Consider the following 55,852-nt stretch of genomic DNA (forward strand, 5'->3'; position numbering starts at 1 on the left):
GTGGCGAGCGCCGAGCCCACCCCGCCCCCGCAGCCCGTCGCCGGCGACGTTGCCGGGGCACCCGAGCAGGTCCCGGACGCCGAGCCGGAACCGCCGGCGGACGCCGACGTGCCGCCCTGGGAGGCGCCCACTGCCGTGCTGCCCGTCGTCGCGCCGGCGTCCGGCCGCACCGACGCCGAGGTCGAGGTCGAGACCGAGGTCATCCCCACCCTGTCGGACGACGCCTCCCGGGAGCCGGCCACCGAGCAGGAAGCGGCCCCTCGGCCGGCGACCGTACCTCCCGAGTCCGGCACCCCGGCCGGACCGCCCCCGACCGAGCCACCACCGCCCGGACCGCCCCCGGCCGAGCCGGCGCAGGCCGGACCCGGACGCGACGGCGGTCCGCCCTGGCGTCGCATCGCGCTGGTGGTCGGCGGCGTCGCCGCCGTGCTCGCCGCCCTCTACGTCGGCGACCTCGCCGTCTCGTCGGGCAACGTGCCGCGCGGCGTCACCGTCGCCGGCATCGAGATCGGCGGGCGGTCGGTCGCGGAGGCGGAACAGATCCTGCGGACCGAACTCGGGCCACGCGTCGACGAGCCCGTGACCGTCACGGCGGGCGACGTGACCGCGCAGATCGTGCCGGCGCAGGCGGGTCTGGACGTCGACTGGGAGCACACCCTCGACCGCATCGGATCGCAGCCGCTCGACCCGATCACCCGCGTGACGTCGTTCTTCGGCGGCGGCAACGAGATCGGCGTCGTGTCGACGCGCGACGACGCCGCGCTGTCGGCGGCGATCGGCGGCGTCCGCGCGGTCGCCGACCGGCCGCCACGGGAGGGCAACCTCGTGTTCGACGGGGCGACCCCGGTGCCCGTGCCGCCGCTGCCCGGGCAGACGCTCGATGCGGAAGCCTCCGCAGACCTGTTCGCCGAACGCTGGGCGTTCGGCGACGTCGCGTTCCCCGTCGAGACGGTCGAGGTGACGGTCACGCCCGAGGGACTCGAACGCGCACTGCGAGACGTCGCGGACCCCGCCGTCGCAGCCGACGTGACGGTGCGCGGTCGCGACGGGGCCGTCGCGACCCTGCCCAGCGACCGTGTCGGCGCCGTGCTGACCTTCGTGCCCGACGGCAACGGGGGACTGACCCCGCAGTACGGGATCGAGGCCGCGACCGAGATCCTCCGGCCGCAACTGGCCGCGACCGAGGTGGAGCCGAAAGACGCCCGGATCGTGCTCGAGGGCGGGGGCCCCACGGTGATCCCGTCGGTCGACGGCGAGCTCGTCGACTGGGCGGTCAGCCTCGAAGCGCTGCCGCAGCTGCTGGCCGCGCCGGGGGAGCGGGTGACCGACGCCGTGTACAAGCCGGTCACTCCCAAGCTGACCACGGAGGCCGCCGAGAAGCTGGGCATCCGCGAGGTGATCGGCGAGTTCACCACCGGGGGCTTCGAGTACGCCTCGGGCGTGAACATCCGCCTGGCGGCCTCGGAGATCAACGGTGCGCTGGTCAAGCCGGGGGAGACGTTCTCGCTCAACGGCTACACCGGCCCGCGCGGCGCGGCGCAAGGGTACGTCGAGTCCGGCATCATCAACAACGGACGCCCATCCAAAGCGGTGGGCGGCGGCATCAGCCAGCTCGCGACCACCCTGTACAACGCGACGTACTTCGCAGGCATGGAGGATGTCGAGCACACCGAGCACAGCTACTACATCTCCCGGTACCCGGCGGCCCGGGAGGCGACGGTCTTCGAGGGTGCGATCGACCTGAAGTTCCGCAATCCTTTCGACACCGGGGTGCTGATCCAGGCGATCGGCACGTCGTCGGACATCACGGTGCGGATCTGGGGCACCAAGACCGTGGACGTCGAATCCGTGACCGGTCCCCGCACGAACTTCACGGCGCCGAACACGATCACGCTGCCGGCCGGGCCGGGGTGCATCCCGTCGAGCGGCGCGCAGGGCTTCACCGTGAGCGACACCCGCATCATCACCGACGCGGCCACCGGCCGGCAGATCTCGAGCACCACCCGCACGGTCCGCTACGACCCGGTGCCCGTGGTGCGCTGCGTCAGCGCCGAGCCGGAGCCCGCGCCGGAGGCGGCACCGGCCGCGCCGTCGCAGCCGGCGCCCGGGGAGGCGGAGACGCCCGGAGGCGGCGCGGAGGCACCCGCCGGCGCGCGACCGGCCGTGACGACGACCCCGCAGCCCGCCCCGAGCACCCCGGACGAATCCGGGGATGCGCCGGCCGCGGCCCCCGCGGGAACGTCGCAGACCGGCACGCCGTAGCGCGGAACCAGCCTGCACACGACTGTGCCCTCCGTTACGAAACGGGAGGGCACAGTCCTGTGTACTACCTACTCACTCGGATCCGGGCCGAGCCGGGCCGAGCCGGGCCGAGCCGGGCCGAGCCGAGCCGGGCCGAGCCGGGCCGAGCGAATGTATCGTTCAGCTCCTCAGCGGTAGCGGACGATACATTCGCTCACCTGCCACGGCCACCTGCCACGGCTACCTGCCACGGCTCAGAAGGCCGCTTCGTCGAGCTCCATGATGTCGAGGTCGACGTTCGCGACGATGCCGCGCACGGCGGTCAGCTCGGGCAGGACGTTCTTGGCGAAGAAGCCGGCGATGGCGACCTTGCCTTCGTAGAACGCCTTGTCCTTGGCGTCCGGGCCGGCGTCGAGGGCCGCGAGGGCGATCTGGGCCTGCTCGAGCAGGCGCCAGCCGATGAGCAGGTCACCGAAGGCGAGCAGGAACCGCACCGAGCCCAGACCCACCTTGTACAGCTCGGTCGGCTGTTCCTGGGCGCCCATGAGGAAGCCGGTCAGGGTGGCGGTCATGGCCTGGACGTCCTCGAGGGCCGTGGCGAGCAGGGCCCGCTCGGACTTGAGGCGCTCGTCGGCGCTGTCGGAGGCGAGGAACTTCTGGATCTGGCCGGTGAGGTGGGCGAGGGCGACGCCGCGGTCGCGGGCGATCTTGCGGAAGAAGAAGTCCTGCGCCTGGATGGCGGTGGTGCCCTCGTAGAGGGAGTCGATCTTCGCGTCGCGGATGTACTGCTCGATCGGGTAGTCCTGCAGGAAGCCGGAGCCGCCGAGGGTCTGCAGCGAGTCGGTCAGGTACTGGTAGGCGCGCTCGGAGCCGACGCCCTTGACGATGGGCAGCAGCAGGTCGTTGACGCGGTGCGCCAGCTCGTGGTCGGCGCCGGAGATCTGCTCGGCGACGACGTCGTCCTGGTGGGCGGCGGTGTAGAGGTAGACCGCGCGCAGACCCTCGGCGTAGGCCTTCTGCATGGCCAGGGCGCGCCGCACGTCCGGGTGGTGGGTGATGGTGACCCGGGGGGCGGTCTTGTCGGTCATCTGGGTCAGATCGGCGCCCTGGACGCGTTCCTTGGCGTAGGCCAGGGCGTTGAGGTAGCCGGTGGAGAGGGTCGCGATGGCCTTGGTGCCCACCATCATGCGGGCGTGCTCGATGACGTCGAACATCTGGGCGATGCCGTTGTGGACCTCGCCGACGAGCCAGCCCTGGGCGGGCACGCCGTGGCCGCCGAAGGTGACCTCGCAGGTGGCGGACGCCTTCAGGCCCATCTTGTGCTCGACGTTGGTGACGAACACACCGTTGCGCTCGCCCATCTCGTTCTTCTCGAAGTCGAAGTGGAACTTCGGGACGAAGAACAGCGACAGGCCCTTGGTGCCGGGGCCGGCGCCCTCGGGGCGGGCGAGGACTAGGTGGAAGATGTTTTCGAACAGATCGTCGGAGTCGGCGGAGGTGATGAACCGCTTGACGCCCTCGATGTGCCAGGAGCCGTCGTCCTGCTTGATCGCCTTGGTGCGGCCGGCGCCGACGTCGGAACCGGCATCGGGCTCGGTCAGGACCATGGTGGCGCCCCAGCCGCGTTCGACGATGGTCGCGGCCCACTTCTTCTGCTCGTCGGTGCCGTTGGCGTGGAGCACGCCGGCGAAGGACGGACCGGCGGCGTACATGAAGGCGGCCGGCTGGGCGCCGAGCATCATCTCGTTGACGGCCCAGCTCAGGGCGCGCGGCGCCGGCGTTCCGCCGATCTCCTCCTCGAGGCCCATGGACCAGTAGCCGGCCTCGTACCAGGAGTTGAACGCCTTCTTGAAGCCTTCGGGCAGCGAGACCGAGTGGGTCTCGGGATCGAAGACCGGGGGGGTGCGGTCGGTTTCGGCGAACGACTCCGCCGCGGGGCCCTCGGTGAGGGTCTTCACCTCGGCCAGAATGCCACGAGAGGTCTCCTCGTCGAGGTCACCGAACTTCCCGGCCTCGAGGAGCGTCTGAATCTTCAGCACCTCGAAGAGGTTGAACTCCAGATCCCGGAGGTTGCTCTTGTAATGGCCCATGTCTGCGCTACTCCCAGTGAGATGGTGCGGTCAAGCAGTGTTCGAGTACCGCCCAAGTTATTACTCGTCGGTAACATCCGCCTATGTTACCCGCCGGGCAACTAACTGCCAAGGGTCGGTTTGCGTGCCACGACCAGCGCGTCGATCGCCATTCCTGCGTCCGTTTCCCGCATTCTCCGCTCGGCGGTCCGGATATCCAGCCGGTCGTGCATTTCCTCGGCGAGATCCGTTGGTGTGTAGAGGATCTCGGGATCGCGAGGACCTCCGACGCCCTCGGTGGGATTGGTCGAATCGTGCCCCAGAAATATGAGGATTCCGTCAGGTTTCAGGGCCGCGATCGCATTGTCGATCAATGCTCGTCGCTGTGGCGGAGGGAAATGGAGATAGGCGGAGAGGATGAGATCATATTCGGCGTCGAAGGTGATCTCGGTCACGTCGGCGCACGCGTACGTCAGGCGCTCACGCACCCGTCGCGGCGCCTGCGCCGCGATCGCCCGGGCCTTGTCCACCGCCACCCGGGAGAAGTCGACGCCGGTCACCTCCCAGCCGCGCGTGGCCAGCCAGAGCGAGTGCCGGCCCTCGCCGCACCCCAGATCCAGTGCCCGGCCGTGCGGCAGCGACGTCGCGAACTCGACGATCACCGGGTTCGGCGGCGATCCCCACACCGTCTCGCTCTCCGCATACCGCGCATCCCACTCCTGTGCGTCCATGGACGCACGGTAGCCCGGACGCCGCGCCGGTCAGGGGTGGAGCGTGGTACGCAGCAGCAGCACGTTGTAGTTCTGGTGCACGGTCGTGAGGAAGTACAGGTCCGGACCCGACGACCACGGGTGGATGTACGCGCCGTACGCCGTCGGCAGCTCCCGGGTGTCGACGACGACCTCCGGCGCGCTCCACGGGCCGGTGGGCGACGGGGCGCGGCGCAGCACCACGGAGTTGTGGCCGTCGGTGGTCAGCAGCACGAACTGCCCGAGGTAGTCGTTCCACTGCACCGACAGCTCGGCCGCGCCGCCCGCCATCACCGGGCGGGCCGCATTCACGTCGCGCACCCACGCTCCGCCGTCCCAGTACTCGTAGGCCGCGAGATCGAGCATCTGCAGTTCCGGCACGCGCGCCAGGTGCACCAGGCCGCCGCGGCCGGGCGGCGTTCCGTACTGATAGACGAACCCGCCGTGCCGGACGAAGGCGCCCATCTGAAAGTTCCGGTTCCCGCCGACGCTCGGCCGCTCGGTCTGCGGCGCCACCGTCCAGTTCTCCCCGTTGTCGTGGGAGAAGGCCAGCCCCGAGAAGTTGGTCTCCCACGAGCCGGCCTGCCCCCAGTTCTTCACCGACATCAAGCTCAGGAACTGGGTGTCGCCGACGGCGATCCCCGCGGTGGGGATCCGGCTGATCTCCACGAACGGGATCTTCGGGCTCGGTACGAGTTCCTTCGCCTGACCGAAGAAGTCACGGGCCGCGCTGTCGAACGTCATCCCGTCCGTGAGGTTGCGGTCCGAGCTGCGGAACAGCGCGCTGCTGCGCCAGGCCCAGATGCTGCCCGAGAGAAGGTTGGGCAGCCCGAGGCCCGCCGTGTCGCCGAACGCGGTCAGCACCTGGCCGCGGCCGTTGTCCCACATGACGCCGAGGTCGGTGCCGAGCACGTTCATGTCCTGCGTGCGGTTGGTGCTGAGCATCCCGGTCTGCTGCGCCACCACCTGGGTGCGGCCGCGCAGCTCCGGCAGGCCGTTGACCCCGTTGAGTCCTGGGATGGGATTGATCGCGTTCGGGTTCGCCGCCACGGTGCCCGCGAACGGAACCACCGTCACGGCGGCACAGGTCAGCGCAAGGACTCCGATGCGGGCGGAAGCACGTCGGTAACCCCCATTACGTGTGTGCACGGCCACAGACGGTAACAGGAGGTGGCAGTAGTCACACGCGGTCCCGGGCCCGTCGGCGTGTCCCGGCGGCCCGCGCGCAAGGGCCGTGGCCGACGGGTCGGCTCCGCTACGATTCGCGCGCGCGTTACCGTGTCAGGAACGCGATGCACTGACAGCCAGTGCACGAAGAAGAGGAGTTCGCCTGATGGGTGCACAGATCGCCGGTCCCGCCCCGCTGCGGAACACCGCACTGCTCGGGCTGGGCGTGCACCGCCCCGAGCGGATCGTGACCAACCACGAGATCTGTCAGCAGATCGACTCGAGCGACGAGTGGATCCAGTCCCGTTCCGGCATCAAGGAGCGGCGCTTCGCGGAGGACACCGGCGAGACCGTCCTCGACATGGCGATCTCCGCGGGCCGCAAGGCGCTCGAGGCCGCCGGCATCACCGGCGACCGGCTCGGCGCCGTCATCGTGGCGACCTCGACCTACCCGTACCAGACCCCGCAGTCCGCCGCGCTGGTCGCCGACGCCCTCGGCACCGGCGGCGCCGCCGCCCTCGACATCTCCGCAGGCTGCGCCGGCTTCTGCTACGCCCTCGGCGTCGCCTCCGACCTGGTGCGCGCGGGCACCGAGGACTACGCGCTCGTCATCGGCGTCGAGCGGATGAGCGACACCACCGAGCCCACCGATCGCTCGGTGCGGTTCATCTTCGGCGACGGCGCCGGCGCCGTGGTCGTCGGCCCGTCCGACGAGGTGGGCATCGGCCCCACCGTGTGGGGATCGGACGGCTCGCAGGCCGACGCCATCCGCCAGGAACCCGACTGGGTGAACTTCGCGAACAACCCCGATCAGAAGCGGCCCTGGATCATCATGGAGGGCACCGCGGTGTTCCGCTGGGCGGCCTTCGAGATGGGCAAGATCGCCCGGCAGATCGCCGACAAGGCCGGTGTCGAGCTCGCCGCCCTCGACGCGTTCGTCCCGCACCAGGCCAACCTGCGCATCAACGACGTCATCGTCCGCCAGCTCGACCTGCCGGAGACGGTCGCCGTCGCCGACGACATCATCGAGACGGGCAACACCTCCGCCGCCTCCATCCCCCTCGCGATGGAGAAGATGCTGCGCACCGGTCAGGTCCAGCCGGGTGGGCTCGGCCTGCTGCTCGCCTTCGGTGCCGGCCTGTCCTACGCGGGACAGGTCGTGAAGATGCCGCCGCTCGCGCAGTAGTGGCCGCGGCGAACTCCGCCGGCCGCCGGCGCTGGTTGTGGTTGCTCGCCTACGTGCTCGCCTTCGTCGCGTTCGTCGTCCTCCAGCAGACGTACGGCGGCGACGAGGCGGGTCCCGGCGGGTCCACGTCGGCACCCGCGCCGGCCCCGTCGTCGGCCGCCGCCGCCGAGGCGGTCGAACTGCTGAAGAGCCTCGCCGTGCGGGAACCGGACCCGTCCGGCGGTTACGACCGCGCCCTGTTCGGGCCGGCATGGACCGACGACGTGACCGTCGCGGGCGGGCGCAACGGCTGCGACACGCGCAACGACGTCCTGAAGCGGGATCTCGTGAACATCAAGCTGGCGCCGGTGACGAAGGAGTGCACCGTCGAGGCGGGGACCCTGTACGACCCGTACACGGGGCGGGAGATCTACTTCCGGCGCGGCGTCGACACGTCGTCGGCGGTGCAGATCGATCACGTCGTCGCCCTGTCGGACGCGTGGCAGAAGGGTGCGCGGCTGCTCGATGCGCAGGCCCGCAAGAACCTCGCGAACGATCCCCGGAACCTGCAGGCCGTCGACGGGCCCACGAACCAGGGCAAGGGCGACAAGGACGCGGCGCAGTGGCTGCCCCCGAACTCGGAGTACCGCTGCACCTACGTCTCCCGGCAGATCGAGGTGAAGGCGGAGTACGGCCTGTGGATCACGCCGGACGAGAGGGACGCGATGGCCGGCGTCCTGGCCACCTGCTGACGGCCGGGCCTCAGGCGCGGCGGTGCACGAGGTGCTTGCGGACCGCCGTCACCACCCCGGCCGCCGAGGCGACGATCACCACGATGCACACGATGCCGACCCCTAGGTTCAGCTGAGCCGTCAGGTCGGAGCCCGTGCGCTCGCGCAGGTCGGAAAGGAACTGCGGCGAGAAGTACGGCCGGTGCACGAGCACGGCCGTGGCCACCGCGACGGCGAGCAGATCGGAGACCACCGACAGGGCGGTGACGACCGTCGTCCAGCTGCGCACGACCAGCGCCACGCTCGCCGAGACCACCCACAGCGCCGCGACGGCCATCATCGCCGGCACCAGCCGGTCGGTGAAGCTGGGGTCGAGGGCTTCGTACCCGGCACCGAAGAACGACGGCGCGAGCGACGGGGACAGGCTCGCCACCCCGATCAGCACGACCACCGCGAACACCAGTTCCGCGACCGCCTCGCCGACGGGGATCTCCCGGCCGTGCGGCACCGCCGGGAGGTCGTCCGGGTCCCACCGGCCGAGGTCCGTGCCGGCGGGCGCGGTGCGCTCGAGCACCGCGAAGACGACGGTCACCCAGAACGCGGCGTACACACCGCCGGTCAGGGCCGCGTCGATCGCGTCCCACACGACGTCGGCGGTGTCGAGGGGCGCGGCCGCGGGAGCGGTGGCCTCGGTCAGGGCGCCGAGCAGGGTCAGTCCGCCGAGCACCGCCGCCACGACCCCGACGACGGGCCACAGCACCCGTAGGTAGGTGTCGTAGAGCCGGGGACCGATCAGGTGCCGCGGGGCGCCCCGGTAGGTGCGGGCGAGATCCTCCGGGGAGCCGAGGCCGGCGAGCACCTCACGCACGTCGCGGTCGGCGGCGGCGTCGTCGATGCGCCGGCGCAGTTCGGCGGCCACGTCGTCGCGCCGGGACCGCGGCAGGTGGACGAGGACGGCGTGCAGGTACCGGTCGACGAGTTCCCCGTCGGTGAGGCGGGTGGACATCTCGGTGTTCCTTCCGTTCGGTCCCGGCCTGCATGTGCGGCCGGGCGGGTCGACCCGCGCCGACCGGGACCGGGCGGTACTGTGCCGGTACACAGTATTGGGCAGGACCTGCGAGGGTGTGGGGAAGCGCGATGACGGCCGAGCCGCTCGACGAGTACTTCACCGCCACCGTCCGCGGCTGGAGCGCCCGCCGTGCCGTGGCCGGACAGGTACCGGACGAGCTGGTGCTGCGCTGTTTCGACGCCCAACTGCAGTCCCGTCACCTCGACTTCGCGGCCCGGGAGATGCAGCGGCGCGGTGCCGGGTTCTACACCATCGGCTCGGCCGGGCACGAGGCGAACGCCGCCCTGGGCCTGCTGTCCCGGGTCACCGATCCGGCACTGCTGCACTACCGGTCGGGGGCGTTCTACGCCGCACGGGCGGCCCGGGTGCCGGGCACGACGCCGGTGCGGGACGTGCTCGCCGGCTGCACCGCCTCGACGCTGGACCCGATCTCCGGCGGCCGGCACAAGGTGTTCGGCAACGCGGAGTTGAACATTCTCCCGCAGACCTCGACGATCGCCTCCCATCTGCCGCGCGCGGTGGGGACGGCCTTCGCCCTCGCCCGCGCGGCCCGGCTGGGCCTGCAGTGCCCGTGGCCCGCGGACTCGGTGGTGCTGTGCAGCTTCGGGGACGCCTCGGCGAACCATTCCACCGCGGTCGGGGCGCTCAACGCGGCCGCCTACTGCGCGCACCGGGGGCTGCCGCTGCCGCTGCTGTTCGTGTGCGAGGACAACGGGTTCGGCATCAGCGTCCGGACGCCGGAGGGCTGGGCGGAACGCACCCTCTCGTCGTATCCGGGGGTGAGCTACCGCGCGGCCGACGGCGCGGACCCGGTCGGCGTGCTCACCGCCGTCGCGGACCTGCTCGTCGCCGTCCGCACCTCCCGCGCACCGGCCGTGCTGCACCTGAAGACGGTGCGGTTCCTCGGCCACGCCGGCTCCGACGCCGAGACCGCATACCGCACCCGCGAGGAGATCGCCGCCGACTACGTCCGGGATCCGTTGCTGGCCACCGCGCGTACTCTGGTCGACCGCGGAACACTTTCCTCCGCAAGGATTCTCGAACGATACGAGGAGATGCGTTCCGTCGTCGCCGCCGAGATGGAGGCGCTCGCGACCGCCCCGCGGCTGGTATCGGCCGCCGAGGTGATGCGGCCGCTGCACGCGCACGGTCGCCGGCGGGTTCCGGACGAGCCGGGGCTCCCGTCGCCGGAGCCCCGCACGCTCGCCCAGGCGGTGAACGCCGCGCTCACAGGGATTCTCGAGGCGATACCGGAGTCGTTCGTGTTCGGTGAGGACGTGGCGGACAAGGGCGGGGTGTACGGGCTCACGCGCGGTCTGCTCCGCCGATTCGGGCCGCACCGCGTCTTCGACACGATCCTGGACGAGCAGACGATCCTCGGTACGGCACTGGGTTTCGCGGTGGCGGGCCTGCTGCCGATTCCGGAGATCCAATACCTGGCCTACCTGCACAACGCCGAGGACCAGTTGCGCGGCGAGGCGGCGAGTCTGATGTTCTTCTCCGACGGCCGCTTCCGCAACCCGATGGTGGTGCGCATCGCCGGCCTCGCCTACCAGCGCGGCTTCGGTGGGCACTTCCACAACGACAACTCCGTCGCGGTGCTGCGCGACATTCCCGGTCTGGTGCTCGCGGTGCCGAGCCGTCCGTCGGTTGCGGGGGCGCTGCTGCGCAGCTGCGTGCACCTCGCGCGCAGCGAGGGCCGGGTGTGCGTGTTCCTCGAGCCGATCGCGCTGTACCACGAGCGCGACCTGTACGACGAGGGCGACGGGCTGTGGCAGGAGCCGCCCGATTCCGTTGCGGTACAGCCGGGCTCGGTGCGGGTGTACGGTACGGGCGACGACGTGCTCATCGTGACGTTCGGCAACGGCGTCCGGATGAGCCTGCGCGCGGCCCGTCGGCTGTCGGCGCGCGGCGTGGAGGCCGCCGTGCTGGACCTGCAGTGGCTGGCGCCGCTGCCGCTGGCGGAACTGCTGGCGTGCGCGCAGTCCTTCCCGCGCGTGCTGGTGGTGGACGAGACGCGGCGCAGCGGCGGGGTGTCGGAGGCGGTGGTCACCGCACTGGTGGACGCGGGCTACCGGGGCCGGATCTCGCGGGTCACCAGCCGCGACAGTTTCGTGCCGCTCGGCCCGGCGGCGGCCGAGGTGCTGCTGTCCGAGGACGACGTCGTCAGCGCGGCGACGGAGTAGCGGCGCGCGGTCGCGGTCGTCTCCGGGTCGCCGCCGTCGCGCAGCTCGACGGCCTCGCGCCCCGCCCCGGCGGGGACGAAGGTCCCGGGAAGCGGGGACCTTCACCGGGCAGGAATACCCGGAGGGGTACTTGAAGAGTCCCGGGCCCGGGTCTACAGTCGTCGTTGAATACCCCACCGGGTATCAAGGGGCGTGGAGGCCCAGCCCGCGTCCGCGCCTGCGTCACGGACGGAAAGGACTGTTCACATGTCGCTCCATTCAGGCAACGGTGCCGCGCGACATCGAGTACTCGTCGTCGGAGGTGGCACGGCCGGAATCGCGACCGCTGCGCGCCTGCGCCGGGCCGGCGTCACCGACATCGCGGTGATCGAGCCCTCCGATGAGCACTGGTACCAGCCCCTGTGGACGCTCGTCGGCGGCGGACAGGCGTCGCTGGACGAGACCCGCCGAGCCGAGGAGAAGCTGATCCCCAAGGGCGTCCGGTGGATCCGGGCCGCCGCGACCGCCGTCGACCCCGACGCGCAGACCGTCACGACCGACCGCGGGACCGTCGTCGGCTACGACTACCTTGTGCTGGCCACCGGCCTGCAACTCGACTGGGACGGCGTGCCGGGCCTCGCCGAGGCCGTCGGGCACGGTGCCGTCTCGAGCAACTACTCCTCGCAGTACGCCCCCTACACGTGGGAGCTGATCCGGAACATGCGCTCCGGCACGGCGATCTTCACCCAGCCCGCCGGCCCCATCAAGTGTGCCGGCGCGCCGCAGAAGATCGCCTACATCGCCTCCGACTACTGGCGGCGGCAGGGCCTGCTGGACGGGATCCGCGTCATGCTCGTCCTGCCCGGCGACTCGATGTTCGGCATCCCGTCCTGGCGGCAGACCCTCGAGGGGGTCGCCGCGAAGTACGGCATCGAGGTGCGCCTGAGCTCGGAGATGACCGCGCTCGACGGATCGTCGCGCAAGGCGACGATCGTGAACAACGCCACCGGCACCGAGGAGGTCGTCGGGTTCGACATGCTCCACGCCGTGCCCCCGCAGCGCGCGCCCGGCTGGGTCGCGGCGAGCCCGCTCGCCAACCCGGCGAGTCCCTTCGGCTACGTCGAGGTCGACAAGCACACGCTCCAGCACCGCCGGTATCCCAACGTGTTCGCACTCGGTGACGTCGCGGACCTGCCGACGTCGAAGACCGGCGCGGCGGTCCGCAAGCAGGCGCCCGTCCTCGTCGCCAACCTGGTCGCCGAGATGCGCGGCGTCGGCAAGCGCAAGAGCTACGACGGGTACTCGTCCTGCCCGTTCGTCACCGCCCGGGACAGGATGATGCTCGCGGAGTTCGACTACGAGCTCAACCCCTCTCCGAGCATCCCGGTCATCGACACCACCAAGGATCGCCGCGACATGTGGCTGCTCAAGCGCTACGGCCTGCCGGCCATGTACTGGCACGGGATGGTCAAGGGCCGCGTCTGAGTCACCGGAGGCGGCGCAGCGCGATCGGTTGCCCGTCCGACGGGTACGGAAGTGACGTGAAGTTCAGCGGCGCAACGTAATCGGACGGAACGTGCCACCGGTACCCGAGCAGCAGGTGGTGCAGCACCGTCTTGATCTCGGCGCCGGAGAAGTACATGCCCAGGCAGCGGTGCTCTCCGGCGCCGAACGGCGTCCACGCGAACTTGTGCACGCGGTCCTCGCGTCGTTCCGGTGCGAAGCGACCGGGATCGAACTTCTCCGGTTCCGGCCACAACTCGGGCATGTGGTGGCTGTAGTGCAGCCCGACGTTGATCAGGGTGCCGCGCGGCACGAAGTGGCCCAGGATCTCGGTGTCGGCGGTGGTGTACCGGACGATGCCGGGTACCGGGGTCACGATCCGCTGGCACTCCTTGATCACCAGGTCCAGGCTCGTGAGCGATTCGAGGTCCGCCAGGGTCGGGCTCGTCGTACCGAGTGCCTGCGACTCCTCCCGGCACAGTTGCTGCCACTGGGGGAACTGGCCGAGGTACTGCAGCACGGTGGACAGCGTGATGGTCGAGGTGTCGTGCGCAGCCATCATCAGGAAGATCATGTGGTTGACGACGTCCTCGTCCGAGAATCGCTCGCCGTCCTCGGATTCCACGTGACACAGCGCGGTGAACAGGTCGTCGCCGTCACCGGCGCGACGGGCCGGCAGGTAACGCCGGAAGAACTCCTCGAGCCGGCGGCGGCCCACCACGCCACGGCGCCAGCGGGTTCCGGGCAGGGGATAGCGCACGATCGCCGTGGCCGCCTGCACGCACCCGATGAACGCCTTGTTCACCTCGGCCATCTCGGTGGCCGACGATCCCTCGGCACCGCCCATGAAGATCGACGTGGCGAGCCCGAGGGTGAGGTCCTTCAGTGCCGGGTAGGCGCGGAAATCCTCGCTCGGTGTCCACGAGTCGAGGGCCTGTGCGATCGCGGGCTGCATCGAGTCCGTGTAGCGGGCCAGGCGGTCCCGGGTGAAGGCCTGCTGCATGATCCGGCGGTGCGTGCGGTGCTCGTCGCCGTCGAGCAGCATCAGGCCGCGGTCGAAGAACGGGCCGATGAGGGTCCGCCAGCCTGGACCGTTCGCGAGGGCCCGGTCGCGGTTCTGCAGCGCGGCGCCGCAGGCGTCGGGTCCGAGCAGCACCACCCAGGGCCGGCCCGCGAACCGGAACCAGGACACCGGCCCGTGTTCGCGGTATCGCCGGTCGTAGGCCCTCAGCGGGTTGCGCATGTAGTCGAGGGCGTACCCGACGTAGGGCAGGCCGGCGTCCCCGGGTACCGCGGTCAGGCCGGGCGGGGAGGGCGCGAGCACTTTCGTCATGAGGTCTCCGATTCGTCGGACCGTATCTGACATGAAGCTCTGTCAATTGACAGTAGCGTGGATCACAGGCGGCGATCTGTCAAGATTCGACTATGGGCAGGCCCAGTCGTCAGTACCGCGGAAAGAGCGCCGAGCAGCGCACCGCCGACCGCCGTGAGCAGTTGCTCGCGGCCGGCCTGACGGTGTTCGGCCGCGAGGGCGGTGACCGTGCCACCATGACCGCGATCTGCCAGGAGGCCGGGCTCACCGAGCGGTACTTCTACGAGAGCTTCTCCGGCCGGGACGAGCTGCTCGTGTGCGTCGTCGAGCGGATCGCCGACGAGATCCGCGAGCGCGCGCTGACGGCACTCGCCGAATCCGAGCGCGGCCCCGAGGAGCGGGCCCGCGCCGCCATCGCCGCGTTCGTCGCGGTCCTCACCGACGATCCGCGCAAGGGCCGGGTCGCCGTCGTCGAGTCCGCGGCCGCCGGGCCCTTGCGCACCCGTCGCCGGGAACTGCTGCGCCAGTTCGCGGACCTCGTCGCGATCGAATCCCGCGAGCTGTGGGGCGACCGCGCGCTGCAGCCGCCCCACGACCAGATCGCCGCGCTGCTGTTCGTCGGGGGCCTCGCCGAGCTCATGACCGCGTGGCTCGGCGGCGAGATCGACGTGACCCCCGATCAGATCGTCGAGGCGGCGACTCGCCAGTACACGTTCACCGCCCACCGCTGAGGCTGTCGTCGCGCTCGGGCCGCGCCGCGCGGCGCCGGCTGCCCGGCAGCCGCCACACGGGTTCGAGCGCCGCGGTCTCCTCGGCTGTGGCCACCCGGAACGGCGGGGTCGCGGGCGCCGCGAGGCTGCGACGGCCCTGGCCGCGCGTGGCGCGCAGGCTGGCGACGATCGACACGGTCAGGATCGTGGCGACGACGGCGAGCGAGATCGGTGTCGGCACGTAGAACACGTCGATCTTCAGCAGCATCTTGACGCCGACCCACATCAGCACCAGCGCCAGCCCGATCTTCAGGTACACGAAGCGGTGGATCAGGTCGGCGAGCAGGAAGTACATCGCCCGCAGGCCCAGCACCGCGAACGCGTTGGCGGTGAAGACGAGGAACGGCACGTCCGTGACCGCGAAGATCGCGGGGATCGAGTCGACCGCGAAGACGATGTCGGTGATCTCGATGAGCACCAGCACCGCGAGCAGGGGGGTGGCCAGCAGCGCACCACCGCGGCGGACGAGGAACTTCTGTCCGTGGTAGGCGTCGGTCATCGGTACGTGGCGGCGGAACAGCCGCAGCGCCCGGGACTTCTCGGGGTCGAGGTGCTCGTCGCGCTGCCGGATCATCCGGTAGCCGGTGTAGAGCAGGAACGCCGCGAACAGGTAGAGGATCCAGCCGAAGCTCGCGATGAGGACCGAGCCCGCCGCGATGAACAGACCCCGGAACACCAGGGCGCCGAGCACACCGAGGAACAGGACCCGGTGCTGGTACTCACGCGGCACGGCGAAGTACGTCAGGATGATCGCCCAGACGAAGACGTTGTCGACGGCGAGCGACTTCTCGATCAGGTAGCCGGAGAAGTACTGCTGGCCGAACTCCGAGCCGTACTGCCACCAGATCAGCGCGCCGAATCCGACGCCGGTGCCGACCCAGAACAGCGACCAGCCTGCGGCCTCGCGCACGCCGATCACGTGCGCGCGGCGGTGCGCGAACAGATCCACCGCCAGCATCGCCACGATCGCGGCGAGTACCGCCGCCCACAACCACAACGGAACGGTCATCGGGACCACCTCTCAGCCTCGAAACGGCCGAAAGTCTTTCCCGGCTCGAACCGAGCCCGCTCCGCCGGGGGGCCGGCGGACGGCCCCCGAGTTGACGACGAAGCGCGGAGGGATACTCCCTTTCGCGAACTGTAATTAGTGAATAGTATTTCCGGTTAGCTGTCAAGGGATCGGGAGGTAGGGGCGGGTGAGCAGCTCGATCGCATGACCGGCCGGGTCCCTGAAATAGACCCCGCGCCCGCGGTGCCCCGTGTTCGTTTCGCCGGGGCGGCGCATCTGCGGATCGGCCCAGTGCTCGATGCCGGCGTCGCACAGCCGCCGATACGCCCGGTCGAAGAGGTCGTCGTCGACCATGAACGCGTAGTGCCGCATCTGGATCTCCACCGGGGGCTCGGCGAACTGCAGCAGTACGCCGTCGTCGAGCTGGATGTTGGTGAACGGGCCCCAGGACGGTGCTTCCGACAGTTCCAGCAGTTCACGGAAGAACCGCGCCGACTCGTTGCGGTCCACGCTCAGACCTCCACCGGGTCGCCGATCCGTGAGTGGCGTAGTGCCGGCCCGGTGTTCACCCGGCGAACCCTACCCGGGGCCGCCCGGGCGCACCAGGGATGCGGCCGCGGCCCGAGCGCGAAGCGCGATACCGGAAACCGCGGTGCCCTATGGTGTGCGGGTGACCTCCTCCGCCCGCCCCGGAACGCCGCCCGCCGGCGACGAGGACCGTGCCCGGGGCTGGACGTTCCTGACCAACCACGCGCACGTACTGCTGTGTGTCGCCGGAGACGGACAGCCCACCGTCCGCGAACTCGCGCAGCGGATCGGGATCACCGAGCGGTCCGTGCAGACGATCCTCGCCGACCTGGTCGACGGCGGCTACCTGACCCGCACCCGCGCGGGCCGCCGCAACCTGTACTCGGTGAATCCGGCCGGGCGGCTCCGTCATCCGCTCGAATCCGCACACACCGTCGGCGAGCTGATCGACGCGCTGCGCTGAGCGCGGGGCCCGTCGCCGGGGATGCCCGGCCCGCGCTGTCACGGACACCTGCGTCGTGTGACCGCAGCCACGTGGCATGCTGGCGCCTATGATCGACGTCGAACGTCCCAAGCTGGAAGGTTCCGTCGCGGTCGGGGGCGGCCGCCGGATCGGCTTCGCCGAGTTCGGATCGGCCCAGGGCCGGGCGGTGTTCTGGCTGCACGGCACCCCCGGGGCGCGTCGGCAGATCCCCGTCGAGGCACGCAGCTACGCCGAGCGCGAGCACGTACGGCTCATCGGCCTCGACCGCCCCGGCATCGGCTCGTCGAGTCCGCACCGCTACGAGAACGTCCTCGCCTTCGCGGACGACCTGCGCATCGTCGCGGACACTCTCGGCGTGGACCGGATGGCGGTCGTCGGACTCTCCGGCGGCGGCCCCTACACCCTCGCCGCGGCGCATGCGATGCCCGAGCGGGTCGTGGCCGCCGCGGTGCTCGGGGGCGTTGCGCCCGTCGTCGGGCCCGACGCGATCAGCGGCGGCCTGATGCGGTTGGGCACAATGGTCGCGCCGCTGCTCACCGTCTGGGGTGTCCCCATCGGCATGGGCGTGACGTCGATGATCCGGGTCGTGCGGCCGTTCGCGTCGCCGCTCATCGACATGTACGGGTGGCTCTCGCCCGAGGCCGACCGGCAGTTGCTGGCCCGCCCCGAGTTCAAGGCGATGTTCCTCGACGATCTGCTCAACGGCAGCCGCAAGCAGATGGCCGCGCCCTTCGCCGATATCGTGGCGTTCGCCCGGGACTGGGGTTTCCGTCTCGAGGACGTCAAGGTGCCGGTCCGGTGGTGGCACGGCGACACGGACCACATCGTCCCCATGGAACACGGCCTGCATGTGGTGGGCCGGCTGCCCGACGCCCAGTTCCACCACCTGCCCGGCGAGAGCCACCTCGGCGGCCTGGGCGTGTCCGAGGACATCCTCTCGACCATCCTGCGGATCTGGGACGACGCCGACCGCTGACTCCGCGGTGGCCGAATGTCACACAGGTTCGATCACATTGAACGCGTGTCACATTCGGCCGAGGCGGGGCGCACGGCGCCGGAGAGGGCATGATGTCCGGATGGACACCGGCGTCGAAGCGGACGGGTGGGCCACCCGCTGGGTGGAGCCGCTCGCCGACCTCGCCGCCGGCACGACGACCGCCCTGGTCCCGGACGTGATCGTCACCGCGCTCGCTCTGGGCCTGACGCACCGATACGTCGGACGCACCGTCGCGACGGACGTGCACGGCGTGCCGGTGCGGGCGACGGTGCGGTCGGTGCAGGTGCGCCGTCGCCGCGCGCACCTGCAGTCCCGGGTCGAGCTCGCGGCGGTCGACTGGGGCGGGCGCCGGGTGGACGAGGTGACCGTGGTGGCGCACGGGGTGCGTGTCGTCCCCGGGCTCCGCACCCGGCTCAGCGCACACCGCCTCGACGTGCACGGCACCAGCGGCGTCGGCACCGTGCTCGACTGGCTCAACACCCTCGGCCACGCCTGGGTTCTCGCCCTCGACCGCGACGGATCGATCCGCGCGACGCATCGCCGCCGCCGGCTCACCGCGCTCGTCGACGTCACCGTCACGGACGGCGTGGCCCGGATCGAGCTGGGCGACGCCCGCTGCTACGGCGTGCCGGTGCCGGGACGGCTGCTCCCACCACGCGACGTCGCGCTGCCACCCCTGCCCGGCGGTGCCGGGAGCGTCTGCGCCGCGCGCGAGGGTCACCTCGTCCGGTTCGCGATGCAGGTGCCGGCCGTGTCGTACGCGTTCGACCCGCTCGGCGCGTGAGGGTCCGGGGGGCTCACAGCCACCGGCGCGGCGGCTTCTTCACCCACATGATCTTCTCGTCCGCGGCGGTGGGGGCGGCTGCGGGATGGCCGGGATGCTGCGCGGCCCACGCCGACTTCTCGGTGAGCAGCCGCGCGACGAGCGCCCACGTCTCCATCGTGCGCGGCGGGTGCGCTCCGGCGGCCCGGGCCAGCTTCCGGCGCACGTCGTCGCTCAGGGCCAGCAGCTCGTCCGCGGTGATGCCGCGATTCCAGGCGAACCGGGCGAGGACGAGCGCCTTCTCCCGCCGATTGCGGGCTGCCTCGTCGGTGTGCGCGAAGTCCTCGTCGGTAGCCATGCCCTACAGAATTGGTCGCCGGCCGGGTCGTTGACAACCCACCGCGCGCGGCTCACGCTCGGAGCAGGCGCACGCGCGGCCCGGGGGAGGACGAGATGCCGGTGACTCCGATGGATCTCCCGGACGGCACACCCGCGGACGTGCGGGTGCGCGCGGCGTCCACCCCCCGGGTGCCGGTGTCGGATCCGGCGCTCGGCCGCGACGTGCGGGTCGACACCAAGGGGGTGCCCCCGCACCGGCTCGTCGCGATCGGCGACTCGGTGCTGCAGGGGTTCCAGAGCGGCGCCGTCTTCCACACCGACGTCTCGGTCCCCGCGATCGTCGCCCACGAACTCGGCTGGCTCCGCCGGTTCCGCTATCCGCGCTACGGCGGTCCGGGCGGGTTGCCGCTCAACATCGAACTGCTCCTGCGCGATCTCGAGCGACGCTTCGGGCCGTCGGTGAACATGTGGGAGACCCCGCTCGCGCTGTTCGCCGTCCGCGCGTTCATGGACCAGGTGGAGGACTACTGGGAGCGCGGGCCCGGTCGGGAGCCGTCGCTGCCGGCGGCATACCAGCACAACCTGTCCTGTTTCGGCTGGGACCTGCGCGACGCCCTGAGCAAGACCGCCGCGACGTGCGAGGCGGCGATCGCCGCACCGAACGACGACCTGCTCGACCAGATCGTGCAGAACAACGGGGAGCGCGCCGCGTTGCGGGTGTATCCGCGCTGGAGCGACGGGGCGAAGGCGATGACGTTGTTCGACGCGGCCGCGGCGCTCGGCGACGACCACGACGACACGACCGAGTCCGGGATCGAGACGCTGGTGGTGTTCCTCGGCTCCAACAACGCGCTCGGCACGGTCACGGACCTGCGCATCGCATGGAGCGGTCCGGATTTTCGCGACCTCACCGCGAAGGACGCCTACACCATCTGGCGGCCCGAGCACTTCGCGGCCGAGTTCGCGGAGGTGGTCGAGCGGGTGACGGCGATCCGTGCGCGGCACGTCGTGTGGTGCACGATTCCCCACGTCACCATCGCGCCGATCGCGAAGGGACTCGGACGCAAGATGGAACCGGGGTCGCCCTATTTCCCGTACTACACCCGGCCGTGGATCGAGGAGGCGCGGTTCGACCCGGCTCAGGACGAGCACATCACGGGTGCCGGCGCGTACGCGGTGGACGTCGCGATCGACCTGTACAACGAGCGCATCGAGCAGGCGGTCGCCGACGCTCGTTCCGGGGTGCACGGCCCGGCCCGGGACTGGTATCTGCTGGACGTGGCCGGCCTGCTCGAGCGCCTCGCGTCGCGGCGCTTCGTCACCGATGTCGGTGCCCGTCCGGCGTGGTGGACCCCGTACCCGCTCCCGTCCGCACTCGCCGCGCTCGACCCCGTGCCGGACTCGCGGTTCCTGACGGCCGACGGTCGTGGGGGCCGGGCCGCGGGCGGGCTGTTCTCCCTCGACGGCGTGCATCCGACGACGGTCGCGAACGGGATCCTTGCGCAGGAGCTGATCAACGTGATGCGCCGCGCCGGGGTGCAGTTCCACCACGGCAACGGCGGGGTGCGCCCGGATCCGGTGACGGTGGACTTCGAGCGGTTGATCCGCAGGGACACCCTGGTACGGACGCCGCCCGGGAACATCGACTCGACGCTCGGCATCCTCGCGTGGGCGGACGAGATCGGTGACCTCGTCCGGCGCACGCTGAGCATCCGCTTCCGGTGATCAGTTCTCGGCGGGGGCGGTCCTCCGGTCGAGCAGCGGGCCCCACAGTTCGGCCGCGACGGTGTGGGCGCGCCGGTGTCCGTGGACGGTACGTCGGAGTCCCTGGACGGTGCCGGGACCGGTGGCCAGGTCGGTGAGGGCTTCGCACAGGTCGACGATGTCGACGTGGAAGCGCATCGAGGCGTCGAGCAGTTCGTCGAACGCCTGGTCCTCGGTGTAGGAACGGCCCCTTGCGGAGCGGAGAAGAGCCTGCGCGGTGTCGAGTGCCGTCAGGCGTCGTACCGCGGGGATGTCACGGTGTGCTTCGATCGTCAATTGTCCGCCTCTGAGGTGTCGCCACTGGGCGTGTGTCAACTCGTTGTAGTGCGGGTACCCCGCCGGTTCGGCAGTTACCCGAGTTTGTGTCCTCCGTCACAGTACGAGGACTGTGCCGTCGTGTCCACCGTACCCGTGTTTGCCCAGCGCAGGCCGGTGAGTCGGTGCGGTGCCCCCGGGCGTTCCGTCTTCGATGTCCGAATTCCCCGGAGCGGCAGAGAGATCCGACGCCGTGTATGTTGCGCGCCGGTCAGGCCGGAGGCGCCGGGCGGTGATCGAGGAACCAGTCCCGCGCTTGCTGTGCCACGACCTCGAGCGTGCCGGGTTCCTCGAACAGGTGCGTCGCCCCGCGCACGATCCGCAGTTCGTGTTCGCACCGCATGGCCGCGGCGGCCTGCCGGTTCAGTTCGATCACCATGCGATCCAGGCCGCCGACCAGCATGAGCGTGGGGGCGCGGACCCGGCCGAGCCGGGGCATCGCCAGATCGGGTCGCCCGCCGCGGGAGACGACGGCGGCGATCTCCCGGTCCGGATCGGCGGCGGCCCACAGCGCCGCGGCGGCGCCGGTGCTGGCCCCGAAGTAGCCGATCCACTCGGCTTCCGCGCGGACGAGATCGGTCACCTCGCCGAGCCGGCTCGCGAGCAGTTCGATGTCGAAGACGAGGGCGCGGTCGCCCTCCTCGCCGGCGGTCAGCAGGTCGAACAGCAACGTGCCCAGGCCGGCGGCGTTCAGTTCCCCGGCGACGTACCGGTTGCGCGGGCTGAACCGGCTGCTGCCGCTGCCGTGCACGAAGATCACCAGGCCGTCCGATCCGGCGGGGACGGTCAGGGTGCCGGCCAGGCTCACGTCGCGAAGCTCCAGCTCGACGTCCCGGCCGCCGGAATCGACGCCGCGCTCGCGCCGGCTGTCGGCGGTGCTCATCGGGTCCGGCTCAGGCCAGGGTGACGGTGCGGGTGTGCGAGCGGACCGCGGCCTGCAGGTCCTGGCGCGAGAGGGTGTGCGGACCGCACGCGCAGCGCGCGGGCACGTCGTCGTCCTCGAACTGGGTCGCCTCGAGGGTGTCGACGAACTCGGACCCGAGGGATCCGCCGTGGTGCGCGGTCTCGGACCGGTCGCGATTGCCGTGCGCCGTCGGACCACCGCCGGCGACGAGCACCGGCCCCTCCGGGGTGCGGTAGACGGTGGCGACGTTGTGGCTGGCGGGGCACTTCACGCGTACGAGGGCGTGGTCGCTGCGCTGGCTGCCCAACGAATCCACGGCAGCACGAGCCATCCGGCGGCGGTCTGTGGGAAGGAGGTCGGGGATGTTCATGGGACCTATTGCACACCCGATCGCGGCCGGATCGAGGGCTTTCGCGAGCAACGGGCCCGATTCGCCCGTTGCGCTACCAGTGCTCGGGTGTGGCCACTGTGGCGGGCAGCCGGGTACGTGCGTCGCCCCGGGCGGAATCGACCTGTGACTGGACGAGGAACAGGCATCCGGTGAGGTCGGCGCCGCGCAGGTCGGCGTCCCTCAGGTCGGCGCCGATGAGGTCGGCCCGGCGCAGGTCCGCCTCGCGCAGGTCCGCGGCGACGAGGAGGGCGCCGCGCAGGTTCGCACCGTGCAGGTCGGCGCGCCGGAGCTTCGCGCCGAGCAGGTCCGCGCCGCGGCGGTTCTTCCTCCGGCCGGGCACGGCGGCCCGGGCGAGTTCGCTCGCGCGCAACAGCAGGGCATTGATCTCCTGCCGGTGCGCCGCGACGTCGAGTCCGGCGAGGGCGTCGGCGTCGCCGCGGGTCAGCCGGTCGGTCGCGGCACGCGCACCGCGCAGGTCCGCGCGGAGCGGCCCGGAGGTGGGCAGGGACACCGCCTCGTCGAGATACCAGAGCAGCTCGTGCAGTTGGCGCACGACGGGAAAGACGTCGAACATCCGCCGGGCGGTCTGCGGCGCGCGACGCCAGTCCGCGCCGCCGAACGTGACCTGTGAGACCTTCTGGCCGGCGCCGAAACAGTCGTAGACGGTGCACCCGGTGAACCCCTTGCGCCGCAGGTCCCGGTGGATGCCGCAGCGGAAGTCGTCCCGCAGGTTCGGGCAGGGCCGGCCCGCCTCCTTGTCGATCGCGAAATCGGTCGACGCGGCGAAAGGCAGAGCCACACAACACAAACCGAAGCAACTGCCGCAGTCGGCCAGAAGGTCCGGACGGGGAGGGCGGCGGTCCGTTTCGGACAAGGCTCACGTTCCTTTCGGTGGGCGGGGGCGCAGCCGGTGGCCGGCCGAGCCTAGCCCGGCCCGCCCTCCGGGGGCCGCGGTGGGCGGCCCGAGGGGCCGGGCGGTGGCCGCCACGACGGGTCACGCCCGCTGAGTCCGATCAGACGATCGAGGTCCGGGGCGTCGTCGGGAACCGCGACCGCCGGCCCGAAGAGCCCGCCGGCCGCGCGTTCCTCGTCGGTGGTCGCGGCGACGAACGACAGGCACGCGGCCAGCGCGGCGGGATCGCAGGAGAACCTCCGGCCGCTGGCGGTGGCGATGTCCCAGCCGTGGATCACGAGTTCGTCGAGCGCCACGATCCCCGCGACGTGACCGGGCAGATCGATGCCGCCGGCCTGGGTGGTTCCGGTCCATGCGCCGGGATCGCGCCACGCCTCGGCGAGGGCGAGGACCTGCCCGGGGATCCTGGTGCGCCAGTCGTCGCCGAGCCGGGACGCGTCGGCGGACGGTCCCTGCCCGGTGTGGTCGCCGACGGCTTTCCCGGCGGCGGCGGTGAATGCCAGGGACAGCCCGCCCACGTGATCCACCAGGTCCCCGATGGTGGTGCCCGCGCACGGGGTGGGACGGGCGAGTTGTTCGTGCGTGAGCGCGCCGACGAGCCGTGCCATCTCGTGGGCGGCCGGTGCCAGGTCGAGGATCTCGGTCATGAGCGTTCCTTCCGGCGGCGGTGTGCTCATGGTGCCGCACCGGTCCGACAGGTTCGGTCGGCCGTTCCGGACGTCTCGACGCGACGAGAAAATCTACAGTCGAAACAGTAGACTTTCGGCATCGAGGCCGATAACATCGAGGACGTCAACGCGAAGGATCCGGAAGAGGGGCAACCGACGGGTTGCCGGGGAAGTTGCAGAGGGGGCGGAGCCGCACTCGGTTCTGCGGCTCCGCCCCGACGACGCGACGGGCGGACTCTGTGGAGGCTGACCACGTCGCCACCGGAGAGCAGAGCGAGAGGCTGGTGATGCGTATCCCTCGGGATTGCGAACTCGTGTATGTCATTTCCTCGTGCCGGTCGAGGCCGGCACTGTCGTAACCGTCACGAACCCCGGCGCCCCATGTGCCGGGGTTCCCTCTCGTAGCAACGAAGGGCACGTGGATCCCACACCCGACCGCGCTCCCGCGGTCACCAACGAACTCGACAACGACGACTACCCCGCCTTCAGCATGGGTCGCGCCGCTGCGGCGCTCGGGGTCACTCCTGCCTTCCTCCGCAGTCTGGACGACACGGGCCTCGTGGTGCCGCACCGTTCCGGGGGCGGTCACCGCCGCTACTCCCGGAACCAGCTCCGGCTCGTCGCGCGGGTGCGGGAACTGGTCGACAGCGGCACCGCGGTGGACGCGGCGTGCCGGATCGTCTACCTCGAGGATCAGCTCGCCGAAGCGCGAAGTCGCATTCCGAGCAAGTGAGGCACCCGGGTTCGGGTGGCGGGATGTGAACGCAGACACGCCTCCGCGCCGCAGGGGCTACCCCTCGTATAGTCCCGGCGGCGCGGAGGTGCTGTGACCTCGGGCCTGCCGCGCGAACACCCCTCCGCGTGCTCGACGGCCGACCCTGTTCATTTGTTTCATTTGTTTCCCGACTGCCTGACACCTTACCATAAACCGGTCGATCGGTTTGTTGGATTCGAAGAATTCATCCGAGCGACCGACGGGGGACGAAAGCCGTTCCCGGCGTCCGATCCAGTCACTGGACACGGGCGTGCTCCGATTCGTCCGGGTCGTCTATAGTCCCTCGATAAAAGCAGTCCGGCCGGTTTGCAATGAAAGAAGCGACAATGACCGTGGATGCGGACGCAGTGCCCCGGAACAGTCCCGTCCTCGGTTTCGAGTCGACGGTGCCCAGGCGGTACGTCCACCGGCAATCGGTGTCGGAGGTGTTCCTGACGGACTGCACGTCCGCCGGCGCCGACCATCGATTCCTGCTGGGCGCGCAGTGGCCACGGCTGCACGGCTTCTACCGGACCGAAACCGGCCGATACGACACCATGCTGATCGCCGAGACCCTGCGCCAGACGGCGATCTACTTGGGGCACACGCAATATCGCGTTCCCCTCGGTCATCCGTTCGTCATGCAGACCCTGCGGGTGGACGCGGCGGTGCAGGCGCTCGCCATCGGTACCGGCGCCGCGGAGGTCGTCCTCGACGCCTGCCTGGAGGACCCGGTGTACCGCGGCGGGCTGCTGTCCCAGTTCGATCTGACGGTGGTGTTCGTCGTCGGCGGACGGCAGGTGGGCACCGGACAGGGAGTGGCGAACGTCCTCACCCCCGACGACTACCAGCGGCTGCGCTGGAACGGCACCGGCCCGCGCACGATCGGGGATCCCGTCTGCCCCCCGGCGATTCCCCCCGCCGTCGTCGGGCAGTCCCGGCCACTGGACGTCGTGCTCGGTCCGCAGTACGCCGAGAACCGCTGGCGCCTGCGGGTCGACGATCGTCATCCGGTCCTGTTCGACCACCCCAGCGATCACGTTCCCGGCATGCTCGTCCTCGAGGCGTTCCGGCAGAGCGCCCGCGCCGCATGCGGCCGCCCACACGCCGACGTCGACCTCATCGAGGCCGCCTACCACCGGTTCGTCGAACTGGACGAGCGGGCGAACGTGGTGGCGCGGATCGATCCGCACGATCCGTGGACCGTGCGGACCTCGGTCGAGCAGTGGGGCGAGGCGCTGGCGACCGGCACGGTGCGGCTCGCACCGGATCGGTCACGATGCTGACCGCCGCGTGGCGTTCAGTCGGCGGGCGGCGTCCAGCGGGCCCGACGGATCCGCGGGATCTCACCGTGGCGGTCTGCGGGCATTACGGCGGTCAGCAACAGGATCCACATCTCGTCGAGGCGCTGTTCGAGATCCTGCCGGTGGGTGAGGACGTTGGACACGAGCTGGACGCCGTTGTAGGCGGAGATCACGAACCGGGCCAGCATGGCCGCGTCGATCGTGTCGAGGATGTCGCCCTGGGCGATCGCCTGCTCGGTGAGCTTCTCGCAGGCGGCGATCCAGTCCAGGTACGGGCCGGTGGGACCGTCGGTGGCGCTGAGTTCGAGCGTCAGGCGGATGCCGGCCCGCACGATCGGCTCGTCGATCATCTGCCGCGCCATCTCGTGCGAGAGCATCACGATCTGCTCGAGTGCGGAAATGTCGAGGCCCGCGATGGCCTCGACCGCGGCGATCGAGATGCGATGCTGCTCCTCGATGACGACTTGGGCGAGTTCGTCCTTCGACCGGAAGTGGAAGTAGAGGGCGCCCTTGGTGATGCCCGAGCTCTCGACGATCGCGCCGAGGCTCGCGCCCTCGTAGCCCGACCGTTCGAAGTTCTCGGCCGCGCCGAGAACGATCTGCTGCCTGGTCGCCACCGCCCGCGCTTGCTGAGCCATCCGTCCTCACTCCGTTCCCACCCTGTGTTCCGACGAGGTGCATCGTGACGAACCCCATCGGGTTTCCCCCACCCGGCCGAATGGTACCCACAGTAATGGACCGCCGCCGCGACGAAGGTTCGTCGCAACCCCTGCGAATCGCGCTGATCGGCGCCACCGGCTTCGTCGGGGGCGCCGTGCTCGCGGCGCTCACGGCGTCCGGCGTGCCCTGCACGGCCGTCGCGCGACGGCCGGACGAGCTGCCCCCCGCCGCGACGCGGAGGGCCGCGGCGGACCTGACCGAACCGTCGTCCCTGGACGCCGTGGTCGCCGCCGCCGACGTGATCGTGCACGCCGCCTCCTACACCGGATCGGACCCGCAGACGTGCGACGCGGTAAACCGTGCCGGGACCGGGAACCTCCTGGCCGCGGCGGCCCGGCAGCACCGGCCGCACGTGATCTACGTCAGCACGATCGGGGTCTACGGTCCCGGCCCGCACCGCGGTGTCGACGAGGACGCCGTCGTGCCGAATCCGGTCTCGGTGCTCAGCGAGAGCCGGCTCGCGGCCGAACTGGCCGTGCGTGATTACGGCGGCACCGTGGTGCGGGCCGCCTTCGTCTACGGGCCCGGAGACCGCTGGTTCGTGCCCGGCATCGCGCAGATCCTCACTCGCCTCGGCGCCTGGGTCGAGGACGGCCGCCCCCTGCTGTCGGTGATCTCGGTCGGCGATCTCGGTCGCCTGATCGCGGCGCTCGCGGTCCGCGGCACCCGCCCCGGCTCCGGCGGCGATGTCCTGCACGCCGCCCACCCGGATCCGGTGAGTGTGCGGGCCCTCGCGTCGGCCTTCGCCCGCGACGCCGGATTCGACCTGCCCCGCACCAGTCTCGGGTACGACGAGGCCGTGGCCGTCGCGCCGGAGCGGGGACTGACCGAGCGGCACATAGATCTCGCCGGCCACGACCACTACTACGACGCGGCGCGCATCTGGCGGGAGACCGGGCTGCGGGTGCCGCCCCCTGGCTTCGGTCCATAGGGGCCCTCCCGGCGCGGGCTCGGTTCCGTTCCCGGCCACCGGGAACGACCGGGGCGCCTCGGGGCGCGGCAGCTACCGTCGCGACGGTGACCACCGTTCCGGCTTCGAGTAGTACGTCGCATCCCCTGCTGTCCGGAAGAACGGCGATCGTCACCGGAGGGGCGAACGGCATCGGCGCGGCCGTCGTCCGGCTGTTCGCCGAGCACGGTGCCGGCGTCGTCCTCGTCGACACCGATCGTGGGGCGGCCGAGCGGCTGGCCGCCCGAATTCCCGGCGTGGTGCCGATCGTCGGCGACGCCGCGGACCCGGCCGTCGCGACGGAGGCCGCGAGCCATGCCCCGGACGTACTCGTCAACAACGTCGGTGACTTCCTCCGCCCGTCGACGCCCTTCGCGGAGGCCGACGAATCCGAATGGGAGGCCCTGGCCCGCGCCAATCTCGACCACGCCCTGCGGATGACCCGCGCGGTCCTTCCGGGCATGATCGACCGCGGCCGGGGCGGCTCCGTCGTCAACGTCACCACGGTCGAGGCGCACCGCGGCATTCCCGGGCACGTCGTGTACGGCACGTACAAGGCCGGGCTGCGGCACTTCACCCGCAGTCTCGCCGTCGAGGTCGGCCGGCACGGCATCCGGGTGAACGCGATCGCGCCCGACCTGATCGCGACGCCGCAGGTGCCGTACGAGCGGCTCGTGCCGGAGGCGGACCGGCACCGCTGGCCGGGGTGGGCGCCGCTGGGCGGCCCGGGCCGCCCCGAGGACGTCGCCGGACCGGCCCTGTTCCTCGCCTCCGACCTCTCCCGCTACGTCACGGGGTCCACCGTTCACGTCGACGGTGGCAGCTACGCGGCCGGCGGCTGGTTCCAGCGCGCCGACGGGTCGTGGACCAATCGTCCCCTAGCGCCCTGACCGGATCCTCTACACCCGAAGGGTTTTCGCGTGAAATTCCTCCCCCCGACGCTGAGCGTCAATCTCCCCAATTTCGGCGACGTGCTGGCCCGCGACAACTTCGCCCACCTCGTGGACGTCGCGGTCCGGGCCGAGGAATGCGGCGTGGACCGTGTGAACGTCACCGACCATGTCGTGATGGGAGCCGACACCTCCGGTTACGCGTGGGGACCGTTCGCCACCGAACCCGATGCGATGTGGCTCGAACCCATGACCGTGCTCGCGGTGATCGCCGGCCGGACCCGCACGATTCGCCTCGGCACCGGCGTGATCATCGCGGCGCTGCGGGGCGCCGCCGTGCTCGCCAAGACCGCGGCCACCCTGGACCACATGTCGGGTGGGCGGCTCGACCTCGGGGTCGGAACAGGCTGGCAGGAGAAGGAATACGAGGCCGCGGGACTGAGCTTCGCCGATCGTGGCCCGCTGCTCGACGACACGCTCGCCGCCTGCCGGGCGCTGTGGGAGCACGCCCCGGCCTCGGTGCAGCGCCCGAGCGTGGCGTTCACCGACGTGTACTGTGCGCCGCGTCCCGGCGGCCGTCGCATCCCGGTCTGGGTCTCGGGGTCGTTGTCGAAGCCGGTGATCCGCCGGCTCGCCCGGTGGGGCGACGGGTGGATTCCCATCATGGGTGCCGGCCCGGACGAGCTGCGCCGGGGCCGCGATCTGCTCCGCGGCGCGCTCGAGCGGGACGGCCGCGATCCCGACGTCCTGCAGATCCGCGGACGGCTGCAGGTGGTCCACGACTCGGCCGGCGAGATCGCCGTGCCCGCGACGGCGCAGGCGGTGAAGGAGCTTCTCGCCGTGGGTGTCACCGACGTGATGGTGCCGCTGACCCTGGTGCATCCCGATCCGGACCGGGCCGCGGACCGGCTCGCGACGCTCGTCACGGTGCTGCGGGAGGCGGCCCTCTAGCGGCGGCGGGCCGCCCACGCGGTGCGGCTGCCACGGACCGTCAGGTCGCCGCGGTGCAGCAGACCGTCGGGGCTGTCGGGCGCCAGCACAGCGTCGAGGGTCTCGAGATCGTCGGTGGCCAGCCGGCCGTCGAGCGCGGCGCGGATGCGGGACAGGTAGGCGTGTGCGTAGCGGGCCGCGCTCGGTGGTGCCGACGCCGCCGCCACGGTGAAGCTGCGCTGGGCGGTGACCTCGAAACCGGCCCGCTCCAGGTGGGTCCGCCAGTCCGGGTGCGCGTTCCAGCCCGCGCGCGCCAGGGCCTCGTGGCAGCGCCGCTCCAGGCCCGGCCTGCCCCGCCCGACGTCGTCGGGCAGGAACCGGGGCAGCTCGTCCATCTCGACGACCACCAGCAGGCCACCGGGATTCAGTGCGGCGTGGAGGTCGCGCAGCACCCTGTCCGGGTCGGCGACCTCGTGCAGCGACGAGGCCGCCCACGCGACATCGACCGTACCGATCGAGGGCCAGGCGGCATCCAGGTCGGCGAGCACGACCCGGAGCCGCTCGGCCGTGCCGTGCTCGGCCGCGGCGGCGCGGACGCGTGCAAGCATCGACGCCGACCTGTCGACCGCGACGATCTCGGCGGCGGGGAAGCGGCGCCCGAGCGCCAGGCTGCCCGTGCCCGTTCCGGCGCCGACGTCGACGATCGTGCGCGGCCCCTGCGGGGCGTGCTGCTCGGCCCACGCGGTCACCTCGTCCAGGTACGAGCCCAGTACCTCCGCGTCCAGGTCCAGTAGTTCGGCCAGCCCGGGGTCGTGGTGTGCGTGCCGGCTGCCGGGGGGCTGATGATCGTGCGTCATGGCTGCCACGGTAGCGACTTCGATGCGTGAAGGGCATACCATCTTGCGTATGACGCAAGATCTCGATCTGGACGCCGTGATCCGCCGACGCATCCGCGGCCTGCGACTGGCCCGTGGCTGGTCGCTCGATTCGCTGGCGGCCCGCTGCCGGCTCAGCCCGTCGACGCTGAGCCGCATCGAGACCGGCAACCGCCGGATCGCTCTGGATCAACTGGTGCCGATTGCCCGGGCCCTGGGCACCACGCTCGATCAGCTCGTCGAATCCGCCGAGGACGAGGACGTGGTGATCCGGCCGCAGCCCGAGCACATGCCCGGGGTGACCACGTGGCTGCTGTCCCGGGAACGTGCCCTGCACGGCGTGACGGTGGCGAAGATGCGTATCACCCCCGACCGGTCCACCGGAACCGGTGCGGCGAAGGTGCATCCGGGCCGGGAGTGGTTCACCGTGCTCTCCGGCACGGCCCGATTGCAGCTGGGCGAGCGGACCGTGCTCGTGCGGACCGGCGAGGCCGCCGCGTTCTCGACGATGGTCCCGCACGTGATCGGTGCCCACGACGGTCCGGTGGAGATTCTCACGATCTTCGACCACGACGGCGAGCGTGCCCACCTCCACGGTGCGGACGACGCGTCGCGGCCGTGACGCCGGCGGCTACAGCGGTTTCAGAAAGTCGAAGAACCCGGGCGTGTGCACCTGCCGCAGCCGGGTGAGCGCGCGGTAGCTGATCAGCCACACGCCGTCGACCCTCCGGTACTCCTCGTGGTAGTGGCCCCAGCCGTGCAGGTGCTCCTCGACCGCTCCGTTCGTCCACCACAGTTGGTCCTCCATCGCCCAGATCCCGGTGGCCGTGGTGTCGGAGGTGAGCGTGATCTCGGGTGTGTGACCGTGGTGCGCGCTGGTGACCGGCGTGCCTCCGTCGAGCAGGTTCTCGATCGCGCGCCGCAGCGGTTCCCGGCCCACCACCCGGTTGGCGCGATCACCGGTCCGCGGCTGGGTGTCCTCGGGCAGGCCGCCCCACGTCTCGCTCACGACGTCCTCGGTGTGCAGCGTGGGATAAAGGTCCCATTGCTTGGTGTCCATCACGCGAAGCCGCGCGGCGAAGAGCCGCTTGATCTCCTCGACGGCCAGCAGTTGTTCCGCGGCGGTCATCGTCAGGGCCGGTTCCGTATGCGTCACAAGGGCTTTCCCTTCACTCGGTAGCGGATCGGAGCAGCCGCACCTCGCGGTCGGCGGTGAGGTCGACGACCAGTTCCCGGCGCGCGATGCGCCACCCGTCCGGCACGCGGCGGTACTCGTCCCGGTAGCGGACGGACACCGTGTAGTCCCGGTATCCGGCGCCGCTCGGGTACACGTGGTGCGCCTCGCAATACAGCTCGCCCCGGGCCCGGTCGCCGTCGAAGTCGATCACATGCTGGCCGAGGACGTGCCGGGTGGAGTGCAGGTGCGCGACCGCGGCGAGCACCCCCTCGGCGATCGGCCCTGCTCCGGTGAGCACCGGGTCGTGCCCGCGACGGACCAGTCCCGGCGGCTGCACGAACTCGGCGTCGTCGGCGAACAGCGAGCGCAGCACGGCCGGATCGCGCCGGTCGACGGCGCGGGCATACCGTGCGACGACGTCCGCGAGGGCGAGGCGGTCCTCGACGGGGCTGCTCATGCCGGCATTCTCCATCGCCCGCCGGCCGGCGCGCGTCCCTCGTCCCGCTGACCGGACGGCGCCGCGCCGGGGCGGGTGAAGCGCAGGACGGGGCAGGTGCCTGGATGGTCGGTGACGGTCACGACCAGGCCGGCGTTCTCGGTGACGGCGGGGAGCAGCGCGGCATACGTCGCGGCGAGGGCGTCGGCGAACGTGCGGCGGTGCGGTGTCACCGATCGCGCGGCGCCGGGACGCAGCACGGTCGCCGTCCCGGCGCCGGCGGGTGCGCGCTCGCCGGTGAACACCACGTGGTCGAACCGGTCGGCGGTGATCGCATCGTCGTGTTCGCCGACGCCGATCATCACCGCGATGTCCGTGGGGTCGAGCATGGACTCGGCGGCCTCGGAGAGGACACGCACGGTGCGCGGCAGGCCCTGCGCCGGCATCAGGACGGCACGGTGCCCGGTGCCGACCGCGCTGACCCACGGCCCCAGCAGCGAGAACAGGGGAGCGGTGCGGGTTCCGAGGATGGCCACCGTCCCGGCGTCGTGGTGGGGGCCGCAGTGCCACAGCGCTCCGGACGGTCCGGGGATCCGGTAGGTGGGACGGGCGGCGGTGCCCCAGCCTTCCAGGGACTCCCGGACGCGGTGCAGCGCCGTCAGGGAGGTGACGATGTCGTCCATGACCACGTGCGACGGCAGCACACCGTCGAAGTCCGCGTGGACCGCCTCGGTCAGCGGCTTGTGGTGCCGCACGAGCACGTCGATCATCGCGCGGACGGTCCGGACGCGGTGCGCGGGATCGGTGGCCGGCGCGGTCGCGGGCGCACGGCGCTGCCGATCGAGTACAGCGGAAAGCTGCTCGGGGAACGAGGATTCCATGGGGCCTCCTGTCGTCACCGCCGCGTACCCGCCCGTGCCGGGCGCTAGGTCAGCGACGCTTCGTGGATCTCGCGGTCGAATGCGGGCAGCGGTCCCCCGGCGCGCAGGGTGGTCGCCAGCGCCGGATCGGCCAGGTGCAGCCGGCCGACGGCGATCAGGTCGAACTCGCCGCTGCCGAGACGCCGTTCGAGCTCGGGGATGTTGTCGTCGACCGGTGCCGAGCCGCTGATCCGGCTCTCCCGCAGCGACTTGCCGATGCCGACGCTGCCGACGGCCATCGTCGTGACCCCGGTCAGCTGCTTCGCCCAGCCGGCGAGCGAGAGGTCGCTGCCCTCGAAGGCGGGCGTGTCGAAGCGCCGGATGCTCGCATCGAGGATGTCGACCCCGGCCTCGACGAGAGCACCGAGGATCACCTTCAGCTCGTCGGGCGTCTCGGCGATGCGGGCGGTGTAGTTCTGTTGCTTGTGCTGCGAGAAACGGAACACGATGGGCAGGTCGTCGCCGATCTCGGCGCGCACGGCCTCGACCACCGCAGCGGGAAACCGGGTGCGGCGCTCGAGGTCGCCGCCCCAGGCGTCGGTGCGGGTGTTGGTGCCCTCCCACAGGAACGAGTCCAGCAGGTAGCCGTGCCCGCCGTGCAGCGCGATCCCGTCGAAGCCGACCTCCGCCGCGGCGGCCGCCGCGCGCGCATAGGCGGAGATCACGTCGGCGATGTCCTGCTCGGTCATCGCCTCCGTCGGGCGCGACGCCCGCGCGACGTAGTCGGCGGAATACGAGGTGACCCCCGGGGTGCCCCAGCTGCCCGAGGGGCGCATGGGCTTCAGTGCGGGGTCCACGGCGCTCATCGCACCCCACAGCGGCCCGACGTGCCACAACTGCGGGACGATCCGCCCGCCGGCTGCGTGCACCTCGTCCACGACCCGGCGCCAGCCCGCCAGCGCAGCCGCGCCGTGCATGCGGGGTACCCGCGGATTGTCCACGGCCGTCGGATGATCGACGGCCACTCCCTCGGTGACGATCAGGCCGGTCCCGCCCTCGGCCCGCCGGCGGTAGTAGGCGGCGACATCGTCGCCCGGCACGCCGTCGATCGAGTACGACCGCGTCATGGGTGACATGACGATGCGGTTCGCCAGTTCGAGCGAACGCACGCGGAGCGGGCGGAACAGCGGGGAGGAGGAAGCCATGCGGTCGAAAACCTCTCTCGGCAGGACGGTATGGAATCTCCCGCCTCTCGGCGGGACGGTCTGGAAGTGGCCCGCCGGCCGGGTACGACACCGGCCGGCGGGCCCGTGCGGCTCACATTCCCATGCGGTCCGGCCGGCGGCGACCCGGTGTCCCACTCAGTGCGATCGAGGAACGGGCCGGCGTCCCCGGCCGCGTCAGCGCAACTTGATGCTGCCGCCGTCGGCCATCAGAGTCTGGCCCGTCATGTACCTCGAATCGTCGGACGCGAGGAACACGACCACCGGGGCGATGTCCGTCTCGGGATCGCCGATCCGCTGCAAGGGCACCTTCGCCGCCGCGGCGGCCGCCCGGTCGGGGAACGCCTGCTGCCAGGCGAGCACACCTTCCGTGGCGGCGAACGGGCACACGACGTTGACGCGGATGCCGTCGGCCGCCCACTCGTTCGCGGCCACGCGGCTCACCGCCCGGATCGCCTCCTTCGCCGCCGCGTACGACGTCTGCGTCGGCATGCCGTCGAGGGCGGATCCGGAGCCGAAGTTGACGACGGACCCGCGGGCCTGCTTCAACTGCGGGTGGCAGGCCTGCATGAGGTGCACGGTGGGGTAGAAGCCCGTGCCGAACGACAGGTCGAACATCTCCGCGGTGTGCTCGAGCAGCGGGGCCTGGCGGGACGCGTGCGCGTTGTTGACCAGGACGTCGATGCCTCCGAACGCCGCCACGGCGGCGTCCCGGATCCGCTCCGCGCTCTCGCGCCGGGAGATGTCGGCCTGCAGGAACTTCGCCTCGCCGCCGGAGTCGACGAGTTCGGTCTCGAGGGCGTGGCCGCGGTCGTCGTCGACGTCGACGAACAGCACGCGCGCGCCCTCGCGGACGAACACCCGGGTGACGGCGCGCCCGATCCCGCCCGCGCCGCCGGTCACGACGGCGGTTTTTCCGCTCAGTTTCACGACCGTGTCCTTCCGCTCAGGCGCCGACGGTCTCACCGGTGGCCAGCGCGACCTTCTCCAGTTCGGCCACACTGTAGGCCGAGTACGTCTCGTACGGTCCGCGACCGGAGAAGTAGGACGACAGCTGTCCGCCGAGTTCCTCGACGGTGAACGCGGAACCGGCGGCGTCGAAACGGTGCTCGACCTTGGGTGCTTCCATGAGCGCGACCATCTTGCCGTACACGACGAAGACCTGGCCGTTGACCTCGTCGGAGGCGGGGGAGGCGAGGTACCGGACCAGGGTGGCCACTCGCTCGGGCGCGAGCGGGTCCAGGCCCGACGCACCGGTGTTGTTCTCGCCGAACGCGTCCGCCGTCATGGCCGTGCGGGCGCGGGGGCAGATGGCATTGGCTCGCACCCCGTACCGCGACAGGCCCTGGGCGGTCGAGAGGGTCAGGGCCGTGATGCCGGCCTTGGCGGCCGAGTAGTTGGGCTGCCCGGCCGAGCCGAACAGGAACGCCTCGGAGGAGGTGTTGATCACGCGGCCGTAGACCGGGCCGTTCGCGTCCTTCGAAGCCTGCCGCCAGTGCACGGCCGCGGCGCGCGACGTCGCAGCGTGGCCCTTGAGGTGTACCCGGATCACGTCGTCCCAGTCCGACTCGGACAGGTTGAAGATCATCTTGTCGCGCAGGATGCCGGCGTTGTTGACCAGGATGTCCATCGAGCCGAACTCGGTGACCGCGGTGCGGACGAGTTCCTCGCCGAGTGCCCAGTCCGAGACGTCGCCGGTGACGGCGACGGCGCGGCCTCCGACGGCGCGGATCTCGTCGACGACGTCGTGGGCGGCGGCACCCATGTCGTTGACGACGACGGCGGCCCCGGCGTCGGCGAGGGCGAGGGCTTCGGCACGGCCGAGGCCGGCGCCTGCTCCGGTGACGACGGCGGCGCGGCCGTCGAGGGTCAGGTTCTGGGTCATGGTGGGCTCCTTGTGTCCGTGCGGGTATGCAGAACGATGACTGAAAACTAGTATTCATTCTATTGCTTGCACAAGGGTGTTCTCGGACCGCGGTCCCTCGGGTGGGAGGCGGTCCTCGAATCCTGCAGCCAGGCTGGGGGCCTGGCTCCTCGTTCGTCGCTATCCGGCCGTTGATCCAGGAATAGGAATATGTTCTACTGAATCTGCTGTGATCCGCGGCACACACGCGACGATCGCGTGGGCGTGCGCGTCCTCGCCCACCCACGAACTCCGGAAGGACCCGCGATGTCTCTGAACCTGGCCGACCTCACCGAGGCCGTCGTCGATGCGATACCCGACCGGACGGCCCTGAGCTGCGGGGACGAGTCCCGGACGTACGCCGAGTTCGACGCCCGCGCCAACCGGGTCGCGCATTACCTCGCGGCCGTCGGAGTGACCGCAGGTGATCATGTGGGCCTGCACATGCGCAACAGCCTCGAATTCCTCGAGGTCATGTTGGGCTGTTTGAAGATTCGCGCAGTACCCGTGAACATCAACTTCCGCTACGTGGGTGCCGAGCTCGTGCACCTCTACACCGATGCGGACCTCGTGGCACTCGTGCTCGACGACGAGTTCGCCGACGTCGCGGCGCAGGCCGTGCCGCACACCTCACGGCTGCGGCACATCGTCGTCGTCGGAAGCGCGGAGACGGCGGCGCTCGAACAGGCTGCGGCAGGTGCGGGTGCGACCGTGGTGCGGTATGCGGAGGCGGCGGAGAGCGCCTCGGCGGAGAGGGATTTCGGTGAGCGCAGCGGCGACGACCGGTACATCCTCTACACCGGTGGCACGACGGGCATGCCCAAGGGTGTGATGTGGCGGCACGAGGACTTCTACCTCGCGGCGCTGGCCGGCGGCAACCCGTACGGCGAACCGCACCGCAGCCCTGCCGATCTCGCCGCGGCCGCCGCGGCAAACGAGCACCCGATGTCCTATCTCGTCACGGCACCGCTCATGCACGGGGCTGCGATGTATTCGGTGCTGATGGGGTTGTTCACGGGTGCGAAGCAGGTGCTGATGCGGTCGTTCGAGCCGGTGGAGGCGCTACGCCTGATCGAACGGCACCGGATCGCGATCGTGATGGTGGTCGGCGACGCCATCAGCCGGCCGCTGGCCGACGCAGTGGCCGCACGCGGCAATGAGTTCGACCTGAGTTCGCTGCTGGTCATCGGTTCCGGCGGGGCGCTGTGGTCGGCGAGTGTGCGCGCGCAACTGACGGAGCTGCTGCCGAACGTCTACCTGCGCAACTCGTTCGGCTCGTCGGAGGCAGGCGCGACCGGCACCCTCGACGTCGGTTCGGACGGCCGTGCCCGGATCTCCCCGTCGCCGACGCTACGGGTGGTCGATACGGATCTGGCCGAGGTCGAGCCCGGCTCGGAGACCATCGGCTACCTCGCGCGCATCGGCCACGTCCCCCTCGGCTACTACAACGACCCGGAAAAGTCCGCGGCGACGTTCCCCGAGCGCGACGGCGTGCGCATGTGCCTGCTCGGCGACCTGGCCACCGTGGAGCCGGACGGCTCGATCGTGGTACTCGGCCGCGGCTCGGCGTGCATCAACACCGGCGGCGAGAAGGTCTACGCGGAGGAGGTCGAGGAGGCCGTCAAGAGCCATCCAGCCGTCCTCGATGCGGTGGTGGCAGGATTGCCGGATCTGCTACTGGGAGAACGGGTCTCGGTGGCCGTCCAGTTCCGTCCCGGTGTGGAAGCGCCCTCGGCCACGGAACTGGCCGATCACTGCCGGACCCTGATCGCCGGGTACAAGATCCCGAAGACGATCGTGCCGGTTCCCGAGGTGATGCGCTCACCGGCGGGGAAGGCGGACTATCGGTGGGCCAAGGCGACGCTCGAGAACGCGACCGTCGACGCCTGACGCCGTCGGACACGGAAGCGGCCGGCCCCACATCCGGGGCCGGCCGTTCCCGGTCTTCGGGGCACGTCAGCGGCCGGCTCGGGCGAGCAGCTCGCGCGCTTCGTCGCGGCCGTCGAGGACCCGTGCGGTGCGCCGGCGGATCCGCCACCGACCGTCGTTCTTGACGAGTTCGAAGCGGTTGGCCGTTACGCGCCAGACGCGGAAGCCGTTCTCGTCGTGACGCAGCAGCTGCGAATGGCAGGTGGCCACGGCCGTGTCACCCTCGACCCGGATGTGCACAGGGTCGAGGAGGTGTCCGCATCCTTCGTGGATGTAGTCCTGGTGCGGCCGCGTGCGCACCATCTCCAGGATCTCCTTGCGGCCGTTCATGGTGCGCATATCGACGTCGTAGACGGCGTCCTCGGTCCACAATTCGCCCACCGCGTCGGCGTCACCGGCATCGACGGCCGGGCCGTAGGCGGTGACGATCTCCTGGACGGCGATCTTGTCCTCGAGGAGCTGGACGCGGGCGAGGAGGGACTGGACGAGCTGTGCGGTGTCGGTCGCTGCGGTGTCGGTCATCGGGTCTCCTGTTCGGACGGTTCGGCCGGGGCGAAGTCCAGCCCCAGGTCGGTGCCGAGTGCCCGCAGGCACTCGAGTTGTTCGCAGTAGTGTTCGACGCCGGTCGCGGCGACGGTCGCCCCCACGACGGTGGCGCCGGCCTCGCGACGGCGTTCCAGGGACCGGACGGTGCGCTCGCGCGCGCCCAGCGGGTCGAGGGGCGCCCCGGTGTCGAGGACGACGTCGAAGCCCGCCGGGAGGTCCACCCGGCCCAGCATCGTGGTCAGGTCGGGCAGGGGCAGACCGAACGGCACCCAGCCGTCGCCGTGGGAGACGGCGCGGCGCAGCGAGCGCAGCGTGCGGCCCCCGATCCACAGCGGGACGCGGGGTTGGACGGCGTGCGGCTCGACGAGCAGGTTCTGGAATTCGTAATAGGACCCGTGGTACTCCGGCAGGCGTCGGGACAACGCGGCGCGCAACGCGGCCAGGGCGTCGTCGGCGCGGGCGCCCCGGTCGTCGAACGGGGCGCCGAGGAGGTCGAACTCCTCGCGCAGGCTGCCCACCCCGAGGCCGAGCGTCAGCCGGCCGCCGCTGAGGACATCGAGGGTGCCGTAGCGTTTGGCGATCGCGAGCGGGTGGTGGTAACCCAGGACGAGCACCTGGGTGGCGAGCCGGATGCGGTGCGTCCGGGCGGCGAGATAGCTCAGGGTGGCGAGCGGGTCCCAGTAGGTGCCTCCGCGGGTGTCCGCGATGTCCACCGGCACGGCGACGTGCTCACTGCAGGTCAGATGGTGGAAGCCGAGCCGATCGGCGGTCCGGGCCACCCGGACGAGGTCGTCGACGCCGGCGGCGCGTTCCCATGGTGAGTGCACGCCGGGGTGCTGGACCACGACGGGGCTGACGATTCCGATGCGCATGCGAGCCTCTCCGCTGCCGGGACTGGGAGGGTGTCGGTCCGTTGTACCGGACGGCATCGCTCCGTCGCGGCCGACGTTCCGATGAGCGGGATCCGGGTCGATCGCGGACGCGAGGCGCGTCAGGGTCGCAGGTGGGAGATTCGCGCCGCCGATCACTACTGGTGGCGAGAGTGAGCTGATACACTTTCAGAATTCATTTCAGTTTTCCCGCTTCCACCCCGGGAGCAGATGTATCGGGAGGCCGCAGATGGCAGTCGTCGAAGCAACGGAACCGACAGCTACCTCCGCCCCGCGGCGCGACGTGCCGCCGTCGATGGTCGAACGGATGACACTCATCCTCGACGCGTTCGAGGGCCGGTCCTCGCGGCTGACGCTGGAGGAGGTGGCCTGCCGCACCCGGCTGCCCCGCTCGACCGTGCACCGCATCCTCGATCAGCTCGTGAAGCTGAACTGGGTCGATCACGCATCCTTCGGCTACTGCCTCGGCCGGCGGGCGCTCGGTCTCGGCGGCGGGGACGGTGGCCACGGGGAGATCCGGGCGTCGGCGGCGCCGCTCCTGCACGAGCTGCACATGCAGACCGGCATGGTGGTCCACCTCGCCGTCCTCGACGGCGCCGAGAGCGTCTACCTCGACAAGGTCGGCGGCCGCTTCGCCGCGGCGCTGCCCTCGCGGGTCGGCGGCCGGGCACCGGCGTACACCACTGCCGGCGGCAAGGCGATGCTCGCGTGGCTCGAGCCCGAACGCGTGGACGACCTGTACGAGCGGCGCCTGGCCCGCCGCACCGAGCACACCATCGGTGACCTTGCGACCCTGCACCAGGAACTCAGCCGGATCCGGCAGCGGCGCGGTCTGTCGTTCGAGCGCAGCGAGTCCGTACGCGGCGTTGCCTGCGTCGCCGTCGCGGTGCGCGGGCACGACGGTCCGGTCGCCGCGATCTCGCTGTGTGGCGACGCCCGCACCGCGCAGCTCGAGCGGGTCGCGCCCCTCGTGGTGGATGCCGCCCGGGAGGTCTCCCGCAGCCTCTACCCGGAACTCGGCGCCCCGCGCCGGGGCCGCAGGGCACCCGAACCGCCCGAGAGCACGTGGTCCCCGGACGCGATGGACCGGTTGCTGTCGGTCCAGAGCGGGCAGTGGCTCTAGCGACCAGCGGCGCCAGCGGTCACCAGCTCTGATCGAGACCGCGGCCTGGGCACCGCCGACAGCGGTTCGTCGGCGCGTCCTGCGCCGCCCCCGGCGGACTGCACCCAGACCGTCGGCGCGCGTGATCCGGCGCCCAACATGTAGAGGATCGGCTGCGGCCGCCGGCGGAACAGCCGATACGGTATGCCGCGGTCCGCGGCACTCCCAGTCGACTTCTGTCCGTGCCGGTGCACTCGAATTCGGTTTCGGACGGGCGGGTGTCATTACCGCGGATCGGTGACACCTGCTGGTTCGACGCCTCAGTTCCGCACCGCATCCGATCGGTCGCAACCGAGCCCTCCGAGGCGCTCGTGGTGACCAATGATGTTCCCGTGCAACAGCGGGACAACGAGGGCATGGCGGGCAGGCGGTCGACCCGACCGAGGATACGATCGCCGAGGCTGTGTCGGCCGAGCACCACAGGCGCATGGCCGCCGTGCTCGACGACTTCACTGCCGCCGCTGCACCGGTGTTCGAGCGGATGGCCCGGCTGGGACACATCAGGATCTGCGCAACGACCTGGATTCCAGCCAAGTGGCCTTCGTGACGGCGGCTGCCATCCGCGGGGTGGAGGAGGTGTCCGTCGCGCTCGCCGACGGCACCGGCCCTGTCGTCCGGATCGAACAGATGTGGCAGCTGCTGCAGCCGGCACTACGCGCCGGTTGACCACCGACCACTGAATTCACCAGGCACACAGCGGTCTTCACCGGTTTACTACCGACACCGCCGGATCAGGGCGCATGAAGTGCCGACGGGAGTACCCGGAGCAACCCCCGCGCCGAGCGGATGTCGGATGCTCTCCTCGCGCGGCGCCAGTCCGTGCCTGCTTCTCGGGCGCGCGGTACCCAGCCCGCGCGCGTTCCGTGCGGCGCTCGGCCCGGCTGCCACCGCGAGTGCTCGTGCGGGGTCCGGGCTGCAATCCGCTGCAACGTTGAGTGGGCTCGCCCCCTCTCCCTACATTCGTGGCCTGGGTTACACGGCGTGAGACGAGAACCGTCCCGAAGTCTCGTCACGCTCGGGGCCTGAACCTGTGCGGCCGGCCCTCGGACAGAAAGTAGAGGAGAGCAATGGCGCTGAACAAGAGTGCATTACTGAGCGCGTATCGGAAGATGTCGGAGATCCGCGAATTCGAGGACCGGTTGCACGAGGAGAACGCGACCGGCGACATCCCGGGGTTCATCCACCTGTACTCGGGGCAGGAAGCGATCGCAGTCGGTGTGTGCGAGAACCTGAACGACACCGACTACATCGGCTCCACCCACCGCGGGCACGGCCACTGCATTGCCAAGGGGTGTGACCTCGACGGGATGATGGCCGAAATCTTCGGCAAGAACGACGGATTGTGCCACGGCAAGGGCGGATCGATGCACATCGCCGACCTGTCGGTCGGCATGCTCGGCGCGAACGCGATCGTCGGCGGTGCCCCGTCGCTGGCGATCGGCGCTGCGCTGAGCGCCAAGACCCTGGGGAACGGCGGTGTCGCGGCCTCGTTCACCGGCGACGGCGGATCCAATCAGGGCACCGTATTCGAGGCCATGAACATGGCGGTCGTGCTCGAGTTGCCGATCGTCTTCGTCATCGAGAACAACGGATTCGGTGAGGCCACCGGCCGCGACTATGCGGTCGGCACACCGAGTATCGCTGGGCGGGCCGCGTCGTTCGGGATGCCCGCCACCACCGTCGACGGTACCGACTTCTTCGAGGTCCACGAGGCAGCGCGCGAGGCGGTCGAGCGAGCCCGCAGGGGAGGCGGTCCCTCCACCATCGAGGCGGTGGCACACCGCTGGCACGGCCACTTCGAGGGCGACGCCCAGCTGTACCGCACCGCGGACCAGGTCGCCGAACTCCGCAGGACCCAGGATCCGCTGGTGAAGTTCCGCGCGAAGGTCGACGGCAAGAAGGTCACCGCGAAGGAACTCGATGCGATCGACGCCGAGGCTCGTGAACGGGTCGACGTCGCCGTCACGAAGGCGCGAGCTGCCGAGTATCCGCCGCTGACGAACCTGCTGACCGACGTCTACGTGTCGTACTGAGAGAGAGAACGAAAATGACCACGTCGAAGACGACATATCGCGAAGCGATCAAGGCCGCACTCGCACAGGAGATGCAGCGGGACGCGACGGTCGTGCAGATCGGTGAGGACCTGCGCGGTGGTCACGCCGGCACCAATCCGGAACTCGAGTCCGGGAAGGTAGAGGCGTTCGGCGGTGTGCTGGGGGTGACGAAGGGTCTGTGGACCGAGTTCGGTTCCGACCGTGTCATCGACACCCCGATCACCGAGTCCGCGATCATCGGCATGGCAGCCGGCGCTGCTCTGACCGGGCTGCGGCCGGTGGCCGAGTTGATGTTCATGGACTTCTTCGGAGTCTGCTACGACGCGCTCTACAACCAGGCGGCGAAGTTCCGGTACATGTTCGGCGGCAAGGCCCGTACCCCGCTGGTGGTGCGGGGCATGATCGGCGCCGGATTCTCCGCCGCCGCTCAGCACTCGCAGTCACCGTACAACGTGTTCGCCGCCGTTCCCGGCCTCAAGGTCGTCGCCCCGTCGAACGCCTACGACGCCAAAGGCCTGCTGATCCAGTCGATTCGCGACGACGATCCGGTCGTGTTCTGCGAACACAAGACACTCTACGACGTCAAGGGCGAGGTTCCGGACGAGCCGTACACGATCCCGTTCGGTGTCGCCAACTACACCCGCGAAGGCACGGACGTCACGATCATCGCGCTGTCGGCGATGGTGAACGCCGCCAACACCGCCGCGGACAAGCTGGCCGCCGAGGGGATCTCCGTCGAGGTCGTCGACCCCCGCACGGTGTCGCCGCTCGACGAGGAGGGCATCCTCGAATCCGTGGCCTCCACCGGCCGGGTAGTGATCGCCGACGAGTCCGCGGCGCGCTGCGGGTTCGGTCACGACGTCGCCGCGCTGATCGCGACGCGTGCTTTCGGGTCACTGAAGGCGCCGATCGAACTGGTCACCCCGCCGCACACTCCGGTGCCGTTCTCCCCGGTCCTCGAGCAGGCGTGGCTGCCGAACGCGGCTCGGATCGAGGCCGCCGTCCGCAAGGTTGTGAGTGCCTGACATGAGTGAGATCAAATTGATCGAAGTTCCGAAGTGGGGCCTGTCCATGGAGGAAGGCACCGTGGCGGAGTGGCTGGTCGAGGAGGGAGCGTCCTTTTCGAAGGGCGACCTGATCTGCGAGATCGAGACCAGCAAGATCGCCAACCAGTTGGAGGCGCCGTTCGACGGGGTGCTTCGACGGGTCGTCGCCAAGCCGGGGGAGACGTTGCCGGTCGGTGCGGTGCTGGCGGTGTCGGCCGAGGCTGCAGTCTCCGACGCCGAAATCGAGGAATTCCTCGCCGGCATCGGGGCGGATCAGGTGCCGACCCCGGCCGAGTCCGGGCGCTCACCGGCCGGACAGCCCGCCCCCGCGCAGCCGGATCTCGAGAGCAGCCCGCCGGCGCCGGCGGCCCACGAATCGGTACCGGTGACCGGGGCGACCACCGGGTCCCGTCAGCGGCCCGGTGCGACGATCGTTCCCGATGCCCTGCAAGGACGGACGAACGGTGACGTGTTCGCGACCCCGCACGCCCACCGCTTGGCGGACGAGTTGTCGATCGACCTGGCCAGTGTGACGGGGACCGGCCGGGACGGCCGGATCTCCGTTGCCGACATCCACGACACGATCCGGGCGGCCGGTGGAACCGTCGCACAACCGCCGTCGCCGACGCGGTCAGGTATACCGGGACGTTCCTTCGAGGACGACAGCACCGTCCCGGCCACCCCCGTGGCCCGACGTCTGGCCGCATCCCTCGGGATCAACCTGCACGACTGCCGGGCCACCGGGTCACGCGGCCGGGTGTGTGAGGCCGACGTCCGCGAGGCCGAGCGCCGGTTCCGGCTGCAACCGGAAGTCGTCGCAGCGCCCGAACCCGTCGCGGAGGCGGAGTTCGAGACGATTCCGTTCACCGCGATGCGCAAGGCGATCGGGCAGCGGTTGCAGGAGTCGAAACGCAGCGCCCCGCACTTCCGGCTCACCGCGGACCTGCAGATCGACGATCTTCTGGCCTTGCGGGCAAAGATCAATGCAACCGTTCCGGCCGTCAAGCTGTCGGTCAACGATTTCGTCGTCAAGGCGTGTGCCGCAGCGCTGCGGAAGGTGCCCGATGTCAACGTTCAGTTCGACGAGGCGACACAGTCGGTGCTGCGCTATGCAAGTGCCGACATCTCGGTGGCTGTCGCACTGCCGTCGGGTCTGATCACCCCGATCGTGCGCGGCGCCGACGGCAAGACTCTCGCCGAGATTTCCGGGGAGGTGCAGTCACTGGTGACCAAGGCCAAGACCGGGAAACTGGCGGTCGACGAGTTCCAGGGCGGCACCTTCACGGTGTCCAATCTCGGCATGTTCGGTGTGCGGGAATTCGACGCGATCATCAACCCACCGCAGGGCGCCATCCTCGCGGTCGGTGCCGCACAGGAGCGTCCCGTCGTCGTCGACGGTCAGGTCGTTGCGCGCACGATGCTCACCGTCACGCTCTCGTGCGACCACCGGGTGATCGACGGCGCGCTCGGCGCGACCTTCCTGCGAGAACTCCGGCGTTTCGTCGAGTCACCCGCGCTGATGCTGGTCTGAGAGGTACACCATGACAGAGAAATACGACGTCCTCGTCGTCGGCAGCGGGCCGGGTGGCTATGTCGCCGCAATCCGTGCCGCGCAGCACGGTCTGCGCACCGCCGTCGTCGAGCGGGACCGGCTCGGCGGGATCTGCCTGAACTGGGGGTGCATCCCTACCAAAGCGTTGCTGCACGGTGCCGATGTCGCCCACACGCTGGCGAACCTTCGGCCGCTCGGGTTCAGTGCGAGTGGTGTGAAATTCGACATGGCACGCCTCGTCGAGTTCAGCCGGTCGGTGTCGGGGCGACTGTCCGACGGCATCGGCTACCTGATGAAGAAGAACGGCATCGACGTCGTCCGGGGGTCGGCGCGGCTGCTCGACAAGGGAGTCGTCGCAGTGACGGCCGCGGACGAGTCGGTGTCCGAGTATCGGGCCGACCACGTCATCCTGGCCACCGGAGCCCGGCCGCGTTCGGTTCCCGGTGTCGTGCCTGACGGCGACCGGGTCTGGACATACTTCGATGCTCTGGTCCCGCCGGAGCTGCCGAAGTCATTGCTGGTCATCGGATCCGGTGCCATCGGCGTCGAATTCGCGAGTCTGTACAACGATCTCGGGACTGACGTCACCCTCGTCGAATTGGCCCCGCAGATCATGCCGGTCGAGGATGCTGCCGTCGCAGGCCATGTACGGCGGCAGTTCGAGAAGCGAGGCATCGGGATTCACACCGGCGCCTCGGTGTCCGAACTGACGGTCGGCACGGATGCCGTCACCGTGGCCGTCCGGTCGGCCGACGGAACGATCGATGAAGCGACCGTGGACAGAGTTCTCGTTGCGGCCGGAATCCAGGGCAACGTCGAGGGTCTCGGCCTCGAGGAACTCGGTGTCGAAGTCGATCGCGGATTCGTCACCACCGACCAGTGGTGTCGCACTACCGCATTCGGCGTGTACGCGATCGGTGACGTGGCGGGCGCACCCTGCCTCGCCCACAAGGCCAGCCACGAAGCCGTGCTGTGTGTGGACAAGCTCGCCGGTGCGGATCACGTCCGGCCGTTGGACCGCGACTACGTTCCGGGCTGTACCTACGCGAGGCCGCAGGTCGCCAGCCTCGGTCTCACCGAAGAACGAGCGCGTGCGACCGGCCGTCGCCTGCAGATCGGGCAGTTCGATCTGCAGGCGTCCGGAAAGGCGCTCGCGATCGGCGAAGCCGACGGCTTCGTGAAGACGATCTTCGACGCCGACAGCGGCGAACTCCTCGGTGCCCACATGGTCGGCCCGGATGTCACCGAGCAGATTCAGGGATTCGGCATCGCTCGATCCCTGGAGGCGACCGCCGACGATCTCGCCGAGGTCGTCTTCGCGCACCCGACACTATCGGAGGCGATGCACGAATCGGTTCTGGCCGCACTGGGCCGTCCGATCAACATGTAGCAAGTCCCGCCGAACCGCGGACCCGGGTGGGACCGTGGTTCGGCGGGAACTCACGCCCAGGAATCGAACAAAACGTGAATCCCATACCTGGAACATCACCCGAGGGGCCGGTTCCGTCGGGCCGCAGATTGCTTCGACTGGAGGTCCGCAATGCGCAAACCCCCATCGAACGCAAGCCGAACTGGATCAAGACCCGCGTCAAGACGAGTCCTGCGTACGCCGAACTCGAGGGCCTGGTCGAACGCGAAGGACTGCACACGGTGTGTGCGGAAGCCGGCTGCCCCAACATCTTCGAATGCTGGGAAGACCGCGAAGCCACGTTCCTGATCGGCGGTCGGCAGTGCACGCGCCGCTGCGACTTCTGCCAGATCGACACCGGCAAACCCACCGACCTCGACCGGGACGAGCCCCGCCGCGTCGCCGAGTCCGTGCACGCGATGGGACTTCGGTACTCCACTATCACCGGGGTTGCCCGCGACGACCTGCCCGACGGCGGCGCCTGGCTCTACGCCGAAACCGTCCGACAGATCCACGCCCTCAACCCCGGGACCGGCGTCGAGAATCTCGTCCCCGACTTCAGCGGAAGGCCCGACCTGCTGGCTGAGGTGTTCGACTCCCGGCCCGAGGTGCTCGCCCACAACCTCGAGACCGTGCCGCGGATCTTCAAGCAGATCCGCCCCGCGTTTCGCTACGAACGCTCGCTCGGTGTGCTCGCCGCGGCCCGCGACTTCGGCCTGATCACCAAGTCGAACCTGATCCTCGGTATGGGGGAGACCCCACAGGAAGTGCAGCAGGCGATGATCGACCTGCACGATGCCGGCTGCGACATCCTCACCATCACCCAGTATCTGCGTCCCTCGCCGCGGCATCACCCGGTAGAGCGGTGGGTCGAGCCGGAAGAATTCGTCGAGTACTCGAAGGCCGCCGAGGAGGTCGGTTTCGCCGGCGTCCTGGCGGGGCCGCTCGTGCGTTCCTCGTACCGCGCCGGCCGCCTCTACGCCGACGCCATGGCTCACCACCGCCGTGAACTCGCGGCTCCCCTCAGCCATCTCGCCGAAGCGCACCCGTCAGGAGATTGACCACATGAGTTCCGCTATCGAAGACAACCGCATCATCGAATTCGCCCGTCGCCGGCTGCCGTACGGGGGCGGAAGTCCCGGCGACCTTCTGGTCGAATTCGGTATGACCCCAGCCGATTATCTGATCCGGTTGGGTGAGATCCTCGACAGCCCTGTCGCCTTACGACTGCACCCCCGGCTACGTGCGGACCTGCGCAACTTCGTCGCTGCGCGCACCCCTGCGCCGCGCGCCGCGCCGAATCGGAGCGACCAGGTTCGGAGAGGATCCCGGTCCGCCGCGGTGTGAGCCCCGGGAGCAGGGCACGCGTGCCCCCGGATTCGTCGACACGGAGGCGGCGGGGTTCGGAGCGAGATGTTCGCAGGCGGAATGTCACCTGATCACACGGACTTCGACACCGTCCGCGAACCGGTACGGCTGGGGCGTCAGCACAGGGCCGAGGCTCTTGCGCAGCCGGGAGACCTCGGCGCGGACGGCAACGATGTGGTCCCGGTCGCCGAACAGGGCCTCGCTCAACGACGCGGCATCGATACCGGCCGATCGGGTACGTGCCAATACCCTCAGAATCTGCGCGTGCCGCGGTGACAGGGCACGCGTCCATTCCATCTCCCCCCGCACCGTCGCCCGAGGGGCCGCCCCCAGGTCGAGTTCGAGTTCGATGGCCGTCCGTTCCGCGCGGCGGCGCACCAACCATGCGTCACCGAGCGGTTCGGGTACGCAAAGTCCGAGACCGGGCACGAGCAGTGGTCGGTCGGCCTCCGGTGATGCCAGTCGTTCGGGAACGCCGATGCCGCTGGCTGCCACGACCCAGCCGTGACCGTCCACGACGACAGCAGGCCCGCACGTCCTTGCGAGCACCGGCGCCGCGTCAGTACGGAGCCTGTCGAGGTGGGCGGCATGCTCGCGCCAGAGCATCGACTCAGCCAACCGCACAGCCGTCTGCACGAGGGCCACGGTGGCCGGATGCACCGACATCGCCGACCCGCTGAGATCCAGTACGCCGAGTACCTCGCCGGAGCGTGGATCGTGGACCGGTGACCCCGTACACGACCAGCCGTAGTGGGACCGCGCATAGTGTTCGGCCGAGAAGAGCTGTACCGGAGCGTCCTCGACCAGCGACGTGCCGACAGAATTGGTGCCTACCGACTTCTCCGACCAGCGGGCGCCTTCCACGAATCCGAGGACGTCAGCTTCCCTCTGCACGTCGCGTGCACCCTCTCGCCACAGCACCACCCCGTCCGAGTCGGCGACGACCACGATGAAGTTCGCGTCGCTCGCCACCTCGGTCAAGGCGCCGCGTAGCTCGGGCAGAACCGACCTCAGGGCACTTCGTGCACGGCGAGCTTCGAGTTCGGAGACGTCCGCGAGTACGACGTCCTCACACCGGGCGGGACTGACACCGTCTGCCCGAAGACGCGACCACGACCGGGCGACAACGTCACGCGGAGGCACCGGCGGCGTCCGACCGGACATCACCGCGTCGTGGACGTCGCTCAACAATCGGGCGCGTCGCGACAAGTCTTCACCGGAACCGAAAGCGAGCAACCGTTGGCGCGCCGAACTGGCCCTACTCACACCGTTCAGCCTACCGTCAGGAGTGTGAGCCGCACCATGGCCCCTGCCGTCTGCGGCCATCAGGAACGCGGAAGTCGTCGACGATCTCACACACTCGTCGAGGAGTGGTTCGTTGCCGGCGCCTGCGACGGATTCAACCTGATGTGTCCGGCGTATCCGGATTCGCTGGACGACTTCGTCGACCTCGTCGTCCCGGAACTGCAGCGCCGTGCCCTGTTTCGCACCACGTACCCGGGTACCACGTGGCGCGACAGTCTGGGAATGTGGTCCTTCGCGTAAATGCGCTCGGGTGATGGCGCCGCTCGGGTAGTGCACAGCGCGGTTATGGGTCCTGCTCGTCGAGCACCCGCCCGATGAAGCCACCGAGTCGGGTCTCGAGGTGGCGGATCCGAGTCTCGCTGGGCAGTGCTCGATCGGGCTGATTGCCGGGCAGTGGCAGCAGCTCTCGCACATACAGTGAGCACGCGAAGTTGCTGCACATGTAGGTTCCGATGCTGTTTCCGGCCTTGCCGCCGGCGCCGGCCTTGCGTGCCGTGAACAGCGCCGTTCCGCCGATGCGGTGAACGGCGTGGCAGATGGTGCACATCGTGCTGCGCGGCCGGGACCTGTCGGTCTCGGCCTGTCGCAACTCGATTCCGATCACCTGCCCGGCGTGCTGGGCAATCAGATACGCGCGAAGCGGGGCTCGGGGGTCCGTCCAGCCGAAGAAGTCGAGTTCCGCCCAGCGCACGGTGTCAAAGTCGGGCGGGAACGTCACCGTCCTGATCTTGCTGCGCGAGCTATTGACGAACGATCCGAGGACGTCGTCGCGGGACGGTGCCTGCATCACCACTATTCCTTCCACGTTTGATTCATGAAACAAGTGGAGTATAAACTCGCGGGCATGGGTCGCCACAAGGATGTCGAGCGTCGGCGGGCACTCCTCGAGGGCTGCTGCGCCTACGCCGAGGAGCAGGGGCTGTTCGGTCTCACCCTGCGCCCGCTGGCCGATCGGCTCGAAACGTCGACCCGAAATCTCCTCCACCACTTCGGCAGTCGTGAGAACCTGATCGTCGAGATCGTCGACCGCACCCTGGTGACCCATCTGACCGCGTCGCGGGATCTGCTCCTGCGGATCCGCGATCTCTCGGCCGACGAGTCGTCGCCGTCGGCGACCGCCGCCCACGTGACCGCCGTGATCTCGCAGGGGCTCGAGATGGCGTGGGCGGAAGCGCACACGCCGGATGGGCGCCGGCGAACCGCCATGTTCTTCGAGATCTATGCCGCGGCGACGCGGGATCCCGAGCTGCAGCAGACATTCCTCGTCCCGGTGGTGACGGAATGGGTCGACCCCATGGCCGCGGCGATCGAGGCCGCGGGCGCGTCACCGGGCGCGGCCCGGTCCGTCGCCTCGCGCATCCTCGCGGCCCATCGAGGTCTTCTCCTCGAGGATCTCGCGCTCGGCTGCAACGTCGCCACCGATGCCGCGCATCGGGACGCCGTCCTGGCGGTCCGTACCGAGATCTCCCGTGCGACTTCCTCGGGCGGGGAAGGGGTCCATGACCCGGCGGAGTGAGCAGCCCGCCAGTCGTTCGTCGCGATCTCGTTCGCACCGCTGTTCCGGGCTTTCCCGGCGTCGCCGGGGTCGCCGGCCGGCCTGGTATCGAGCCCCGGCTCGATCGGCTGACCGGCACGAGCTGCCGGACCTTTCCTGGGCAACTGTTCTCACCAGGCCTGCAATCTTCGACACACCGGTCTTGCTAACGATAACGATTATCAGTAGCTTCTGTGGCGCTGGGTACTGCGGGAGATGCGAGCGGAAGGCCACGTGTGGCACACCTACTGCTGGTGGAGAGCTGGGTCGGCGCAATGGGAACGTTGCTGCCGAGAGCGATTGCCGACCTGGGAGTCGAGTTCACGTTCCTGACCCGACGGCCGGAGCACTACCCGGACACCCTGCCGGACGGTTCCCCGCATCCGCTGCGTCTCGGTCGCGCGGTAGCGACTGCCGAGACCAACGATCCGGCTGCCGCACTCGAGGCGGCGCGGCGGATCGATGCCGAGGCAAGGATCGACGGCGTCCTCACCAGCTGCGACTACTACCTGCCGACCGCCGCGCGAATTGCCTCCGCACTCGGACTTCCCGGTCCGACACCCGAGGCGATCGAGACCGCCTGCGACAAGGCGCGCACCCGGGCGGTGTTGGATTGCGTCGGTGTCCCGGGGCCGCGGCACACCACCGCGTCGGTCGACGACACGATCCGGCTCCGTACCGCGGCCGAGTCGGTGGGATTCCCCTTGGTGGTCAAACCCACCGATCTGTGTGCGGGAATGTTCGTGCGACGCGCGGACAGTTGGCTGGATGTCGAGTCGGCGGTGCACGCGCTGCGGGGGTTCGAGATCAATGCGCGCGGGCAGCGGCGGAACTCGACGGTGTTGCTCGAGGAGTTCCTCACCGGCCCGGAATTCAGTGTGGAGAGCTGGATTTCGCGCGGCAAGGTCCACACGGTCGGCGTGACCGACAAGAGCTTGGGTGGGGCGTCGGGTTTCGTGGAGACCGGGCACATGTTCCCGGCCGACCTGGCTGAGGGGGACCGCGCGAGAGTGGTGGCCGCCGCGGAGGAGGCGATCGATGCGGTGGGTCTCGATCACGGTGTGGTGCACACCGAACTACGCCTGACCGCCGCCGGGCCGCGGATCATCGAGATCAATCCACGGCCGGCCGGCAATCAGATCACCGAGCTGATCCGGCATGTGAGCGGAGTCGACCTGCCGCGGGTGGCGGTCGAGCTCGCACTGGGACGCGAGCCGATCGTCCCGACGGTCCCGGACGAGGACCGTGACGGCGGACGGCCCTCGAGCGCAGCCGTGAGCATGCTGGTGCCGACGAGGGCGGGTGTTGTCACCGGAATCGAGGGAGTGGACACCGTCGCAGCCGATCCGTCGGTGGTCTCGGCGGCGTTCAAGGGGCCCGGTCACCGAACCACGCCGGGAATGGACAACAACAGCTACCTGGGCAGCGTCGTCGTCATCTCGCCGGAGCGGTCCGGGGCCCGCCCGCTGGCGGAGCGCCTGTTGTCGTCGATCTCCGCCACATACGGCGAGGAGCCGGCGTCATGACCGCCGCCTCAGCGATCGGTACCGTGACGAACGGTCGCCTGGCTGCGCTTCTCGAGCGCTACCGCACCGACCCTGCCCGGCGTCCCGCGCGCGACGTGGTGGTGTCGGTTGCGTTCACCACGTCACAGGGAGTACGGCACGGCGGGCGCAGTGGCGGCTACCGCAACCAGGTGATCTCGCTGCGGGTGGGGGCTGCGACGGGCTCGTGCGCGGTCGAGCCGGGCTCGGTGGATCCGGAGATCGTGCACGCGTGCGCAGGGGTGGCGGTGGCCGATCTGCTGCACCATGCCGAGATCGCCGTGCAGATCGCCGCACTCGACGCTTACCTGACGCACCAGCGCCCGCACTCGGGTGAGCCCCGCGCAGTGACGGTGCAGCTGGATTCCGGGGATTCGCTGCAGCGCTCGCTGGCCCGGGCGCATCACGTGACCGGGCTGGTCGACGCACCACCCGACGGGCGGGTGCTGGTGATCGGAGTGGTCAACTCGCTGCTCGTCAGCTTGCGCGAGCGCGGGCTGCGGTACGTGCCGTGTGATCTGAAGGGCGGCACCACCGAGTGGGGTGAGCCGATCGTTACCGACTTCGCCGAGCATCTCGACGAGTGTGATGCGGTGCTGGCCAGCGGAATGATGCTGGGCAACGGCACCGTCGACACCTTGTTCGCGCGGGTGGCAGGGTCCGGCCGGCGGCTTCCGGTCACGATGTTCGCCCAGAGTGGCGCCGCGGTCGCCCGGGAGTTGCTCGGATGCGGCATCGACGCACTCTCCGCCGAGCCGTACCCGTTCTTCTGGCTGACCGGGGACGCCGGCCCGATCTACCTGTACCACGGGTCGCGTGCACGATGACCGTGATCGATTCGCCGGCGCGGGTGGGGAACAGCCCACTCGTGCGCATCCTCGCCCCGGTGCCGAACCCGCATCCGGGCTACTTCGCGAAGATCGAGTCGCTCGGCTTCGGTGGGCTCAAGGCGCGGTCGGCCCTGTCGATGCTGGCCGGTGCCCGGCGACGCGGGGAACTGCGTGACGGCGCGCGGATCGTCGAATCCACCAGCGGCACTTTGGGGGTCGGGCTGGCATACGTGGCACAGCCACTCGGCCACCCCGTCACCCTGGTGGTGGACTGCGAGCTCGAACCCGCCATGCGCAATCTGCTGTGCGCGCTGGGTGCCACCTTGGAGATCGTGGGCCGTCCGCACCCGGAGGGCGGGTGGCAGCAGGCCAGGCTCGACGTCCTGCACCGGATTCTTGCCGCCGACCCGGATGCGTACTGGCCCAACCAGTACGACAATCCCGACAACGCCGTGGGCTACCACGGGCTCGCCGACGAGATCGTCGCGGGCCTGGCCGCACAGGGTATCGAGCGGGCCGAGGTGCTTGTGTGCAGTGTGGGCACCGGCGGCCACAGCAGCGGAGTGGGTCTGCGGTTGCGGCAGGTGTGGCCGGACCTGCGGATCATCGGGGTCGATGCGGTGGGGTCGACGATCTTCGGACAGCCTGCCGCCTGCCGGGTCATGCGGGGACTGGGCAGCAGCGTGCATCCGGGCAATGTGCGATACGAGATGTTCGACGAGGTGCACTGGGTCGGCCCGCGCGAGGCCGTGCACGCCTGCCGCAGCCTGGCGCGGGACGGGTTCCACACCGGCGGCTGGTCGACGGGTGCGGTGGCCACGGTGGCCGGGTGGGCGGCCACCCGCTGGCCGGGCCCGGTGGTCACCGTCTTTCCGGACGGCCCCGACCGCTACCTGCGCACCATCTTCGACGACGACTGGTGCGCTCGGCACGGCCTGCTCGCTCCGCCGCGAACACATCCGCACGAGATCGCCGAGTGCGGTGACCCGGCGGAGTGCTGGACGCGGTGCGAATCCGTGCGGGCCCCGCACCCGTCGGCGAGGGACCGGATGGAGACGGCGCGATGAGCCTGACCTGGTCGGTGAGCACCCTCGCCCTGGCCCGGCCGTTCCGGATCAGCCGGGCGGTGATGGCGTCCCGCCAGGCGGTCACGGTCACCGTGACCGATCCCGAAACGGGATCGTGCGGCCGCGGCGAGGTCGTCACCTCCGTGTTCGCGGGCCTGGACGTGCACCACATCGAGACCCAGCTGCGGGCAGTCGCGGCGTACTGCGGTGCCCGAGGGATCCCCGAAACGATTCCGGCACAGGTGCACCCGGCGGTTGCCGGCGCCGTGTGGTCCGCCGTCGCCGACTACCGGGCACGCGTGAACAGGCAGACGGTCGCTGCGCACCTCGGGTTGCCGCTGCCCGCCGAGATCCCGATCTCCCGCACCCTCGGAATCGGTGCGCCCCAGGACATGGCCGCCGAGGCCGCCGAGTTGTCCGGGTGTGGGTTCGCTCTGCTGAAGGTCAAGACCGACGCCGACCCGACCGAATCGGTACGGCGGCTGGCCGCCATCGCCGCTGCCGCTCCAGGCGTGGATCTGATCGTCGACCCGAACGAAGCGTGGACCGCGGCCACCGCCCTGTCGGTGCTCGCCGACAGCGGTGGTCTGCCGATCGTCGCGCTCGAACAACCGCTGCCGGTGCACGACCGCGACGGAATGCGGGAGCTGCGCAGCCGCACCGATCTTCCGCTCGTCGCGGACGAGGCCGTCCACGGCCTGGCGGACCTGGACGAGCTGACCGGCCTCGCGGACGTGGTGAACATCAAACTCGCCAAGTGCGGCGGCATCTACCGCGCCCACGCACTGGCCGCGGCGACCGGCGCGCGCGGAATGGAGGTGATGCTCGGCTGCCTGGTGTGCAGCTCGCTGGGTATCGCCCCCGCGGCGCAGCTGGCGTCCCTGGCCCGATGGTGCGACCTGGACGGGCACCTGCTGCTCGCCCGAGACCCGTGGGCCGGCCTCGGGGGTGAAGACGGAAAGCTGCGCCCGAGCGGCCTGCCCGGACTCGGCGTGTACCGACCCGACAACGAGGAAACGCGATGACCGGCACCGACTCCCCGGCAGGGACATTCGCTCTGCTGCGCAGCTTCCCCCGCTCGGTACAACTGCTGGTGCTCAACCAGTACGGCGTCAACACCGGCTTCTACATGCTGGTGCCGTACCTGTCCATGCATCTGACCGGGAACCTGGGTCTGTCCCTGACGATCACCGGCCTGGTCCTCGGGGTGCGTACCCTCAGCCAGCAGGGCTTGTTCCTGATCGGGGGCACCGCTGCCGACCGGCTCGGACCCCATCGGGTCATCATCGCCGGCTGTGCCCTGCGGTCGGTGGGCTTCGCAGTGTTCGCTGTGGGCACCAGCGTGCCGCTGCTGCTTCTCGCCTCAGTTCTGTCGGGATTGGCTGGGGCTCTGTTCAATCCGGCCGTGCGCTCCTACATCGCGGTCGCCGAACCCCGGCGCCGGGCGGAGGCATTCGCGGTCTTCAACGTCTTCGCACAGGCGGGGGCACTGTCCGGACCGCTGATCGGCAGCGCGCTGCTGACGGTGGACTTCCGTACCGTCGCCGTCGCCGCGGCGGCCGTCTTCGCCGCCCTCACCC

General features: G+C 70.3%; 56 protein-coding genes and 1 pseudogene (1 of these 57 cut by a window edge). 32 read left to right on the forward strand and 25 right to left on the reverse strand.

Annotated features, from left to right (window positions below; all coding sequences use genetic code 11):
• Positions 1 to 2,262 carry a VanW family protein gene (locus G6039_RS11095; RefSeq protein ID WP_338148577.1) on the forward strand — a complete coding sequence of 754 codons (2,262 nt, stop codon included), beginning with the start codon at positions 1 to 3 and terminating at the stop codon, positions 2,260 to 2,262.
• Between the two features lie 233 nt (positions 2,263 to 2,495).
• Here G6039_RS11095 and G6039_RS11100 read toward each other — a convergent pair whose 3' ends face one another.
• The 3 genes from G6039_RS11100 to G6039_RS11110 form a co-directional block, all read right to left on the reverse strand.
• Positions 2,496 to 4,331, reverse strand: coding sequence for an acyl-CoA dehydrogenase (locus G6039_RS11100; protein WP_043798685.1), 1,836 nt, complete (start codon positions 4,329 to 4,331; stop codon positions 2,496 to 2,498).
• A 101-nt stretch (positions 4,332 to 4,432) separates the two neighbouring features.
• On the reverse strand, positions 4,433 to 5,041 hold the full coding sequence (locus tag G6039_RS11105; protein WP_043798683.1) for a class I SAM-dependent methyltransferase: 609 nt from the start codon (positions 5,039 to 5,041) through the stop codon (positions 4,433 to 4,435).
• 30 nt (positions 5,042 to 5,071) lie between these two features.
• Positions 5,072 to 6,208, reverse strand: coding sequence for a DUF4185 domain-containing protein (locus G6039_RS11110; protein WP_373867485.1), 1,137 nt, complete (start codon positions 6,206 to 6,208; stop codon positions 5,072 to 5,074).
• A gap of 184 nt (positions 6,209 to 6,392) precedes the next feature.
• On the opposite strand from G6039_RS11110, the gene G6039_RS11115 reads away from it, so the two are divergent.
• Positions 6,393 to 7,412, forward strand: coding sequence for a beta-ketoacyl-ACP synthase III (locus G6039_RS11115; RefSeq protein ID WP_006931650.1), 1,020 nt, complete (start codon positions 6,393 to 6,395; stop codon positions 7,410 to 7,412).
• On the forward strand, positions 7,412 to 8,143 hold the full coding sequence (locus G6039_RS11120) for an HNH endonuclease family protein (RefSeq protein WP_006931648.1): 732 nt from the start codon (positions 7,412 to 7,414) through the stop codon (positions 8,141 to 8,143). The genes G6039_RS11115 and G6039_RS11120 overlap by 1 nt, the downstream gene beginning before the upstream one ends.
• Before the next feature lie 10 nt (positions 8,144 to 8,153).
• On the opposite strand, the gene G6039_RS11125 is transcribed toward G6039_RS11120, so the two are convergent.
• Positions 8,154 to 9,128: an HAAS signaling domain-containing protein gene (locus G6039_RS11125; protein WP_043798678.1), complete on the reverse strand. Its 975-nt coding sequence runs from the start codon at positions 9,126 to 9,128 to the stop codon at positions 8,154 to 8,156.
• 131 nt (positions 9,129 to 9,259) lie between these two features.
• Between G6039_RS11125 and G6039_RS11130 the strand changes: the two genes are divergently transcribed.
• Complete coding sequence (locus tag G6039_RS11130; protein ID WP_174824762.1) at positions 9,260 to 11,377, forward strand: thiamine pyrophosphate-dependent enzyme; 2,118 nt, start codon at positions 9,260 to 9,262, stop codon at positions 11,375 to 11,377.
• Between the two features lie 246 nt (positions 11,378 to 11,623).
• Entirely contained in the window at positions 11,624 to 12,841 is a 1,218-nt protein-coding gene (locus tag G6039_RS11135; RefSeq protein WP_043798675.1) for an NAD(P)/FAD-dependent oxidoreductase, read from the forward strand.
• Between the two features lies 1 nt (position 12,842).
• Here G6039_RS11135 and G6039_RS11140 read toward each other — a convergent pair whose 3' ends face one another.
• Complete coding sequence (locus G6039_RS11140; protein ID WP_043798673.1) at positions 12,843 to 14,192, reverse strand: cytochrome P450; 1,350 nt, start codon at positions 14,190 to 14,192, stop codon at positions 12,843 to 12,845.
• 92 nt (positions 14,193 to 14,284) lie between these two features.
• On the opposite strand from G6039_RS11140, the gene G6039_RS11145 reads away from it, so the two are divergent.
• Positions 14,285 to 14,902, forward strand: a complete 618-nt coding sequence (locus G6039_RS11145; protein WP_043798671.1) for a TetR/AcrR family transcriptional regulator — start codon at positions 14,285 to 14,287, stop codon at positions 14,900 to 14,902.
• Here G6039_RS11145 and G6039_RS11150 read toward each other — a convergent pair.
• Both G6039_RS11150 and G6039_RS11155 read right to left on the reverse strand, forming a co-directional pair.
• Positions 14,886 to 15,950 carry a TerC family protein gene (locus tag G6039_RS11150; RefSeq protein WP_006931632.1) on the reverse strand — a complete coding sequence of 355 codons (1,065 nt, stop codon included), beginning with the start codon at positions 15,948 to 15,950 and terminating at the stop codon, positions 14,886 to 14,888. The genes G6039_RS11145 and G6039_RS11150 overlap by 17 nt on opposite strands.
• A 162-nt stretch (positions 15,951 to 16,112) precedes the next feature.
• Positions 16,113 to 16,460: a VOC family protein gene (locus G6039_RS11155; RefSeq protein WP_174824761.1), complete on the reverse strand. Its 348-nt coding sequence runs from the start codon at positions 16,458 to 16,460 to the stop codon at positions 16,113 to 16,115.
• A gap of 160 nt (positions 16,461 to 16,620) precedes the next feature.
• Between G6039_RS11155 and G6039_RS11160 the strand changes: the two genes are divergently transcribed.
• The 3 genes from G6039_RS11160 (at position 16,621) to G6039_RS11170 (ending at position 18,743) form a co-directional block, all read left to right on the forward strand.
• Positions 16,621 to 16,941: a helix-turn-helix transcriptional regulator gene (locus G6039_RS11160; protein ID WP_043798738.1), complete on the forward strand. Its 321-nt coding sequence runs from the start codon at positions 16,621 to 16,623 to the stop codon at positions 16,939 to 16,941.
• A gap of 76 nt (positions 16,942 to 17,017) precedes the next feature.
• Positions 17,018 to 17,938, forward strand: coding sequence for an alpha/beta fold hydrolase (locus G6039_RS11165; protein WP_037201162.1), 921 nt, complete (start codon positions 17,018 to 17,020; stop codon positions 17,936 to 17,938).
• A gap of 100 nt (positions 17,939 to 18,038) precedes the next feature.
• Complete coding sequence (locus G6039_RS11170) at positions 18,039 to 18,743, forward strand: hypothetical protein (protein WP_206530938.1); 705 nt, start codon at positions 18,039 to 18,041, stop codon at positions 18,741 to 18,743.
• A gap of 13 nt (positions 18,744 to 18,756) precedes the next feature.
• On the opposite strand, the gene G6039_RS11175 is transcribed toward G6039_RS11170, so the two are convergent.
• Positions 18,757 to 19,080: a hypothetical protein gene (locus tag G6039_RS11175; RefSeq protein ID WP_006931622.1), complete on the reverse strand. Its 324-nt coding sequence runs from the start codon at positions 19,078 to 19,080 to the stop codon at positions 18,757 to 18,759.
• A gap of 95 nt (positions 19,081 to 19,175) precedes the next feature.
• On the opposite strand from G6039_RS11175, the gene G6039_RS11180 reads away from it, so the two are divergent.
• Positions 19,176 to 20,786 (forward strand): hypothetical protein, encoded by a 1,611-nt coding sequence (locus G6039_RS11180; RefSeq protein ID WP_043798667.1) that lies wholly within the window; start codon positions 19,176 to 19,178, stop codon positions 20,784 to 20,786.
• On the opposite strand, the gene G6039_RS11185 is transcribed toward G6039_RS11180, so the two are convergent.
• The 5 genes from G6039_RS11185 to G6039_RS11205 form a co-directional block, all read right to left on the reverse strand.
• Positions 20,787 to 21,101 (reverse strand): ANTAR domain-containing protein, encoded by a 315-nt coding sequence (locus G6039_RS11185; protein WP_006931619.1) that lies wholly within the window; start codon positions 21,099 to 21,101, stop codon positions 20,787 to 20,789. It abuts the gene before it with no gap.
• Between the two features lie 250 nt (positions 21,102 to 21,351).
• Complete coding sequence (locus G6039_RS11190; protein WP_043798665.1) at positions 21,352 to 22,023, reverse strand: dienelactone hydrolase family protein; 672 nt, start codon at positions 22,021 to 22,023, stop codon at positions 21,352 to 21,354.
• Between the two features lie 10 nt (positions 22,024 to 22,033).
• On the reverse strand, positions 22,034 to 22,375 hold the full coding sequence (locus G6039_RS11195) for a hypothetical protein (protein WP_230304533.1): 342 nt from the start codon (positions 22,373 to 22,375) through the stop codon (positions 22,034 to 22,036).
• A gap of 112 nt (positions 22,376 to 22,487) precedes the next feature.
• Positions 22,488 to 23,234, reverse strand: a complete 747-nt coding sequence (locus G6039_RS11200) for a pentapeptide repeat-containing protein (RefSeq protein WP_006931611.1) — start codon at positions 23,232 to 23,234, stop codon at positions 22,488 to 22,490.
• Positions 23,235 to 23,359: 125 nt separating this feature from the next.
• Positions 23,360 to 23,995 (reverse strand): TIGR03086 family metal-binding protein, encoded by a 636-nt coding sequence (locus G6039_RS11205; RefSeq protein ID WP_043798663.1) that lies wholly within the window; start codon positions 23,993 to 23,995, stop codon positions 23,360 to 23,362.
• Between the two features lie 439 nt (positions 23,996 to 24,434).
• On the opposite strand from G6039_RS11205, the gene G6039_RS11210 reads away from it, so the two are divergent.
• On the forward strand, positions 24,435 to 24,749 hold the full coding sequence (locus tag G6039_RS11210) for a helix-turn-helix domain-containing protein (protein WP_029545995.1): 315 nt from the start codon (positions 24,435 to 24,437) through the stop codon (positions 24,747 to 24,749).
• Between the two features lie 368 nt (positions 24,750 to 25,117).
• The gene (locus tag G6039_RS11215; RefSeq protein WP_029545993.1) at positions 25,118 to 26,056 is read left to right on the forward strand and encodes a ScbA/BarX family gamma-butyrolactone biosynthesis protein; all 939 of its coding nucleotides are present in this window, start codon (positions 25,118 to 25,120) and stop codon (positions 26,054 to 26,056) included.
• Between the two features lie 14 nt (positions 26,057 to 26,070).
• Here G6039_RS11215 and G6039_RS11220 read toward each other — a convergent pair whose 3' ends face one another.
• Entirely contained in the window at positions 26,071 to 26,712 is a 642-nt protein-coding gene (locus G6039_RS11220) for a ScbR family autoregulator-binding transcription factor (RefSeq protein ID WP_043798660.1), read from the reverse strand.
• A gap of 95 nt (positions 26,713 to 26,807) precedes the next feature.
• On the opposite strand from G6039_RS11220, the gene G6039_RS11225 reads away from it, so the two are divergent.
• The 3 genes from G6039_RS11225 (at position 26,808) to G6039_RS11235 (ending at position 29,584) form a co-directional block, all read left to right on the forward strand.
• Complete coding sequence (locus G6039_RS11225) at positions 26,808 to 27,725, forward strand: NAD-dependent epimerase/dehydratase family protein (protein ID WP_051359213.1); 918 nt, start codon at positions 26,808 to 26,810, stop codon at positions 27,723 to 27,725.
• Between the two features lie 86 nt (positions 27,726 to 27,811).
• The gene (locus G6039_RS11230; RefSeq protein ID WP_043798658.1) at positions 27,812 to 28,633 is read left to right on the forward strand and encodes an SDR family NAD(P)-dependent oxidoreductase; all 822 of its coding nucleotides are present in this window, start codon (positions 27,812 to 27,814) and stop codon (positions 28,631 to 28,633) included.
• Between the two features lie 30 nt (positions 28,634 to 28,663).
• Positions 28,664 to 29,584: a TIGR03619 family F420-dependent LLM class oxidoreductase gene (locus G6039_RS11235; protein ID WP_043798656.1), complete on the forward strand. Its 921-nt coding sequence runs from the start codon at positions 28,664 to 28,666 to the stop codon at positions 29,582 to 29,584.
• Here G6039_RS11235 and G6039_RS11240 read toward each other — a convergent pair.
• Positions 29,581 to 30,420, reverse strand: coding sequence for a class I SAM-dependent methyltransferase (locus tag G6039_RS11240; RefSeq protein WP_043798654.1), 840 nt, complete (start codon positions 30,418 to 30,420; stop codon positions 29,581 to 29,583). The genes G6039_RS11235 and G6039_RS11240 overlap by 4 nt on opposite strands.
• A gap of 49 nt (positions 30,421 to 30,469) precedes the next feature.
• Between G6039_RS11240 and G6039_RS11245 the strand changes: the two genes are divergently transcribed.
• Positions 30,470 to 31,060, forward strand: coding sequence for a helix-turn-helix domain-containing protein (locus tag G6039_RS11245; RefSeq protein ID WP_043798652.1), 591 nt, complete (start codon positions 30,470 to 30,472; stop codon positions 31,058 to 31,060).
• A gap of 9 nt (positions 31,061 to 31,069) precedes the next feature.
• On the opposite strand, the gene G6039_RS11250 is transcribed toward G6039_RS11245, so the two are convergent.
• From G6039_RS11250 to G6039_RS11275, 6 genes are all read right to left on the reverse strand, one after another.
• Positions 31,070 to 31,567, reverse strand: coding sequence for a nuclear transport factor 2 family protein (locus G6039_RS11250; RefSeq protein ID WP_206530947.1), 498 nt, complete (start codon positions 31,565 to 31,567; stop codon positions 31,070 to 31,072).
• 40 nt (positions 31,568 to 31,607) lie between these two features.
• Entirely contained in the window at positions 31,608 to 32,072 is a 465-nt protein-coding gene (locus G6039_RS11255; protein ID WP_043798734.1) for a nuclear transport factor 2 family protein, read from the reverse strand.
• Positions 32,069 to 32,932, reverse strand: coding sequence for an aldehyde dehydrogenase family protein (locus G6039_RS11260; protein ID WP_043798648.1), 864 nt, complete (start codon positions 32,930 to 32,932; stop codon positions 32,069 to 32,071). The genes G6039_RS11255 and G6039_RS11260 overlap by 4 nt, the downstream gene beginning before the upstream one ends.
• A 44-nt stretch (positions 32,933 to 32,976) precedes the next feature.
• Entirely contained in the window at positions 32,977 to 34,116 is a 1,140-nt protein-coding gene (locus G6039_RS11265; RefSeq protein WP_006931588.1) for an oxidoreductase, read from the reverse strand.
• Between the two features lie 195 nt (positions 34,117 to 34,311).
• Positions 34,312 to 35,064: an SDR family NAD(P)-dependent oxidoreductase gene (locus tag G6039_RS11270; protein WP_043798646.1), complete on the reverse strand. Its 753-nt coding sequence runs from the start codon at positions 35,062 to 35,064 to the stop codon at positions 34,312 to 34,314.
• A gap of 16 nt (positions 35,065 to 35,080) precedes the next feature.
• The gene (locus tag G6039_RS11275) at positions 35,081 to 36,019 is read right to left on the reverse strand and encodes a 3-oxoacyl-ACP reductase (protein WP_006944199.1); all 939 of its coding nucleotides are present in this window, start codon (positions 36,017 to 36,019) and stop codon (positions 35,081 to 35,083) included.
• 285 nt (positions 36,020 to 36,304) lie between these two features.
• On the opposite strand from G6039_RS11275, the gene G6039_RS11280 reads away from it, so the two are divergent.
• Positions 36,305 to 37,927 (forward strand): acyl-CoA synthetase, encoded by a 1,623-nt coding sequence (locus tag G6039_RS11280; RefSeq protein WP_043798644.1) that lies wholly within the window; start codon positions 36,305 to 36,307, stop codon positions 37,925 to 37,927.
• A gap of 66 nt (positions 37,928 to 37,993) precedes the next feature.
• Here the strand turns inward: G6039_RS11280 and G6039_RS11285 are convergent, their stop codons facing one another.
• Together G6039_RS11285 and G6039_RS11290 are read right to left on the reverse strand one after the other, a co-directional pair.
• Positions 37,994 to 38,488, reverse strand: a complete 495-nt coding sequence (locus tag G6039_RS11285; protein ID WP_043798641.1) for a nuclear transport factor 2 family protein — start codon at positions 38,486 to 38,488, stop codon at positions 37,994 to 37,996.
• Positions 38,485 to 39,384, reverse strand: a complete 900-nt coding sequence (locus tag G6039_RS11290) for a TIGR03619 family F420-dependent LLM class oxidoreductase (protein WP_043798638.1) — start codon at positions 39,382 to 39,384, stop codon at positions 38,485 to 38,487. Before G6039_RS11290 ends, G6039_RS11285 begins: the two co-directional genes overlap by 4 nt.
• A gap of 247 nt (positions 39,385 to 39,631) precedes the next feature.
• On the opposite strand from G6039_RS11290, the gene G6039_RS11295 reads away from it, so the two are divergent.
• From G6039_RS11295 to G6039_RS11325, 8 genes are all read left to right on the forward strand, one after another.
• On the forward strand, positions 39,632 to 40,525 hold the full coding sequence (locus G6039_RS11295; protein ID WP_043798636.1) for an IclR family transcriptional regulator: 894 nt from the start codon (positions 39,632 to 39,634) through the stop codon (positions 40,523 to 40,525).
• A 582-nt stretch (positions 40,526 to 41,107) separates the two neighbouring features.
• Entirely contained in the window at positions 41,108 to 41,230 is a 123-nt protein-coding gene (locus G6039_RS31065; RefSeq protein ID WP_255326707.1) for a hypothetical protein, read from the forward strand.
• Positions 41,231 to 41,631: 401 nt separating this feature from the next.
• Entirely contained in the window at positions 41,632 to 42,597 is a 966-nt protein-coding gene (locus G6039_RS11300) for a thiamine pyrophosphate-dependent dehydrogenase E1 component subunit alpha (RefSeq protein WP_006944220.1), read from the forward strand.
• Between the two features lie 14 nt (positions 42,598 to 42,611).
• Positions 42,612 to 43,643 carry an alpha-ketoacid dehydrogenase subunit beta gene (locus G6039_RS11305; RefSeq protein ID WP_017679840.1) on the forward strand — a complete coding sequence of 344 codons (1,032 nt, stop codon included), beginning with the start codon at positions 42,612 to 42,614 and terminating at the stop codon, positions 43,641 to 43,643.
• 1 nt (position 43,644) lies between these two features.
• Positions 43,645 to 45,195 (forward strand): 2-oxo acid dehydrogenase subunit E2, encoded by a 1,551-nt coding sequence (locus tag G6039_RS11310; RefSeq protein WP_043798630.1) that lies wholly within the window; start codon positions 43,645 to 43,647, stop codon positions 45,193 to 45,195.
• A 10-nt stretch (positions 45,196 to 45,205) separates the two neighbouring features.
• A complete protein-coding gene (gene lpdA / locus G6039_RS11315; RefSeq protein WP_043798627.1) occupies positions 45,206 to 46,606 on the forward strand; it encodes a dihydrolipoyl dehydrogenase in 1,401 nt (466 codons plus the stop codon).
• A 74-nt stretch (positions 46,607 to 46,680) separates the two neighbouring features.
• Positions 46,681 to 47,685 carry a lipoyl synthase gene (gene lipA / locus G6039_RS11320; protein WP_051446023.1) on the forward strand — a complete coding sequence of 335 codons (1,005 nt, stop codon included), beginning with the start codon at positions 46,681 to 46,683 and terminating at the stop codon, positions 47,683 to 47,685.
• Between the two features lie 4 nt (positions 47,686 to 47,689).
• Positions 47,690 to 47,971: a DUF3263 domain-containing protein gene (locus G6039_RS11325; protein ID WP_043798625.1), complete on the forward strand. Its 282-nt coding sequence runs from the start codon at positions 47,690 to 47,692 to the stop codon at positions 47,969 to 47,971.
• An 84-nt stretch (positions 47,972 to 48,055) separates the two neighbouring features.
• Here the strand turns inward: G6039_RS11325 and G6039_RS11330 are convergent, their stop codons facing one another.
• Positions 48,056 to 49,183, reverse strand: a complete 1,128-nt coding sequence (locus G6039_RS11330; RefSeq protein ID WP_206530954.1) for a helix-turn-helix domain-containing protein — start codon at positions 49,181 to 49,183, stop codon at positions 48,056 to 48,058.
• 171 nt (positions 49,184 to 49,354) lie between these two features.
• Here G6039_RS11330 and G6039_RS11335 point away from each other — a divergent pair.
• Positions 49,355 to 49,537, forward strand: a pseudogene (locus G6039_RS11335) (LLM class flavin-dependent oxidoreductase); the annotation flags it as partial.
• Between the two features lie 43 nt (positions 49,538 to 49,580).
• Here the strand turns inward: G6039_RS11335 and G6039_RS11340 are convergent.
• On the reverse strand, positions 49,581 to 50,084 hold the full coding sequence (locus tag G6039_RS11340; protein WP_043798618.1) for an FBP domain-containing protein: 504 nt from the start codon (positions 50,082 to 50,084) through the stop codon (positions 49,581 to 49,583).
• A 57-nt stretch (positions 50,085 to 50,141) separates the two neighbouring features.
• Between G6039_RS11340 and G6039_RS11345 the strand changes: the two genes are divergently transcribed.
• From G6039_RS11345 to G6039_RS11370, 6 genes are all read left to right on the forward strand, one after another.
• On the forward strand, positions 50,142 to 50,813 hold the full coding sequence (locus G6039_RS11345) for a TetR/AcrR family transcriptional regulator (protein ID WP_152103879.1): 672 nt from the start codon (positions 50,142 to 50,144) through the stop codon (positions 50,811 to 50,813).
• A 254-nt stretch (positions 50,814 to 51,067) separates the two neighbouring features.
• On the forward strand, positions 51,068 to 52,357 hold the full coding sequence (locus tag G6039_RS11350) for an ATP-grasp domain-containing protein (RefSeq protein WP_006944236.1): 1,290 nt from the start codon (positions 51,068 to 51,070) through the stop codon (positions 52,355 to 52,357).
• Positions 52,354 to 53,202 carry a hypothetical protein gene (locus G6039_RS11355; RefSeq protein WP_043798616.1) on the forward strand — a complete coding sequence of 283 codons (849 nt, stop codon included), beginning with the start codon at positions 52,354 to 52,356 and terminating at the stop codon, positions 53,200 to 53,202. Before G6039_RS11350 ends, G6039_RS11355 begins: the two co-directional genes overlap by 4 nt.
• The gene (locus G6039_RS11360) at positions 53,199 to 54,272 is read left to right on the forward strand and encodes a PLP-dependent cysteine synthase family protein (protein WP_043798614.1); all 1,074 of its coding nucleotides are present in this window, start codon (positions 53,199 to 53,201) and stop codon (positions 54,270 to 54,272) included. Before G6039_RS11355 ends, G6039_RS11360 begins: the two co-directional genes overlap by 4 nt.
• Positions 54,269 to 55,297 carry an enolase C-terminal domain-like protein gene (locus tag G6039_RS11365; protein WP_043798729.1) on the forward strand — a complete coding sequence of 343 codons (1,029 nt, stop codon included), beginning with the start codon at positions 54,269 to 54,271 and terminating at the stop codon, positions 55,295 to 55,297. Before G6039_RS11360 ends, G6039_RS11365 begins: the two co-directional genes overlap by 4 nt.
• Positions 55,294 to 55,852, forward strand: the 5' end (the start) of a protein-coding gene (locus G6039_RS11370) for an MFS transporter (RefSeq protein WP_006944254.1). The gene runs 698 nt beyond the window's last position; 559 of the gene's 1,257 nt are visible here — the first part of the coding sequence; the start codon lies at positions 55,294 to 55,296; its stop codon lies off the right edge, out of view. The genes G6039_RS11365 and G6039_RS11370 overlap by 4 nt, the downstream gene beginning before the upstream one ends.

This window comes from Rhodococcus aetherivorans, from assembly GCF_011058165.1.
Taxonomy (GTDB): Bacteria; Actinomycetota; Actinomycetes; order Mycobacteriales; family Mycobacteriaceae; genus Rhodococcus; species Rhodococcus aetherivorans.

Coding starts and splice junctions, on each gene's coding strand:
- G6039_RS11100 (WP_043798685.1), bottom strand. CDS start 4,331: ATGGGCCATTACAAGAGCAACCTCCGGGATCTGGAGTTCAACCTCTTC.
- G6039_RS11105 (WP_043798683.1), bottom strand. CDS start 5,041: ATGGACGCACAGGAGTGGGATGCGCGGTATGCGGAGAGCGAGACGGTG.
- G6039_RS11115 (WP_006931650.1), top strand. CDS start 6,393: ATGGGTGCACAGATCGCCGGTCCCGCCCCGCTGCGGAACACCGCACTG.
- G6039_RS11125 (WP_043798678.1), bottom strand. CDS start 9,128: ATGTCCACCCGCCTCACCGACGGGGAACTCGTCGACCGGTACCTGCAC.
- G6039_RS11130 (WP_174824762.1), top strand. CDS start 9,260: ATGACGGCCGAGCCGCTCGACGAGTACTTCACCGCCACCGTCCGCGGC.
- G6039_RS11135 (WP_043798675.1), top strand. CDS start 11,624: ATGTCGCTCCATTCAGGCAACGGTGCCGCGCGACATCGAGTACTCGTC.
- G6039_RS11140 (WP_043798673.1), bottom strand. CDS start 14,192: ATGACGAAAGTGCTCGCGCCCTCCCCGCCCGGCCTGACCGCGGTACCC.
- G6039_RS11145 (WP_043798671.1), top strand. CDS start 14,285: ATGGGCAGGCCCAGTCGTCAGTACCGCGGAAAGAGCGCCGAGCAGCGC.
- G6039_RS11150 (WP_006931632.1), bottom strand. CDS start 15,950: ATGACCGTTCCGTTGTGGTTGTGGGCGGCGGTACTCGCCGCGATCGTG.
- G6039_RS11165 (WP_037201162.1), top strand. CDS start 17,018: ATGCTGGCGCCTATGATCGACGTCGAACGTCCCAAGCTGGAAGGTTCC.
- G6039_RS11170 (WP_206530938.1), top strand. CDS start 18,039: ATGGACACCGGCGTCGAAGCGGACGGGTGGGCCACCCGCTGGGTGGAG.
- G6039_RS11175 (WP_006931622.1), bottom strand. CDS start 19,080: ATGGCTACCGACGAGGACTTCGCGCACACCGACGAGGCAGCCCGCAAT.
- G6039_RS11180 (WP_043798667.1), top strand. CDS start 19,176: ATGCCGGTGACTCCGATGGATCTCCCGGACGGCACACCCGCGGACGTG.
- G6039_RS11190 (WP_043798665.1), bottom strand. CDS start 22,023: ATGAGCACCGCCGACAGCCGGCGCGAGCGCGGCGTCGATTCCGGCGGC.
- G6039_RS11195 (WP_230304533.1), bottom strand. CDS start 22,375: ATGGCTCGTGCTGCCGTGGATTCGTTGGGCAGCCAGCGCAGCGACCAC.
- G6039_RS11205 (WP_043798663.1), bottom strand. CDS start 23,995: ATGACCGAGATCCTCGACCTGGCACCGGCCGCCCACGAGATGGCACGG.
- G6039_RS11215 (WP_029545993.1), top strand. CDS start 25,118: ATGACCGTGGATGCGGACGCAGTGCCCCGGAACAGTCCCGTCCTCGGT.
- G6039_RS11220 (WP_043798660.1), bottom strand. CDS start 26,712: ATGGCTCAGCAAGCGCGGGCGGTGGCGACCAGGCAGCAGATCGTTCTC.
- G6039_RS11225 (WP_051359213.1), top strand. CDS start 26,808: ATGGACCGCCGCCGCGACGAAGGTTCGTCGCAACCCCTGCGAATCGCG.
- G6039_RS11240 (WP_043798654.1), bottom strand. CDS start 30,420: ATGACGCACGATCATCAGCCCCCCGGCAGCCGGCACGCACACCACGAC.
- G6039_RS11245 (WP_043798652.1), top strand. CDS start 30,470: ATGACGCAAGATCTCGATCTGGACGCCGTGATCCGCCGACGCATCCGC.
- G6039_RS11250 (WP_206530947.1), bottom strand. CDS start 31,567: ATGACCGCCGCGGAACAACTGCTGGCCGTCGAGGAGATCAAGCGGCTC.
- G6039_RS11255 (WP_043798734.1), bottom strand. CDS start 32,072: ATGAGCAGCCCCGTCGAGGACCGCCTCGCCCTCGCGGACGTCGTCGCA.
- G6039_RS11260 (WP_043798648.1), bottom strand. CDS start 32,932: ATGGAATCCTCGTTCCCCGAGCAGCTTTCCGCTGTACTCGATCGGCAG.
- G6039_RS11265 (WP_006931588.1), bottom strand. CDS start 34,116: ATGGCTTCCTCCTCCCCGCTGTTCCGCCCGCTCCGCGTGCGTTCGCTC.
- G6039_RS11275 (WP_006944199.1), bottom strand. CDS start 36,019: ATGACCCAGAACCTGACCCTCGACGGCCGCGCCGCCGTCGTCACCGGA.
- G6039_RS11280 (WP_043798644.1), top strand. CDS start 36,305: ATGTCTCTGAACCTGGCCGACCTCACCGAGGCCGTCGTCGATGCGATA.
- G6039_RS11285 (WP_043798641.1), bottom strand. CDS start 38,488: ATGACCGACACCGCAGCGACCGACACCGCACAGCTCGTCCAGTCCCTC.
- G6039_RS11290 (WP_043798638.1), bottom strand. CDS start 39,384: ATGCGCATCGGAATCGTCAGCCCCGTCGTGGTCCAGCACCCCGGCGTG.
- G6039_RS11295 (WP_043798636.1), top strand. CDS start 39,632: ATGGCAGTCGTCGAAGCAACGGAACCGACAGCTACCTCCGCCCCGCGG.
- G6039_RS11300 (WP_006944220.1), top strand. CDS start 41,632: ATGGCGCTGAACAAGAGTGCATTACTGAGCGCGTATCGGAAGATGTCG.
- G6039_RS11305 (WP_017679840.1), top strand. CDS start 42,612: ATGACCACGTCGAAGACGACATATCGCGAAGCGATCAAGGCCGCACTC.
- G6039_RS11310 (WP_043798630.1), top strand. CDS start 43,645: ATGAGTGAGATCAAATTGATCGAAGTTCCGAAGTGGGGCCTGTCCATG.
- lpdA (WP_043798627.1), top strand. CDS start 45,206: ATGACAGAGAAATACGACGTCCTCGTCGTCGGCAGCGGGCCGGGTGGC.
- G6039_RS11325 (WP_043798625.1), top strand. CDS start 47,690: ATGAGTTCCGCTATCGAAGACAACCGCATCATCGAATTCGCCCGTCGC.
- G6039_RS11340 (WP_043798618.1), bottom strand. CDS start 50,084: ATGCAGGCACCGTCCCGCGACGACGTCCTCGGATCGTTCGTCAATAGC.
- G6039_RS11345 (WP_152103879.1), top strand. CDS start 50,142: ATGGGTCGCCACAAGGATGTCGAGCGTCGGCGGGCACTCCTCGAGGGC.
- G6039_RS11355 (WP_043798616.1), top strand. CDS start 52,354: ATGACCGCCGCCTCAGCGATCGGTACCGTGACGAACGGTCGCCTGGCT.
- G6039_RS11360 (WP_043798614.1), top strand. CDS start 53,199: ATGACCGTGATCGATTCGCCGGCGCGGGTGGGGAACAGCCCACTCGTG.
- G6039_RS11365 (WP_043798729.1), top strand. CDS start 54,269: ATGAGCCTGACCTGGTCGGTGAGCACCCTCGCCCTGGCCCGGCCGTTC.